General features: G+C 37.1%; 37 protein-coding genes, 2 tRNA genes and 3 rRNA genes (2 of these 42 only partly in view). 16 read left to right on the forward strand and 26 right to left on the reverse strand.

Annotated features, from left to right (window positions below; genetic code table 11):
* The 9 genes from KYG33_RS12825 to KYG33_RS12865 form a co-directional block, all read left to right on the forward strand.
* Positions 1-675, forward strand: the end of a protein-coding gene (locus KYG33_RS12825; RefSeq protein ID WP_232539018.1) for a hypothetical protein. 1,029 nt of this gene lie to the left of the window's left edge; only the last 675 of its 1,704 coding nucleotides appear in the window; its start codon lies off the left edge, out of view; the stop codon is at positions 673-675.
* A gap of 330 nt (positions 676-1,005) precedes the next feature.
* Positions 1,006-4,164: a SusC/RagA family TonB-linked outer membrane protein gene (locus tag KYG33_RS12830; protein ID WP_219071865.1), complete on the forward strand. Its 3,159-nt coding sequence runs from the start codon at positions 1,006-1,008 to the stop codon at positions 4,162-4,164.
* A gap of 20 nt (positions 4,165-4,184) precedes the next feature.
* The gene (locus tag KYG33_RS12835; protein ID WP_232539019.1) at positions 4,185-5,705 is read left to right on the forward strand and encodes a SusD/RagB family nutrient-binding outer membrane lipoprotein; all 1,521 of its coding nucleotides are present in this window, start codon (positions 4,185-4,187) and stop codon (positions 5,703-5,705) included.
* Between the two features lie 82 nt (positions 5,706-5,787).
* Complete coding sequence (locus KYG33_RS12840) at positions 5,788-8,133, forward strand: phosphocholine-specific phospholipase C (protein ID WP_077418758.1); 2,346 nt, start codon at positions 5,788-5,790, stop codon at positions 8,131-8,133.
* 176 nt (positions 8,134-8,309) lie between these two features.
* Positions 8,310-8,888 carry a hypothetical protein gene (locus KYG33_RS12845; RefSeq protein ID WP_077418757.1) on the forward strand — a complete coding sequence of 193 codons (579 nt, stop codon included), beginning with the start codon at positions 8,310-8,312 and terminating at the stop codon, positions 8,886-8,888.
* 104 nt (positions 8,889-8,992) lie between these two features.
* On the forward strand, positions 8,993-9,793 hold the full coding sequence (locus KYG33_RS12850) for a WxL protein host-binding domain-containing protein (protein ID WP_180564727.1): 801 nt from the start codon (positions 8,993-8,995) through the stop codon (positions 9,791-9,793).
* A 103-nt stretch (positions 9,794-9,896) separates the two neighbouring features.
* On the forward strand, positions 9,897-12,539 hold the full coding sequence (locus KYG33_RS12855; RefSeq protein ID WP_257468775.1) for a hypothetical protein: 2,643 nt from the start codon (positions 9,897-9,899) through the stop codon (positions 12,537-12,539).
* Complete coding sequence (locus KYG33_RS12860) at positions 12,536-13,060, forward strand: hypothetical protein (protein WP_180564729.1); 525 nt, start codon at positions 12,536-12,538, stop codon at positions 13,058-13,060. Before KYG33_RS12855 ends, KYG33_RS12860 begins: the two co-directional genes overlap by 4 nt.
* Positions 13,061-13,150: 90 nt before the next feature.
* Positions 13,151-13,639, forward strand: coding sequence for a hypothetical protein (locus KYG33_RS12865; RefSeq protein ID WP_219071867.1), 489 nt, complete (start codon positions 13,151-13,153; stop codon positions 13,637-13,639).
* A gap of 114 nt (positions 13,640-13,753) precedes the next feature.
* Here the strand turns inward: KYG33_RS12865 and KYG33_RS12870 are convergent, their stop codons facing one another.
* The 25 genes from KYG33_RS12870 to KYG33_RS12990 all read right to left on the reverse strand — a co-directional run bounded on the left by KYG33_RS12870 (position 13,754) and on the right by KYG33_RS12990 (position 48,808).
* On the reverse strand, positions 13,754-15,649 hold the full coding sequence (locus tag KYG33_RS12870) for a SusD/RagB family nutrient-binding outer membrane lipoprotein (RefSeq protein ID WP_219071868.1): 1,896 nt from the start codon (positions 15,647-15,649) through the stop codon (positions 13,754-13,756).
* Between the two features lie 15 nt (positions 15,650-15,664).
* Entirely contained in the window at positions 15,665-18,562 is a 2,898-nt protein-coding gene (locus tag KYG33_RS12875; RefSeq protein WP_219071869.1) for a SusC/RagA family TonB-linked outer membrane protein, read from the reverse strand.
* 470 nt (positions 18,563-19,032) lie between these two features.
* Positions 19,033-19,140 (reverse strand): 5S ribosomal RNA (gene rrf / locus KYG33_RS12880).
* Positions 19,141-19,283: 143 nt separating this feature from the next.
* Positions 19,284-22,042: ribosomal RNA gene (locus KYG33_RS12885) — 23S ribosomal RNA — on the reverse strand.
* Positions 22,043-22,245: 203 nt separating this feature from the next.
* Positions 22,246-22,319, reverse strand: a tRNA-Ala gene (locus tag KYG33_RS12890).
* Between the two features lie 82 nt (positions 22,320-22,401).
* A tRNA-Ile gene (locus KYG33_RS12895) sits at positions 22,402-22,475 on the reverse strand.
* A gap of 197 nt (positions 22,476-22,672) precedes the next feature.
* Positions 22,673-24,189 (reverse strand): 16S ribosomal RNA (locus tag KYG33_RS12900).
* The 16S, 23S and 5S rRNA genes sit together here with 2 tRNA genes alongside, the layout of an rRNA operon.
* A 588-nt stretch (positions 24,190-24,777) precedes the next feature.
* A complete protein-coding gene (locus KYG33_RS12905) occupies positions 24,778-25,458 on the reverse strand; it encodes a hypothetical protein (RefSeq protein ID WP_219071870.1) in 681 nt (226 codons plus the stop codon).
* Positions 25,459-25,465: 7 nt separating this feature from the next.
* Positions 25,466-26,329, reverse strand: coding sequence for a dTDP-4-dehydrorhamnose reductase (gene rfbD, locus KYG33_RS12910; RefSeq protein ID WP_077419570.1), 864 nt, complete (start codon positions 26,327-26,329; stop codon positions 25,466-25,468).
* 48 nt (positions 26,330-26,377) lie between these two features.
* Positions 26,378-26,863, reverse strand: a complete 486-nt coding sequence (locus tag KYG33_RS12915; RefSeq protein ID WP_047377420.1) for an acyl-CoA thioesterase — start codon at positions 26,861-26,863, stop codon at positions 26,378-26,380.
* Positions 26,864-26,933: 70 nt separating this feature from the next.
* Positions 26,934-27,437 carry an OmpH family outer membrane protein gene (locus KYG33_RS12920; protein WP_047377419.1) on the reverse strand — a complete coding sequence of 168 codons (504 nt, stop codon included), beginning with the start codon at positions 27,435-27,437 and terminating at the stop codon, positions 26,934-26,936.
* Positions 27,438-27,503: 66 nt separating this feature from the next.
* Positions 27,504-28,058: an OmpH family outer membrane protein gene (locus tag KYG33_RS12925; RefSeq protein WP_047381939.1), complete on the reverse strand. Its 555-nt coding sequence runs from the start codon at positions 28,056-28,058 to the stop codon at positions 27,504-27,506.
* 8 nt (positions 28,059-28,066) lie between these two features.
* On the reverse strand, positions 28,067-30,601 hold the full coding sequence (gene bamA / locus KYG33_RS12930; protein WP_077419569.1) for an outer membrane protein assembly factor BamA: 2,535 nt from the start codon (positions 30,599-30,601) through the stop codon (positions 28,067-28,069).
* A gap of 28 nt (positions 30,602-30,629) precedes the next feature.
* Positions 30,630-31,379 (reverse strand): isoprenyl transferase, encoded by a 750-nt coding sequence (locus KYG33_RS12935; protein WP_077419568.1) that lies wholly within the window; start codon positions 31,377-31,379, stop codon positions 30,630-30,632.
* A 1-nt stretch (position 31,380) separates the two neighbouring features.
* Positions 31,381-32,271 (reverse strand): DUF6089 family protein, encoded by an 891-nt coding sequence (locus KYG33_RS12940; protein ID WP_077419567.1) that lies wholly within the window; start codon positions 32,269-32,271, stop codon positions 31,381-31,383.
* Positions 32,272-32,484: 213 nt separating this feature from the next.
* Positions 32,485-34,977, reverse strand: coding sequence for an exopolysaccharide transport family protein (locus KYG33_RS12945; protein ID WP_219071871.1), 2,493 nt, complete (start codon positions 34,975-34,977; stop codon positions 32,485-32,487).
* A 2-nt stretch (positions 34,978-34,979) separates the two neighbouring features.
* Complete coding sequence (locus KYG33_RS12950) at positions 34,980-35,864, reverse strand: polysaccharide biosynthesis/export family protein (RefSeq protein WP_077419565.1); 885 nt, start codon at positions 35,862-35,864, stop codon at positions 34,980-34,982.
* A 35-nt stretch (positions 35,865-35,899) separates the two neighbouring features.
* Positions 35,900-37,018, reverse strand: coding sequence for a glycosyltransferase family 4 protein (locus KYG33_RS12955; protein WP_077419564.1), 1,119 nt, complete (start codon positions 37,016-37,018; stop codon positions 35,900-35,902).
* Between the two features lie 113 nt (positions 37,019-37,131).
* Positions 37,132-38,133, reverse strand: a complete 1,002-nt coding sequence (locus tag KYG33_RS12960) for a glycosyltransferase family 2 protein (RefSeq protein WP_219071872.1) — start codon at positions 38,131-38,133, stop codon at positions 37,132-37,134.
* A 3-nt stretch (positions 38,134-38,136) separates the two neighbouring features.
* Positions 38,137-39,207: a formimidoylglutamase gene (locus KYG33_RS12965; RefSeq protein WP_077419562.1), complete on the reverse strand. Its 1,071-nt coding sequence runs from the start codon at positions 39,205-39,207 to the stop codon at positions 38,137-38,139.
* Positions 39,208-39,433: 226 nt separating this feature from the next.
* A complete protein-coding gene (locus tag KYG33_RS12970; protein ID WP_219071873.1) occupies positions 39,434-39,808 on the reverse strand; it encodes a hypothetical protein in 375 nt (124 codons plus the stop codon).
* 378 nt (positions 39,809-40,186) lie between these two features.
* A complete protein-coding gene (gene topA, locus KYG33_RS12975) occupies positions 40,187-42,763 on the reverse strand; it encodes a type I DNA topoisomerase (protein WP_219071874.1) in 2,577 nt (858 codons plus the stop codon).
* A gap of 277 nt (positions 42,764-43,040) precedes the next feature.
* Entirely contained in the window at positions 43,041-46,454 is a 3,414-nt protein-coding gene (locus KYG33_RS12980) for a T9SS type A sorting domain-containing protein (protein ID WP_219071875.1), read from the reverse strand.
* Positions 46,455-46,659: 205 nt separating this feature from the next.
* A complete protein-coding gene (locus tag KYG33_RS12985; protein WP_228408921.1) occupies positions 46,660-47,799 on the reverse strand; it encodes an EpsG family protein in 1,140 nt (379 codons plus the stop codon).
* Between the two features lie 10 nt (positions 47,800-47,809).
* A complete protein-coding gene (locus KYG33_RS12990; protein WP_180564736.1) occupies positions 47,810-48,808 on the reverse strand; it encodes a hypothetical protein in 999 nt (332 codons plus the stop codon).
* Positions 48,809-49,000: 192 nt separating this feature from the next.
* On the opposite strand from KYG33_RS12990, the gene KYG33_RS12995 reads away from it, so the two are divergent.
* Genes KYG33_RS12995 through KYG33_RS13015 form a run of 5 tightly spaced genes read left to right on the forward strand, consistent with a single transcriptional unit; the run spans position 49,001 to position 55,634 of the window.
* A complete protein-coding gene (locus tag KYG33_RS12995) occupies positions 49,001-52,654 on the forward strand; it encodes an MMPL family transporter (RefSeq protein WP_219071876.1) in 3,654 nt (1,217 codons plus the stop codon).
* Positions 52,655-52,696: 42 nt separating this feature from the next.
* Positions 52,697-53,611, forward strand: coding sequence for a hypothetical protein (locus KYG33_RS13000; RefSeq protein WP_077419555.1), 915 nt, complete (start codon positions 52,697-52,699; stop codon positions 53,609-53,611).
* Between the two features lies 1 nt (position 53,612).
* Positions 53,613-54,752: a beta-ketoacyl-ACP synthase III gene (locus KYG33_RS13005; RefSeq protein ID WP_077419554.1), complete on the forward strand. Its 1,140-nt coding sequence runs from the start codon at positions 53,613-53,615 to the stop codon at positions 54,750-54,752.
* A complete protein-coding gene (locus KYG33_RS13010; RefSeq protein ID WP_077419553.1) occupies positions 54,752-55,183 on the forward strand; it encodes a hypothetical protein in 432 nt (143 codons plus the stop codon). The genes KYG33_RS13005 and KYG33_RS13010 overlap by 1 nt, the downstream gene beginning before the upstream one ends.
* A gap of 7 nt (positions 55,184-55,190) precedes the next feature.
* Positions 55,191-55,634 carry an ABC transporter permease gene (locus tag KYG33_RS13015; protein ID WP_219071877.1) on the forward strand — a complete coding sequence of 148 codons (444 nt, stop codon included), beginning with the start codon at positions 55,191-55,193 and terminating at the stop codon, positions 55,632-55,634.
* A 474-nt stretch (positions 55,635-56,108) separates the two neighbouring features.
* On the opposite strand, the gene KYG33_RS13020 is transcribed toward KYG33_RS13015, so the two are convergent.
* Positions 56,109-56,288: a hypothetical protein gene (locus KYG33_RS13020; protein ID WP_180564740.1), complete on the reverse strand. Its 180-nt coding sequence runs from the start codon at positions 56,286-56,288 to the stop codon at positions 56,109-56,111.
* A 312-nt stretch (positions 56,289-56,600) separates the two neighbouring features.
* Here KYG33_RS13020 and KYG33_RS13025 point away from each other — a divergent pair, with 312 nt between their 5' ends.
* Together KYG33_RS13025 and KYG33_RS13030 are read left to right on the forward strand one after the other, a co-directional pair.
* The gene (locus KYG33_RS13025) at positions 56,601-57,005 is read left to right on the forward strand and encodes a hypothetical protein (RefSeq protein WP_077419550.1); all 405 of its coding nucleotides are present in this window, start codon (positions 56,601-56,603) and stop codon (positions 57,003-57,005) included.
* A 56-nt stretch (positions 57,006-57,061) separates the two neighbouring features.
* Positions 57,062-57,671, forward strand: the 5' portion of a protein-coding gene (locus KYG33_RS13030; protein ID WP_149835523.1) for a BtrH N-terminal domain-containing protein. The gene runs 386 nt beyond the window's last position; the window shows 610 of its 996 coding nt (coding positions 1-610); the start codon lies at positions 57,062-57,064; its stop codon lies off the right edge, out of view.

The raw sequence follows: 57,671 nt of genomic DNA on the forward strand, positions 1-57,671 counted from the left end.
CCTGCCTTCTATTACCATATCAACAACCGTAACAAAATAGGTTTAAGGGCAACTTTGGAATCCTCTACCATTATTGACACGCTGTATGTGCAGGGGAAAGATTATAACAAAAAGGGACTCGGAGTATGGTTTGAAATGACAGAGCCTACTGATATTGACCTTTTCCTTTATAAGACAAGGATCAATGCTGGTTACGATTTTTTAACAACCACCTATTCTAAAGACAATATCAAAGCCAACCAAAACCAGTTTTATTTCTTTGGAGAACACAATTACCATATCTCCGGAAACCACTTCCTGAACATTAAGGGAGAAGGTGCCATGATGGATTCTAAAGTAGAGTTCACCACCAACGAATTATACCGTTTCGGGGGCTGGAACTCCATGCGGGGATTCAATGAAAAATCACTGGCCGCCGATTTCTATTATTATGGAAGTCTGGAATACCGGTATCTGATCGGCAGTCAGGCATTCTTCGACATCTTTGGACAATATGGACAGCTTAATAATAAATCACTGAATGTAAGGCCCAAACTCTACAGTGTCGGACTCGGTTTCAATTTCTTCATTCCTATCGGTCTGATGAGCTTTCAGCTGTCTAATGGTAACGAGTTTGGAAATCCTTTTAAGTTTAATGATACCAAAATTCACTGGGGAATCCTGAGCAGGTTTTAAAAAAGAAAAGAAGAAGGAAGCTGGAGGATAGAAGTTATCGGAGTCTTGGTTTCGCAATTTATTTCTTTCATAAGACCGAAGTTTTTTCAAAATTTATTACTAAGGATTGCAAGAAGTTGACAACACCACAGTAACTTCCAGCCTCGCTCTTCCAGCTTCCTACCTTATAGTAATATTTATAGAATAAAACAAAAATTCCCATACAAAGGATATTTTTCATTTTACCTTTCTATTAACTCTTCATGTTAAAAAATATTAAATCGTATTTTTATTTTAATACATCATTAAAGTACAGGTAACAGTGCTCCGCTAAATTTGCCTTCAAAAAAAATGAAGAAGACTCTAGCTACTTTTGCCGTTTTTTTACTTCCTCTATATTTTTCCGCACAGGAAATCAATATTTCCGGAAATGTAAAATCAGAAAATGGCTCTAGTGTTTCCGGTGTAAACATCACTGATAAAAATACAGGAAAGACTGCCACTACAGATGAAAATGGTAATTTTACCATTTCTGCAAACCCGAAAGACATTCTTGAGTTTTTTGCTCCTGATTTTTCTATTTATACCGTTGAGGTTTCTTCAAAAAAACAGTATTCTGTTGTCTTAAAAAAGCCAAACGAAAAGCAGATTGAAGGGGTTGTCATCACCGCATTAGGTATTGCCAAGAAGAAAGAAAAAATCGGTTATTCTACCCAGGAAGTGGGAACCAAACAGTTTGAAACCATTACAACACCGAGTATTGGTAATTTATTCTCAGGACAGGTTGCCGGTCTGAGTGTTTCCAATCCGACAGGAATGCAGCAGGCACCACAATTTACCTTGAGAGGAAATTCCAATGTAGTTTTTGTGATTGACGGAGTAATTGTAGAAAAGGAAGTTTTTCAGAATTTAGATCCAAACAATATTGAGAATATCAATGTACTGAAAGGTGCCACTGCTTCTGCACTGTATGGTTCCAGAGGCCGTTACGGAGCTGTTTTAATAACAACAAAAACAGCTAAGAAGAAAGGATTCTCTGTAGAGTTTTCTCAGAACACCATGATTACGGCAGGATTTACCAATCTTCCAAAAACCCAAACGGAATACGGAAACGGATCTCATGGAAAGTACGAATTCTGGGATGGAGCCGATGGCGGGGTGAATGACGGGGATATGATCTGGGGACCAAAATTCGTTCCTGGTTTACAAATTGCCCAATGGAACAGCCCGATCAGAGATAAAGTAACAGGACAGGTAGTTCCATGGTATGGAGCAGTGACAGGAACTCAATATGATAATAAATCAAGGTATGAAAGAGTTCCCATTGACTGGAAATACCATGATAACTTAAGTACATTCTTAAAGCCTGCGGTTATCAACAACAATAATTTCGCCATAAGCTATAGAAATAATAAAGATATCTACAGGTTTTCAGGAAACTTCATGAACTACGATGACCGAGTTCCGAATTCTTATCTTCAAAAATATGGGCTCAACTTTTCGTCTGAAAACCATTTGGGGGATAAATTAATCTTTAATACGAAATTCAATTTCAATCAGGCTTTTACGCCTAATGTCCCTAACTACGATTACAACCCAAGCGGACATATGTATACCATTCTGATCTGGATGGGAGGCGACGTAGATGGAAAGGCACTGAAAAATCATATGTGGATTCCCGGACAAGAAGGAAGAGCACAGGCCAACTGGAACTATGCATGGTACAACAACCCATGGTTCGGCGCTGAGTATTATAAAAATCAGAACAGAACGAATATCATCAATGCTCAGACAGGATTAGAATATAAGGCTACTCAGGATCTTTCAGTAAAAGGGAAAGTATCCCTCGTGGAAAACCACAGCAAAACGGAAATACTAAGTCCTTATTCTTATTTCAATTACAGTGCGCCAAGAAGTGGAGGATATATTCTGAAAGATAATAAAACATGGAATCTTAACTATGATGTTCTGGCTACTTACAAGAAAAAGATATCTGAAAACTTTGATTTCACAATCAATGCAGGAGGTTCAGCTTTTTATTTCAAAAACAATAACAATGAAAGATCTACGGACGGATTGAGAACTCCTGAAGTATACACATTTGAAAACTCTATCGGAGCGCTTAAAAATTATACCTATCTGAAGGAAAAGTTGATTTATAGTGCTTATTCAACGATTGATATCGGATTGTACAATGCTTTCTTCATCAATATTTCAGGACGTAATGACTGGTCTTCTACCCTTCCTAAGGCCAACAGATCTTACTTCTACCCTTCTGCATCCATCAGTGCTGTTATTTCAAACCTGGTAAAATTACCTGAGTCTATCAATATGTTGAAGCTTTCTGCTTCATGGGCTAAAGTGGCGTATGATTTCCAGCCTTATTCCATCAGAAATTATTATCTGAATAATGAGGGAATTACATTCAACGGAAATCCTACTTCTTATTATCCTACCACGCTGAATGTAGAAAACTCTCTGAAACCTGAACAGACAAAATCTTATGAGCTAGGATTAAGTGCCGGCTTCCTGAACAACAGGATTACTTTAGATGCTACTTATTTCAGAACATTAGATTATAATAACATTCTTGAATTCCCGGCTGCTGAATCATCAGGTTTCACTTCACAATATGTAAACGGAAATGAATATACTACGAAAGGATTTGAAGTTTCGTTAGGTTTAGTTCCCATAAAAACCTCTGATTTCACCTGGAAAACCTTGATCAACTGGAGTACATATGAGCAAAAGCTTACTTCCATTTATGATAATATGCCGAACTACAAAAATATTAAGTTAGGCGAAAGAATGGACAGTTATTATGACTATACATGGCAAAAGTCTCCGGACGGAAAAGTAATTCTTGATGTCAATTCAGGAATGCCGACAAGAGCCAATACCCCAAGTAACCTTGGACATTTCAATCCGGACTGGACTTTTGGTTTCAACAACACGTTTAAATACAAAAAATTCTCTTTAAATATAGGAATTGATGGAAGCATCGGAGGTGTGATGAGGTCGCAGGTTGTTGAGAAGATGTGGTGGGGAGGAAAACATCCTAATTCTGTAGCGTACAGAGATCTTGAATATGCCAATCCGGGAACATATTATTTTGTGCCGGATGGAGTTAATTACAATCCTGCTACCGGTCTTTATACTCCACACACAAAAGCTATCAGTTTCCAGGACTGGGCACAGAATTATCCATACCAGGCAAGGGTAACGCAGGATGAAAGTGAAGAGTTTGCCAACGTTTTTGACAGAACTTTCATCAAGCTGAGATCTGTAGTATTGGAGTATGATTTTTCTTCGCTGCTTAATCCGAAAGGGATGGTGAAAGGTTTCACTGCCAATATTTCTGCCTACAACTTAGCCATGTGGAAAAAATCGAAGAACCTTTACTCCGATCCGGATTTCCAGATAAGATCAGGTAGAAGTGGAGATATCGCTAATGATATCCAGGATCCGTCCAGCAGATGGTTCGGAATCGGATTTAATCTTAAGTTTTAACTAAAAAGTACGTCAAGACAATGAAAAATAATATAAACAATATAAAAGGGCAAAAGGGTAAAACGGCAAAGTGGCTGATGAGGTCTCTATTTGCGGCAGGACTTCTGACACTGGCTTCATGCGAAACCAGCCTTGATACGATCAATGAGAACCCTAATGACCAGGCAAGCATTGATCCGAAAAACCTTCTTACTTACGTTGAAAAATATACATTCCAGGTAAATGGTGAGAATATGTATGCGTCAAGAATGATGATTGGTACTGATGGTGAGAATTCATACCAGTATATGAAATGGAATGATGCTTCTTTTGAAGTTTACACAAAAGGCCTCTTGAATACAGGAAAAATGATGCAGGAAGCAGAAAAGAGAGGAAATAAAAATTATCTGGCAATCGGAAAATTTTTGAGAGCTTATCATTTCTTCAATATCAGCTTAAAAGTAGGAAGCGCTCCCTATTCTGAAGCTGCTAAGGGTGAATCAGGAATTACACAGCCTAAGTATGACACTCAGGAAGCGATTATGTCCGGAATTTTATCAGAATTAAAAGAAGCCAATGATCTCATTAATACCAATGATAAAATTGAGGGTGACATTGTGTACAACGGGGATGCTTTAAAGTGGAAAAAACTGATTAACTCATTCCGTCTTAAAATCCTGATTACTTTATCTAAGAAAACTACGTTAGGAAATTATAATATTGCTACAGAATTTGCATCTATTGCAGGAAGCCAGTCTTTAATGACCTCCATTGCAGATAACGGTGAACTTAAGTTTGCTGATGCTGCCGACAGCAGATATACAATGTTTAACAACAGCGGATATGGTTCCAGCTTATATATGGCGGATTATTTCATCAATATGTTCAAAGACAGACATGATCCACGTTTGTTCACTTTTGCTGCACAGACTACCGGAGCAAAAGAAGCAGGAAAAGCTATTACTGATTATACAGCATATAACGGTGGAAATCCTACTTCTCCATATTCTGACAATGCCGCTCTGATCACGGCTAAGAATATTTCCAAAGTAAACGATCGTTTTTATAAAGATCCTACCAATGAACCTGCTTCTGTATTAAGTTATTCAGAACTTGAGTTTATCCTGGCTGAAGCTGCTGCAAGAGGCTGGATTTCCGGATCTGCAAAAACACATTACGACAATGCAATCAAAGCCAGTTTCAATTTTTATCAGACTTATGTGAAAAATCCGGGACAATATTTCTCAGGATTTGATGTGAATCAATATCTGGCAACGCCTTTAGTAGTTTATAATAATGCTGATCCTTTACAGACACAGCTGGAAAAAATCATGACTCAAAAATACATGACAATGTTTCACCAGGCACAATGGACTTCTTATTATGACTATCTGAGAACCGGATATCCAAACTATCCTTTAAAAGCTGGAGTTGCTGCACCATTTAGATTCAGATATCCACAGTCTGAGTACAACTATAACAGCAGTAATTTAAAATCTGCTTTAGCTGCTCAGTATGGAGGGAATGATAATATTAACTCTAAACCTTGGTGGTTACAATAGAAATCTGATTAATTTTATATAAAACAAAGAAACCGCAGGAAAATCCTATTAACTTGCGGTTTCTTTCTTATTTCGATTGAACATGAACAGAAGAGAATTTTTAGAAAAATCAAGTCTTTTATTAGCCGGATTGGGAACTTCAAGTGTTCTGCATCCTTCCATTTTAAAAGCTTTAGCCATTGATCCGGCTGCCCAGTCTACATTTTATGATGCAGAGCATGTTGTAATCCTGATGCAGGAGAACCGTTCATTTGATCATGCATTCGGTGCTCTCAAAGGAGTGAGAGGTTTTTTAGATAAAAGAGCCTTTGTAAAACAGGATGGGCAATCCGTTTTCTTTCAAAAGAATGATGACGGGAAATATGCATCCCCAGCCCGCCTGGATTTAAGAAATACCAAATCAACCTGGATGAGCTCACTGCCTCATTCATGGGCTGATCAGCAAAAAGCACTGAACAAGGGAAAATACGACCAGTGGCTTCAGGCTAAAGCTTCAGGGAATAAAGATTACAAAAATATTCCGCTGACATTAGGATATTACAACCGTGAAGATCTTCCGTTTTATTATCAGCTGGCAGATGCATTTACCATATTCGACCAATATTTCTGCTCTTCACTTACCGGCACTACTCCAAACAGATTATTTCTATGGTCCGGAACGTTGAGAGCGCAGCAGAATGGAAAGGTAAAGGCTAATGTTGTGAATGAAAATATTGATTATGACAAAGCAAGGCAGGCCAAATGGAAAAGTTTCCCGGAAATTTTAGAACAACAGAATGTTTCGTGGAGAATTTATCAGAATGAAATCAGTCTTCCAAAAGGAATGTCCGGAGAGCAGGAAGCGTGGTTAAGTAATTTTACCGATAACCCTATTGAATGGTTTTCAAAATTCAACGTTAAATTTTCAAAAGGATATTATCAGAATATTCCTAATATCATAGCGTATCTGAAGCAGGAAATTGAAAAAAATCCTCAACAGAAAGAAAGGCTGGAAACTATGCTCGCTGAAGTTCAGGAAGATCAGGTGAAATACCATCCGGATAATTATTCAAAACTTTCAAAAGAGGAAAAAAACCTTCACGAAAAAGCCTTCACCACCAACTCCAATGATCCTGATTACTGGAAACTGGAAATCGGAAAGGATGAGAACGGAGAAAGGCTGGTTGTTCCTGAAGGTGACGTACTGTTTCAGTTCCGAAAAGATGTGGAAGAGAAGAAACTCCCGCTGGTTTCCTGGCTGGTAGCTCCTGAACATTTCTCAGACCACCCGGGATCACCATGGTATGGCGCGTGGTATATTTCTGAAGTTTTGAATATTCTGACCAAAGATCCTGAAACCTGGAAAAAAACCATATTCATCATCAATTATGATGAAAACGACGGATATTTCGATCATGTACTCCCTTTCGCGCCACCCGTAAATCCAAGCCAGCCTGTTGATATGAACGGCAAAGAAGGGGTGGAATATGTGGATCAATCCCAGGAATACATGAGCAATCCTTCTTTAAAAAATTATGAAAAAATTGAAGGAACCGTTGGATTGGGTTACAGGGTTCCAATGATCATCGCCTCCCCATGGACGAAAGGAGGATTTGTAAATTCCGAAGTATCGGATCACACTTCTGTACTGCAGTTTCTGGAGAAATTTATCATGAAAAAATTCAAAAAGGATGTGCATGTTGACAATATCAGTGACTGGAGAAGAGCGGTATGCGGTGATCTTACGTCTGCCTTCAATTCTTCCAGTGTAAAAGTTCCACAAATAAATTATCTGGATCAGAAAGACTATGCTAAAACCATCAATGCAGCCAAAAACAAACCTGTTCCTGATCTGAAATGGTATTCTGAAAATGAACTTAACGGTAATTTACTTGAAATTCAGGAAAGAGGTCTGAAGCCATCAAATCCGCTTCCGTATCATTTCCATGTCAATTTAGAAGGTGAACAGATAAAAATGTCCAATTTAAAAGAGAATGGCGTTCCGCTTTTGGTGTATGACAGGACTCAATTCGACAGTAAGGATTATCATTTTTCATATGCCTTATATTCAAAGCAGGAATTATCCCATGCTGTACATTCCGGAGCTTATTATTATGAAATTTTCGGTCCCAATGGCTTTTTCAGGAGATTTCAGGGAAGTATTTCACCGGAAATAGAGATAATTTTAGAGAATATGACCACAAAAAACCAAGTGGAACTGACTATAAGAAATAACAAAAAGAAAAATTTCTCCATCAATCTGGAAGATTTGTACACAAAAAATAAAAAAACAATTTCTGTACAAAAAACAGAAGAAAAAATAATTATTGATCTTGATAAATTTAAAGGCTGGTATGATTTGAAATTAACGTCAGATGAATGTCTGTGGCATTTTGCCGGAAGAGTAGAAACGGGAAAGGTTTCTGTTTCTGATCCACACTGGGCATAGAAAAACGCTTACAATTTAATAAAAACCTGTACCAAAAACGTACAGGTTTTTTTTTGAGTTATTCTTTAAATATAATGCATTACATAGTGCAAATAAGCAATAATATAAAAATTATAATATATTTTTTTCACAATGCACTGAATTTTGTTATATTCACTTAACTAATTATTTGCATCATGAAAAAACTAAATTTAACTATTGCAATGTCTGTATTTGCATTGGCTCTATCCGGGAATCTGAGCGCCCAAGACCTCGCTACAGATAACCATACGGTTACCATTTCTATTCCCGAAGTTGCATTGGTAGATATTGAACCATCTGCCACCAAAAACATTACCCTTGGGTTTACAGCACCTACTGAAGCAGGAAATCCTATCGTTCCGGCAACAGCCAACACTACTTTATGGCTTAATTATTCATCCATTAAATCTGTTGCAGATCCTACCCGTAATATAAGTGTAACCATGAATGCTATCATTCCCGGAGTTGATCTTCAGGTAACAGCAGCAGCAGCTACCGGAGCAGGAGCAGGAACATTGGGAACATCTGCAGGTCTGTTGACTTTAAGTGCTGCCAACCAGACTATCATTTCAGGAATCGGAAGTGCTTATACAGGAAATGGTGCCAACAACGGACACAATCTTACGTACGCAATTGCTGCAGGAAGTGGTCCTGGAGGGGTAGCAGCCTACGCAGATTTACAGGCAACAGCCACTGTAGCAGCTACCGTTACTTATACGATATCCGACAATTAGAATTTAAATAAAATTTTATTCTCTATTTCAAAAACAAGAAGAAGTTGTCATTCAGTTTCTTCCTGTTTTTGTATTACTCATCATTTAACTCCAAACTTTACATAATGATAAAGCGTATTCTTCTGTTGATCACCTTGATTTTGCAGTTTAGCTTTTTACATGCGGGCATTGTGATTCTCAATGGACTTACACATTCTTACAAAATTGAAAACGGAAAGGTTTACAAGGGAAAAGTAGCCATTGAAAACACAAGCAATAATCCTCAGAGTGTAAAATTATTTTTACAGGACTTTGCTTACCATGCTGACGGAACGATCAATTATTCGGCTTTGCGTACAAATAAACGGACCAATGGAGAATGGATTAAACTCAATACCAACCTGATTACCCTGAAAGGTAAGGAGAAAACTGAGGTTTTTTATGAGATTACAGTTCCCAATCAAAACAGAGATCCCGGAAGCTATTGGAGTGTCATTATTGTAGAACCGGTAGAGGATATAAAGCCCAGCGACAGTAAGGCAGGAGTGAATATCACTTCTGTGATACGTTACGCGATTCAGGTCATTACAGATTTTGAAACAGAAAAGGCCAAACCGGACCTTAAGTTTGAGAGTGTAAAAGTAGAGAAACAGGAGGGAAAGCAAACCGTGAAGATTGCTGTAGCCAATAATGGTAATCTTTACTGTAAACCGACAACAGCCATTGAAATTTATAACCGTAAAACAGGTGAAAAAATAGGAACGTATTCAAGTTTAACGATGGGACTGCTGCCTGACACCTCCAAAACATTTTACATTGATATCAGTAAAATACCGCCGGACAAATACAAAGCCGCCATAATAGCTACGGATGAAGAAGAGAATGCATTTGCACTCAATGTGGAATTAGAAGTAAAAAATGATTAGAACTTGGACTATATTTATTATCATATCATTATTCCCGATATTTATTTTTTCTCAACAGCAATCGAACCGATTGTCCAGTAAAAAAGATAGTATATTACCGGGAATGTCAACTTCTATTCCTTTTACATTAGAAAATAATTCGGATGAAAACAGGACTTATGAGATATCAGTTACCACCTCAAGTCCTTCTATTACACCTATTTTAGCAAAAGGAGAATTTCAGATTGCGGCACATGAAGCATCAGTTTATCTGGTTCCTTTGCGTATTGCAACGGAAACGAGCCAGGGAAATTATTCTGTAACATTGAACATTACTAACCGCAATAACGGAATATCCTTTACAAAAACATCAAAAATAACAGTTTCAGGAAACAGAAATATTTCCCTGACTCCTTTGAATTCACCTGAGTTTGTAAGGGCCGGAGAAATGATTCGGGCTTCTTTTCTCTTAAAAAATAATGGTAATATAACAGAGGATATTCATCTTGAAAGTAAAAATGCCATTCTTGACAATGATACTTCATTAGTACTGGAACCCAATGAATCAAAAATCATTACAATACACAAAGTAACAAACCCTGAACTCAGTCAAAATGAATTTCAGAACCTTAATCTTTCGGTATACTCAAAAGGTAATCTTAAGGAAGTTCAAAATGTTTATGTAAGTACTCAGATTATATCCGTAAAACCATCTGAGAACGATATCTTCCACAGACTTCCTGTTGCCGTTTCATTATCTTTTATCGGAATGCAGAATATGGGGGTTTACAAGGATGGCTTTCAGGGAGAAATTTACGGGAAAGGGACTCTGGATAAAGACAACAAAAACCAGATCGAATTCCGGTCGGTAACCCACAATCCTGTAGATCTCAATACATTTACTCAATATGAAGAATATTTTGTGAATTATAAACGGGATAAGTTCTTTATTCATCTTGGTGATAAAACGTATTCTTCATCTTATTTAACGGAGTTTGCAAGATATGGCCGCGGGGCAGAAATCCGCTATGATTTTAACAAATTCAGTCTGGGCGGATTCTATAATCATCCAAGATTTTTCAGAGATATTAAGGATGAATTTAACCTTTATTCCAGTTTCAAAATCCAGAAGGAATCAGAAATTTCGGTCGGATATCTTTACAAAACTCCAAGAAAGGAGGAAATCCGATATGGAGATCTAAGGCTGGATTCGGATGCACATCTTCCTTATGCCAAAGGAAAATTCAAGATATCAAGAAACATTAATGTATCTGGAGAATTGGCTTACAGTACTACAAAAAAAACGGATGGAACAGCTTACATGCTTCAGGCTGATGCTATTTTTGAAAAGTTCAACGGAAGTTTAATGTATGTAAAAGCAAGTCCGGAATTTGCAGGATATTTTACGAATACAAATACCTTTAACGGGAACATTAGCTATAAAATTTCCAGAAAGCTCAGTGCTTTTGTCAACTATACACAGGATGTTAAAAATTTCCAGAGAGATACGCTGTTTTTAGCAGCTCCTTACAGACAGTATCTGCAATATGGAGTACAATATAAATACCGCTCCAATGGATCTGTTATCGTTAATAGCGGTTATCAAAAGTATCAGGATCGTTTAGAACCAAAACAGTTTGATTACTATGAACGTTTTTTCAAAGTGAGTATTGATCAGCAGCTCGGAATGTTTCAGGTTAATGTTGAAGGGCAGTTTGGTAAAACAGACAATTATCTGACAGGGTTTAGTGGTAATTCAAGTTTTTATTCTGCCAATCTTTCATTTCAAAAATTCAGGACCTATTTTAATGTATTCGGAAGCTATGCTATCAGCTCGAGATACCAGCTGCAGAACCAGAAACAGCTCTATTATGGGGCAAGAATTTACAGTCGTTTTTCTGATAAGACTAGTTTAAGTATTTTTTATCAGAACAATTATATGCCGGAAGAATATTTTAAAGACAGAAATTTATTTGAACTTCTCTTCCACCAGCATCTGTTTCCCGGAAATGAAATTGATGTTTCCGGCAGATATTCATTGCAGAGGGGAGAAATTGGGGATAAAGATTTTATATTCTCCATGCGTTATACCTGGCGTCCCAATGTTCCGGTACAGAAAACCGCTGAATATATTTCGTTATCCGGAAATATCAGTAATCTTGGGATAAAAAAGACGGAAGGGATAAGACTCATGTTGGGAAGCTACCTTTCAGTTACCGATCAGGAAGGAAATTATTTATTCAAAAATGTGATTCCCGGAAATTATTTTCTGGAAATCGACCGTTCAACAACTGAGATCAATGATATTCCCACATTGACTATTCCGGCAGCTCTTTCTTTAAGTAATAAGGAAAATATTTTTAATTTCGGATTAACGACAGCGGCTAATGTTCAGGGTCATATTCAGTTTGTAGAAACGGAAGATAAGGATCAAACCGGACTTACTGAACTGCTTGCTAAAAAAGAGAAAAAGAAGAAAGAAAGTATTATTATAGAAGCTACAGGTAAGGATCAGACCTACCGTAAAATATGCTTTATAGGTGAAGATTTTGATTTTACTTACCTCAGACCCGGAGACTGGACCGTTAAAGTCTATCGCAATGGTCTTGATAAACGTTATAAAGTCTCGAACGACAAATTTCAGTTTACGCTTAACCCTTCGGAAACAAAAAAATTAAATATTCATATTGTCAAACAGCAAATAGAAATAAAATACCAGCAGGAATCCTTAAAGGTAGGATATAATGAAATAAAAAAGAAAAAATGATTTTGATCCGTTCCCTATTGTTATTAGTGTTTTTCATCTTCTCGGGCGTATTCTATTCCCAGACTACTGTTACGATGACTTTACCTATCGTAACTTTAATGGATATAGAACCTACAGGAAGTTTTACGCTCAATTTTACAGCTCCTACCGAAGCAGGAAATGCTCTTGGTAATCCAACACCCAATACTTCCAAATGGGTCAACTATACCTCTGCAATTGCACCCGGAGGGCTTACCAGAAAAATTACAGCATCTGTGAATAAAGTTATTGCAGGAGTCAATATAAGATTACAGGCAGCTGCCGCTTCCGGAGCTGGAGGCGGAACATTGGGAACTTCCTCAGGACAGGTTACCCTTACGACGACTCCTGTTACAATTATTAGCGGCATTGGAGGTGCCTACACAGGAAATGGTGCCAACAATGGCCATGCGCTCACTATTTCTCTAACGACCAATACTTATGCTAATTTACAGGCACAGGCCAATACAGCAATTGTCATCACCTACACCATCACAGAATAAAATTGAAAAATGAAAGTCTACAGCCACTTTTTCAGGGAAATCCTCTTAAAAAAATATCTATATGTTATTCCTTTAATAATAAGTAGTTATTTGACAGGCCAAACAATAACTGTAGGTGGAAGTAACTGGACAGTAAGCGTACCTTCTATTACCGAAGCAGGGACAAACTATGCCGGAACGTATCAGAGCGCTACTAATTTGATAACATTATCAGGAACACTGCCAGGATCTTTTCTAAATCTGCTCACAAGTGGGGCGGCAAGAATAAGCATGCATCATACTCCTACCACCTGGAACAGCAATCTACACCTTTATGCCAAAAGAAGTGGCGGGACAACCAATATCAGCGGACTTTGCCTTGGCTGTACTGCAACGATCAATGGTGGGACAACCTATGTAGAAATACCACAAGCTGTAGATACAGCATTCTTTACAATAAATTTCTCGGGAATTTTGGGATTGGGTAATAGTGTTACTTTTTCAGGCATTAATGGACAATTACAAATAAGTGGTGTTTCTGTAATCGTTCCTGCAACAACCTATAACACGCAAATAGTTTTCACAATAGGTCCCAATTAAAAATACTCCAATACCAATCCAGCTAAAGACATAATCAGTCAATTTATATCTAAAAAAAAAACAATCCTTTTCAAAATCAGAAAAGGATTGTTTTTTTATTGTATTTAAAACTAATTAATGTTTGGCCCACCAAAGAGGAGTCAGTACAGCATCTGCACCACCAAGTAACTGTACAGCCTTATCATATCCAGGCTGATCCGTATTTCTGAAAGTACTTGGATATCTTAATCTCTGAGGGAAATTCTGAATAGAATTTGTCATATAATTCCCTGAACTCAGATTAGGAAGGTTTGCCAATGGAGTTTCGATGGCAGGATTTTCAAAAAACGGCAGTCCAAGCCTTCTCTGATCACTCCAGGACTCTAACGGTAACCAAGGCATATTGGCAATATATTTCTGGGTAATAATCTTTGTCAGTTTATCATTCTTTACCGATCCATTTTTATAAATGGTATTTACAGGATATTTAATGTCTACCGAAACTAAGTTCCCGCTTACAGGATCTTTATATTTCATCGTATGGCTCACTCCCGGTTCTGTAATATGACTGTAAGAAACAGAAGTCCCATCACGGTTATAATCTGTTGAAGCAATATATTGACCATAGAATTGTGAAACTCCATTATAAGCAAAACTTTCCTGAATTCCTTTATTATATGCCGCTTCATCGCCCATTGGAACAGCCCAGCCTTTCAATGCCGCTTCCGCCAAAAGGAAATAAGTTTCCCAGCTTGCAAAAAATATTCTTGAATTCGTACTTTCCCGGTACTGCTTACCCAAAGCCGGCATACATCCTACTACATTTCTCAAGCCGTTTCTCTGTCCTTTTACCCCCCAATTTCCAATGGTATAGGCATTCCAGGTATTTACTGTATTTATTGTTACTTTAGAGTTATCTTCAAATGTAAGATCTCCATGATTGGTAGTTGCCTGATTGGTATAAGTGGGATATAATGAATAAACCGGGCTTGTAAGATCACCCGGAATATAGAACGTTTTATACGCTCTCGGATCAATTTTATTGGGTAGTCCATCCAACCAATATCCTGCACTAGGATCGTTGGTCATTGTGGTGAACTGTTGATCATACTTTATGCCAACATAGTCAGATGCCTTAACTGCTGTATGTTGAGCTACAGGTAATTGCTCTGTGGAACTTACTCCTCCTAAACCAATGTATAAATTATTAAGGGTTGCTGACAAGATTTGGGAGTTCCATTCTCTGGACATTACACCCGTTAAGGCATCCCAACCGGATTTTTCAGCAACTTTAAAATTATCTGCATTTGTAGCGATAAACATATTTGAATTGGCAGCTGCTTCAAATTCTGTTTTTGCTTTTGAAGGATCTACTTCAGCAATTCTCATAGCAATTCTCATTCTCATAGAGTTGGCATACTTTACCCATTGCGTCCAATTGAACCCATACACCATATCATGGGCATTAGCATTTGATGGTGCTCCTTGGGTTGTGTCCATTTTTGCGACTGCATCTTTTAATTCTTCTAAAATAAAATAATACACTTCTTTTTCAGAATTAAAAGTAGGATTCGTTCCCTGAAAAGCCTGAATAGGTTGAGGTCCGAAATTATCCGAAAATTCACTCATTAAATAAGCTCTCCAAATTCTGGAAACCTGAATGACATTGTCATAATAAGGTTTTCCTTGCCCGGCCGCCTTTTTTTCATTAGCCAATTGAATAGCCGCATTCGCATTATTCAACCAATCTGAAACGTATTTCCAATATTCGGAAGTCCAGGAATCGTCGTAAGTTCCACCTCCAATTCCTGTTGATAAATGCTGTCTCGCTGCCGTTTTCCAGTATAAAACAAAAACACGTTCTGCAATATTAGGATCCTGCTGAGCGCCAAGAATTGAGTTATTTAAGAAATATTCAGGTTCTGCCTTATTAGCGTCTACGGCAAATGGGTTATTGTTGATTTCTTCAAAATCATTGCATGAAGTACATAATAAACCGATGGTAAAAAATGATAAGATATATTTTTTCATTGTTTCAGTTTTTAATTAAAAGCCTAAAGTAATTGTAAATAAATAAGATCTTGAAGTAGGAAAAGCAAGGTTTTCAAATCCTGTAGCATTAGAATTAATTGCGAATACAGATTCCGGATCAATTCCTTTTGCTTTACTGTAGATCATCCAGACATTATTGGCCGTAAAAGCAACTTTAGCACTCTGCAAGGCTAATTTTTGGAAAATACTTTTAGGGAAATTATACGTCAGCTGAATATTTCTTAAACGAATGTTGGTAGCATCATAAATATTCTGTTCCGTAATTCCTAAATTTCCAGATGTTACAGCTCCCCAATAATCCTGCTGAGTTATTTCTTTGGTATTTGCTGTATAACCGCCATTTCCTTCCACTACGGCATCCAAAATCATATTATCACGTTTTCCTCCGGGCGCAGTGTCTGCAGCAAGTCCATTAGCTTGTAATGCTGCTTGCGTTGCGGAGAAAAATTTACCTCCGATTCTTCCGTCAATTAAAAATGAAAGTCCAATATTTTTATATACAAAGCTGTTGGTAAAGCCAAACAAAGCCCTCGGAGTCTGATCTCCAAGATAATATTGGTCTTGAGTAGCCTGTGGCAATCCATTTTGATCCACAATCAGTTTTCCGTAATGAGGACTAGCGGTATCTTCTACTCTCAAGAATTTCGTTCCATAAATTGCACCATAAGGTTTTCCTACTTCAGCGAAGAAAGCAACGTTATCAAAACCTGATAGAGGATATTTTGAAATATTTCCATCAATTTTATCGATGTTACTTTTTAAAGTTGAAAAATTAGCATTTACGTTCCACGCAAAATTTTCCTTCTTAGAAATATCTGTATTCAAAACAAATTCAAATCCTTTATTATGCAGCCCTCCTGAATTAATCATCATTCTTTCATATCCGGATAGCGGGTTTATTGGAATAGCTATAAGCTGATCAGTCGCATTATTATTAAAATAGCTTACATCCAAAGACACTCTGTCAAAAAACTTCATATCTGCACCGACTTCGAAAGTTTTAAGCTTTTCCGCATGCAAATCCGGATTAAAAAGTATTTTATTTCTTGCAAGTACAATATGCCCGTTTGGATCTGTGGAAGCAAGATATGTATTGTATAAGCTTTGAGGAGGTAAAGAGTTCCCTACAACTGCGTAAGCTGCACGAAGTTTAGCAAACGTTAAAACATTCGAAGTTGTACCATTTAATTTCTTCAGCATATCCGTTAAAACTAATGAAGTACTCACAGAAGAATAAAAATAAGACATGTTATCAATATTCAAAGTAGAAGACCAATCATTTCTTGCTGTAGCATTCAGAAACCAGTATCCATCATAATTAATTTCAGCAGCAGCAAATACTGAATTAATTTTTTTCCACATATCAACTTCAGTTGTAGTAATAGATGCAAGATCACTCGTATTAGACGTGCTGAAAACGTTGGCAAGAATAAGATTTTGAGTGGAAAAATATAATGCCTTATCCCTGCTTTCCATCATCTGCCCATAAACGGAAAGCGATCCGCCCCATTTGCCAATAATATTATCCTTTTTGGCATTAAGACTTATGATATAATTATTCTCATAAAACTTTTCCTGACCGGTAGAGTAAGAATTATTACGGCCAGATCCCGTCCAAACCCTTGCATCCGTATTTAAAGAATAGAAATCTGTTCCTAACCTTACATCTGCGCTCAGCCAATTATTAAATTGATACTTGAGATAACCGTTTAATAAAAACCTATCTTTTTTATCGGCGTTCAATGCATTATAAGCTGTCCAATAGGGGTTAATTCCATTTGAAGTTATCCAGCGCGAAGTAACTTCATTTTGCATCTGCCCCTCACGATAATCTCTTACATCAATATTTTGAGGCATTAAGAGTATTTTCGGATAGTAATTTCCATCACCCTGTCCTCCAGAAGGTCTATTTGTTCCTTTAATACTCATATATTGGGCTTTCACCTCACTAGTCCACCTTTTATTAGCTCCAAAATTAGAATTCATTTTAGCCATGAAATTGAATCTTTCATATTTTGAATTAGGAATCTGACTATTACTGTTTAAATAATTAGCCGAAGTGTACAAGCTTGATCCTTCGCCTAAACTCTCCTGAAAGCTCAGTGTATGCTGTGAATTTGTTCCTGTCTTAAAAAAGTTTTTTAAGTTGTCATGAACCGTCATATTGGATCCTTCAAAAGCAGGTCCCCAGGAAGTGGTATTGTCAACCCCAGGAAGATTGGGTAAACCAATACTACCTTGTGCAAAACTATCTTGCAAATCAGGTTTCATAAAAATATTTTCAAAGCCTAAGCTTGTAGAATATGTAATTCCTAATCCTCCCTTTCGTTTACCGGTTTTTGTAGTAATCAAAATAACTCCATTTCCACCTCTGGAACCGTAAAGAGCGGAAGCAGCACCACCTTTTAAAACAGAAAGACTTTCAATGTCATCCGGGTTAATATCACTTAAACCATTTCCCATATCAAGATCCGGATTCCAGAAATCATTATTAAAGTCTTTTCCATTCTGCTTAACCTTTGATCCTAAACTATTACTTAATGGAACTCCATCCACCACAATAAGAGGCTGATTATCTCCAGTAAAAGAATTAAACCCCCGTAGATTAATTTTGGAAGAAGAACCTGGCCCAAAACCTCCTTTAATAACTTGTAAACCTGCAACCTTCCCTACTAATGCATTGGTCATGTTATTTTCTTTAGCATCAACAAGGGTTTGGCCTTTCACATCCTGGAAAGAATATCCAAGCGCTTTTTTTTCTTTTTTTACACCATAGGCTGTAACAACTACTTCGTCAATCTTTGACGTTTTAGTTGAATCACTTTGTGCATACAGTCCGAAACAGAATAATAAGGATTGGAGCAGCCCAACCTTAAAAATGTTTTTTTTCATAAAAATTAGATTTGGTATATACTTAATAATATCACAGGATATTATAACAAATAAACGTAATTCTTATTAAATTAATACACAATCATTAATTATTTATGTTAAATACATTCATAAAAGCAACTGAATCTTTCTAAAGCTTATGATACTTAAACGATTAAGTAAAATTCGAAATTAGATTGACCAAAACTTAATACCTGGTGGGGCTATTTAGTTGAAAAAAAGAGATAAAATAAGATAATGGGTTGTTGAGACTCCTACGAAGTGATAATGGGGGTATAGATGATAAATGATATTGGATAACAGTAGGGACAATCAATAATGATTGATTGTTTATTTATTACTCATTATTTATGAGTTCAGGTGTTTTGTTTTGTTTTGTTTTGCTTTATTTAGTTGGGTATAGTGCTTGGGTATAACGCAAAAAAAAATCCTTTATCTTATGATAAAGGATTTTTTAAAAATAAAATAAAAACTGGCGGCGGCCTACTCTCCCGCTTTCGCAGTACCATCGGCGCTGGTGGGCTTAACTTCTGTGTTCGGAATGGGAACAGGTGAGCCCCACCGCTAAAACCACCCTAAAGAAGGTATATAAGGCTGCACGGTATAGATAAAAGGATACAGGTTTTACCTGCTTCCCAATAGCTACCATCTGCTACCTGGTTATTTTCGATAAAAACTTTCACAAAGAGGTAACCTTGCTGCACTTTCGTGCGCCATATTAGGCTATAAATCTACGGGTAATTAGTACTACTCGGCTATGACATTACTGTCTTTACACCTGTAGCCTATCAACGTCGTCATCTCCAACGACCCTTAAAAGATGTCTCATCTTGAGGCGAGTTTCGCACTTATATGCTTTCAGTGCTTATCTCTTCCAAACGTAGCTACTCAGCAGTGCACCTGGCGGTACAACTGATACACCAGAGGTTTGTTCAATTCGGTCCTCTCGTACTAGAATCAAGCCCTCTCAAACATCTAACGCCCGCAATAGATAGAGACCGAACTGTCTCACGACGTTCTGAACCCAGCTCGCGTGCCACTTTAATGGGCGAACAGCCCAACCCTTGGGACCTTCTCCAGCCCCAGGATGTGACGAGCCGACATCGAGGTGCCGAACCTCCCCGTCGATGTGAGCTCTTGGGGGAGACTAGCCTGTTATCCCCGGAGTACCTTTTATCCTATGAGCGATGGCCCTTCCATACGGAACCACCGGATCACTATGTCCTGCTTTCGCACCTGATCGACTTGTAGGTCTCACAGTCAAGCACCCTTATGCCATTACACTCTACGCACGGTTACCAAGCGTGCTGAGGGTACCTTTGAAAGCCTCCGTTACTCTTTTGGAGGCGACCACCCCAGTCAAACTACCCACCACGCAATGTCCTTCCCTTAAGAAGTTAGGCTCCAAGTAAGTAAAGGGTGGTATTTCAACGTTGGCTCCACCTACACTAGCGTGCAAGCTTCAAAGCCTCCCACCTATCCTACACATTACTTACTCAAAGTCAATACGAAGTTATAGTAAAGGTTCACAGGGTCTTTTCGTCCCATTGCGGGTAATCGGCATCTTCACCGATACTACAATTTCACAGAGCTCATGGTTGAGACAGTGCCCAGATCGTTACACCATTCGTGCAGGTCGGAACTTACCCGACAAGGAATTTCGCTACCTTAGGACCGTTATAGTTACGGCCGCCGTTTACTGGGGCTTCAGTCAATGCCTTCGGTTTAACCCTAAGCACCTTCCTTAACCTTCCAGCACCGGGCAGGTGTCAGACCCTATACTGCATCTTTCGATTTTGCAGAGTCCTGTGTTTTTGATAAACAGTCGCCTGGGCCTCTTTACTGCGGCCACCATTGCTGATGGCGTCTCTTCTCCCGAAGTTACGAGACTATTTTGCCTAGTTCCTTAACCATGATTCACTCTAGCACCTTAGGATTCTCTCCTCGACTACCTGTGTCGGTTTTGGTACGGGTTGCTTCACTTCGGCTTTTCTTGGAAGCACTTTCCCTACAGCAGCTTCGCCCGAAGGCTAGGCCTTGACTATTCCGTCAGTCTCCAGTAAGTACGGCACTCCGTCCCCTTTTTAGTGTGAGCAAGTATGGGAATATTAACCCATTGTCCATCCACTACCCCTTTCGGGTTCGCGTTAGGTCCCGACTAACCCTCAGCTGATTAGCATGGCTGAGGAAACCTTAGTCTTTCGGTGAGCGGGTTTCTCGCCCGCTTTATCGTTACTTATGCCTACATTTTCTTTTCTATCCGCTCCACAATACCTCACAGTACTGCTTCAGCGCAAATAGAATGCTCTCCTACCAGATGTATCTAAAATACAAATCCATAGCTTCGGTAATATGTTTATGCCCGATTATTATCCATGCCGGACCGCTCGACTAGTGAGCTGTTACGCACTCTTTAAATGAATGGCTGCTTCCAAGCCAACATCCTAGCTGTCAATGCAGTCCAACCGCGTTGTTTCAACTTAACATATATTTTGGGACCTTAGCTGTTGGTCTGGGTTCTTTCCCTCTCGGACATGGACCTTAGCACCCATGCCCTCACTGCCGTAGAACATTTATTAGCATTCGGAGTTTGTCAGGAATTGGTAGGCGATGAAACCCCCGCATCCAATCAGTAGCTCTACCTCTAATAAACTTATATACGACGCTGCACCTAAATGCATTTCGGAGAGTACGAGCTATCTCCCAGTTTGATTGGCCTTTCACCCCTACCCACAGGTCATCCGAAGACTTTTCAACGTCAACCGGTTCGGTCCTCCACTCTGTGTTACCAGAGCTTCAACCTGCCCATGGGTAGATCACAAGGTTTCGCGTCTAATCCTACTAACTATACGCCCTATTCAGACTCGCTTTCGCTCCGGCTCCGGTACTTAATACCTTAACCTCGCTAGTAAAATTAACTCGTAGGCTCATTATGCAAAAGGCACGCCGTCACAGCTTAATGCTGCTCCGACCGCTTGTAGGCGTACGGTTTCAGGTTCTATTTCACCCTTCTATTCGAAGTGCTTTTCACCTTTCCTTCACAGTACTTGTTCACTATCGGTCTTTCAGGAGTATTTAGCCTTGGAGGATGGTCCCCCCATATTCAGACAGGATTTCACGTGTCCCGCCCTACTCATTTATCACTCAAATATGCCTTTCATATACGGGGCTATCACCCTCTACGGCCGTTCTTTCCAGAACATTCTATTAAACATATATCAGCTTTTGGGCTAATCCGCTTTCGCTCGCCACTACTTACGGAATCTCTTCGATTTCTTTTCCTCCGGGTACTTAGATGTTTCAGTTCTCCGGGTTTGCTCCTCTTACGAGGTGACTGGTCTTCAACCAGCCGGGTTGCCCCATTCGGACATCTGCGGATCAATTCGTGTGTGCCAATCCCCGCAGCTTTTCGCAGCTTACCACGTCCTTCGTCGCCTCTGAAAGCCTAGGCATCCGCCATACGCCCTTAACGATTTCTTTCCTAATAATTATATTAGTTCAGTATTTTTTGATAAATTTAATTTATCGATATTTTTATAAACTCGGCACTCGAAAGTGCTCGGTTATCTCTTTGTGATGTCTTTACCGTTAATGTCAATGATCTTAAATTCTTTTTGTACAACTGATGAACAGATATTGTTTTTGGCTCTATCCGTAACTTTTAAATCAGTCTTCCAAAACTGTGGAGAATAAGGGAGTCGAACCCTTGACCTCCTGCGTGCAAGGCAGGCGCTCTAGCCAGCTGAGCTAATTCCCCTCTAGTTGCTGTTGGCTATTTGCTTCTGGCTTCTGGCATTTTTGCCATCAGCTATAAGCTATTTGCCAGCCGCTTTAATTAGTAGTCTCGGGCAGGCTCGAACTGCCGACCTCTACATTATCAGTGTAGCGCTCTAACCAGCTGAGCTACGAGACTTTATATGAGTTATGGGAATGAGTAAGTAAGTTATACTTTTCCTCTTCTTCATTTCTCAATCTCTTTCCCTATACTAATTTCTAGTGGGTGTTGTATTTTTAATATAACCAACCAAACAAAAAACTAAAGCTTTACTTTGAAGTAAGTGCATGGTACATTTAAGTACCTTTGTTTTTTTATCGTCTTACGACGCTCTAAAATGAGATGTTCCAGCCGCACCTTCCGGTACGGCTACCTTGTTACGACTTAGCCCTAGTTACCTGTTTTACCCTAGGCAGCTCCTTTTACGGTCACCGACTTCAGGTACCCCAGACTTCCATGGCTTGACGGGCGGTGTGTACAAGGCCCGGGAACGTATTCACCGCGCCATGGCTGATGCGCGATTACTAGCGATTCCAGCTTCATAGAGTCGAGTTGCAGACTCCAATCCGAACTGAGACCAGCTTTCGAGATTTGCATCACGTCACCGTGTAGCTGCCCTCTGTACTGGCCATTGTATTACGTGTGTGGCCCAAGGCGTAAGGGCCGTGATGATTTGACGTCATCCCCACCTTCCTCTCTACTTGCGTAGGCAGTCTCACTAGAGTCCCCAACTTAATGATGGCAACTAGTGACAGGGGTTGCGCTCGTTGCAGGACTTAACCTAACACCTCACGGCACGAGCTGACGACAACCATGCAGCACCTTGAAAAATGTCCGAAGAAAAGTCTATTTCTAAACCTGTCATTTCCCATTTAAGCCTTGGTAAGGTTCCTCGCGTATCATCGAATTAAACCACATAATCCACCGCTTGTGCGGGCCCCCGTCAATTCCTTTGAGTTTCATTCTTGCGAACGTACTCCCCAGGTGGCTAACTTATCACTTTCGCTTAGTCTCTGATTCCGAAAAACCAAAAACGAGTTAGCATCGTTTACGGCGTGGACTACCAGGGTATCTAATCCTGTTCGCTCCCCACGCTTTCGTCCATCAGCGTCAGTTGTTGCTTAGTAACCTGCCTTCGCAATTGGTGTTCTAAGTAATATCTATGCATTTCACCGCTACACTACTTATTCCAGCTACTTCAACAACACTCAAGACCTGCAGTATCAATGGCAGTTTCACAGTTAAGCTGTGAGATTTCACCACTGACTTACAGATCCGCCTACGGACCCTTTAAACCCAATAAATCCGGATAACGCTTGCACCCTCCGTATTACCGCGGCTGCTGGCACGGAGTTAGCCGGTGCTTATTCGTATAGTACCTTCAGCTACCCTCACGAGGGTAGGTTTATCCCTATACAAAAGAAGTTTACAACCCATAGGGCCGTCGTCCTTCACGCGGGATGGCTGGATCAGGCTCTCACCCATTGTCCAATATTCCTCACTGCTGCCTCCCGTAGGAGTCTGGTCCGTGTCTCAGTACCAGTGTGGGGGATCACCCTCTCAGGCCCCCTAAAGATCGTTGACTTGGTGAGCCGTTACCTCACCAACTATCTAATCTTGCGCGTGCCCATCTCTATCCACCGGAGTTTTCAATTTAAAATGATGCCATTCTAAATATTATGGGGTATTAATCTCCCTTTCGAAAGGCTATCCCCCAGATAAAGGCAGGTTGCACACGTGTTCCGCACCCGTACGCCGCTCTCTCATTTCCGAAGAAACAATACCGCTCGGCTTGCATGTGTTAGGCCTCCCGCTAGCGTTCATCCTGAGCCAGGATCAAACTCTCCATTGTATGTTTGTCTGACTCACTCAAAGTTTTTTTTACGCTTTAGTTTTTCCTTACTTGGTTGTTATATTGTATGTCAATGATCTTTATATCTTTCGCTTTGTAACGAAGCACTCTCTTCTGTCAGTGGCGCTCCGTATTTGCGAGTGCAAAAGTAAAACTTTATTTCTTAATGACCAAATGTTTTGAAAGAAAATTTTAAAGTTTTTTAAGTAACCTTAATCCCTCTCCTAAACCTTAATCACTCTACTCCTGCGCTCCCTTTATTTGGGACTGCAAAGATACAAACTCTTTTTAAACTCGCAACTTTTTTTGATAAAAAAATTAAAGTTTTTTGTCTGCCTCTTTTTGAAGTATCATAATGTCTATGCTTATCTAAAAGCTCTCCTGCGCTACTGTATTACTCTCGTTTTTCAGTGGGGCAAAGATAACAACTTATTGCAACGCAAAACAACTTTATTTAACATAAATTTTACACACCCGTAATATTTAACCCTAATACACTGGAACGCAGAGAGAAAAATTTTAAACATTTGTTCTCAATTTAAATCTACCAAAAGGAAAACCTGTCATAATACTGTTGCAGGTAATTTTTTAAGGATTTCTTTCTTTGTAAATAGCGCTTAAAAATTCGGCATAGGACTTTTCCAACCCAATAATATCACCGGATTTAAGATTCAACCCTCCTACTCCTGAGTTATCCGGCTTTACTTTTAAAGATGAAACCTGAAAGTATAAGTTATCATCATTCGCTTTTGGCTGAACTTTGATAGTAGAACCCAGAAGTTTCTTGGTTGAAATTGTATAGACTTCCCCCGGAACAATTTTTAATTTTAAAAATGATCTTGGAGAGATAATATAGTCTTTACGATTGATGTTTATTTTCTGATCTTTTTCAGAGGATGCAAATATATACATCTCGCCATGCTGAGCTGCCAGCTTTTCTTTAGGTGTATAATATAAAGCAATCTTATAATTGGAAGCGTTGAATGGCTGAGCTACACCATCTATGCTTTCGAAAGGTTTTAATTCAAAAGTATTGGCACCGATCTCTTTTGCCTTTTTATAGACTAAGGAAAATGTAAGTGCATCATCTTTTGAAAAGCCCTGAACTTCTACTTCTCCTAAATAAACGGCATCAGCAGTGGCGGTTTCTTTTTTATAAAAGAATTTATCCGGGTTATCATTTGTTTTTTCAACTTTAGTCAGATAAACATTCTGTGCATTCCACAGCTGGACACACAATACGGAAAAGATGATTGCAATATTCTTCATATATATATTATTGTTGTGAAAGTGTATCAACACATTCCTCAAGGCTGTTTTCCCAATGTTTGGGTTCTATTTTGTAAGTCTCTTCTATTTTATCCAAAGACATTGTACTTCTTACGGGTCTTTTGGCAGGTGTTGGATACTGTTCGGTTGTTAGTGGATTCAGTTTTACTGAAGATTTTGAAAATTCAGCAATTTTTTTTGCAAATTCAAACCATGTTGTCTCCGGATAGTTTGAGAAGTGAAAGACTCCATAGGTTTTACGGTGAGCTTTGATGATATCCATGATAGCTTCCGCAAGATCATTTGCATTGGTTGGCTGTCCAAACTGATCAGCAACAATTCCCAGTTCTTTTTTCTGAGAGAAAAGGTTCAGCATGGTTTTCACAAAATTCTTATTGAACTCTGAGTACAGCCATGAGGTTCTCAGGATAATTGTTTTAGGATTAATTTCCAGAGCAAGTTCTTCACCTTTTCTTTTTGATTCTCCATATACGCCTATCGGATTTGTAAAATCATCTTCCGAGTATGGCAGATTTGTGGTTCCATCAAAAACATAGTCTGTAGAAACATGAATCAGGGTCGTTTTATAATCTACACACGCCTGGGCAAGATGAGCTACCCCATAAGCATTTACTGCAAAAGCTTTTTCTTTTTCTGTTTCAGCCAGATCTACCGCTGTGTATGCTGAAGCATTAATGCAGTAATCAGGTTTGTTATCATAAAAGAAGTCATTCACCTGGTCTTCATTGGTAACATCAAGAGTGGATGAGTCTGTAAATAAGAATTCATATTGATGTTCAAAGTCTGGAGCTATTTTTCTAATGCAGTTTCCCAATTGTCCGTTGCTTCCTATTACTGCTATTTTTTTCATTTATATATTATTAATTTTTAAGTTAAAATCTTCAATAAGAGTTGCTGATTAAGAATTTTTTGCATTTTGGCTTCTTAAAAACTTCACTCTTGACTGGAAGTCTTTCTGAATCAAATCTACATAAAACTTGTCGAAAATTTCTTTGACATCTTCGGGATGAACTTCAGATTTTCTTGTTTTAACATTGAAATAAATAACAGTTACCCAAAGTACGGCATGGATTGTCTTTTCATCTAAACTTTTCATAAGGATTTCCACTTTTGCCGTTCTATCCTGTACATCGATGGTTTTGCTGCTGATTACTACCTGTGTGTTATATCTTACTTCTTTTAAATAGGCTATTTCATTTTGAATAGCAATCCAGGTACAGCCGGTTTTCTTGGTATATTCTTCATAGGTAAATCCGTAGAATGTTTCCACATGATCTTCTCTGGCATTGAACATATAATCAAGATATTTTACATTATTCAAATGTCCGATCGGATCGCAGTCACTAAATCTAACTTTTACCGTAGTTGATACTTCTTTTTCCATTCCGCAAAAATAAAAAAACCACCTCTAATAGAGATGGTTAGTTTTATAAATCTTTGTTAATTTGCTGAAATTATTGAACTCCAAGTTCTTTCTTTACAGCTGGAGTAGCATCTGGTCCTGCTTTATAAAGGAATGCAGTTGAGTTAGCATCCATAATATAATCGTATCCGTTAGCTTTAGCTACTTTTTCTACTGCATCGTTCAGTTTTTTCTCAACTGGACCGAAAGCCAAATCCTGCTTAGCTTGTAGATCTTTTTGAGCTTTGTCCTGCATTTGCTGGATTTCTTCAGCTAATTTTTTCATTTCAGCTTCTCTTGCTGCGTTTTCGTCAGCTGTTTTTTTCGGAGCTTCTGTTTGATATTGCTGATATTTAGTTTGAGCTGCGTCAGCTTTTTTCTTAATCTCAGCTTGTTTAGTATCTAAGAATGTTTTAAGATCAGCATCTGCTTTCTTTTTCTCCGGCATAGCGTTAAGAACTCCCATTACATCTAAAGTAGCAATTTTTTGAGCTTTTGCCATACCTACAGATACAACCATCATTACTGCTGCAAATAATACACTTAATTTTTTCATAACTGGTAAATAAATAATTTAATTTGTTTTTAGATTTTAAAATATAGCAAAAGTTAATTTTTAAACTTATTTTTTGCCTTTGCTATTTGTTTTTTCCTTCTTATCTGTTCCTTTCAACAAAACAGACAATACTTTCTCGGTGTAATCATATTTTGACTGAAGGAAAATAACACTAATGTTATTGCTTTTATCAAGAACTATGCCCAATCCATTTTTTTCGGACATTGTTTTGATGGCTCCCCAGATCTGGTCCTGAAAAGGCAAAACAAGGTTTGTTCTCAGTTTTGTAATTTCACCGTTAGCTCCAAAACGTAAGCTAGTAGTCGTTTTAATATTTTTATCGAGGTCTACAACTTCTTTTTCTCTCAGTTTAAGCTGGTCACCTATCAATAATACTTTTTCACTTTCAAAAGCAGCTTTTTTTCTTTCATATTCAGATTGAAGACTTTGAAGTTCTGACTCCCAGGTATCGATCTGAGAATTCAATCTTGCTTCAGCTTCTTTATACTGAGGTAATTTATTTAAAATTTCATTAGTATCCACTACTCCTATTTTCTGGGCATTGCTGAATCCAAAAAGCAATAGTAATGCGAACGTGAAAATTATTTTAAAGTGCTTCATATTTGTAATTATAATGTTTGGTTCATCAAGAAGTGGTTTCTCCATCCTGACTTGTCACCTGATAATGTTTTATCAAGACCTAGTGCGAAGTCAAATCCGATTAATCCAAATGCTCCCATATAAACTCTTACTCCTATACCTACTGATCTTTTCAATTGGAACGGGCTGTAAGAACTCCATGAATTCCATACGTTACCTCCTTCAGCAAATGTCAATGCATAGATTTTTGCAGTCTGGCTCATTGAGATCGGGTATCTTAATTCTAAAGTAAATCTGTTATAGATTGTACCACCACCTGTCTGAGTAATATCATCTGCCTGACCTCCTTCTGTGCTGGCATTTTCATATCCTCTTAAAGGAATCAATTCTCTACCGTCATATCTACCTCCGAAAAGACCTGTACCTCCCATATAGAATCTTTCAAATGGCGGAGCTCCCAGTTTACTGTTATATCCGTCCATGAATCCCATTTCTGCAGAAGATCTCAAGACCAGTTTTCCAACGATTTCATTGTATACATCTGCCTTGAATTTAATCTTATAGAATTCCATCCACTTATACTTGTCAATAGCTGACATTGTAGAATAATCTTTCTTTTTAAACAATGAGTATGGAGGTGTCAGTTTTGCTGAAAGCTCAATATTGGATCCCATTGTCGGGAAGATTGGGTCGATACCTGCTGAGTTTCTGCTCAACCCTAAGTTCACACTGAAGTTATTGGCAGTACCATTCGTTTCTGTAGTATTTCCAAACTGGAATGGATAGTTATTGAAATCATACTTCTGGAACTGTAATCCTGTGTACAATGAGAAATAATCATCCGGCCAGTTCAATAGTCTGTTTAAACCAGCTGAAGCAGAGAAGATATTAAGCTTCTGAGCTGCTCCATATTGATCCGTATATCTTACTCTGGAGTTATTCAAACTTACAGAAAGGGCTGTTGCTCTTGTACCAAATAACCACGGCTCTGTAAATGATACCCCGTAATTTTGGAAATACTGTCCTGCCTGCACCTGAATAGAGAACGTTTGTCCGTCTCCCTGAGGTACTGGTTTGAAGTCTTTAAACTTAAGGAAGTTCTTTAATGAGAAGTTATTAAAAGTTAATCCTAAAGTACCAATGAAGCTGTTACCACCGTAACCTGCCTGCAGCTGTACTTGGGAAGATCCTTTTTCTACAAGCTTCCAGTTAATATCAACAGTGTTGTCCTGCTGGTTTGGCTGGATATCCTGTCCGATCTGCTGAGGGTCAAAGAATGACATCCCTGCTAAATCGAAATATGTTCTTTTAATTTCCGTTTTCTTGAATAGTTCTCCCGGTTTTGTTCTCAGTGCTCTAAGGATAACGTGGTCATGGGTTGTAGTATTCCCCTGCCATGTTACTTTATTCCAGGTAGCCTGCTCACCTTCATTAATTCTAACTTCAAGGTTTACAGCATCTCCTGATACCGATTTTTCAACAGGTGTAACATTGGAGAAAAGGTAACCGTTGTTCATGTAAACAGATTTGATATCTGAATCATCTTCTTTACCTCCATCTTCTCCAACTTTTTTGTTGAATCCTACTGCATCGTAAATATCTCCTTTCTTGTATCCTAATAATCTCTGTAAATATTCTGTAGCGTATACTGTATTCCCCGTGAATGTAACGTCCCCGATGTAATATTTTTTACCCTCATTAAGTTTTACATTGATTTCGTAGTTATTTCTTTTGTTTCTCCACACTGAATCTGAAACAATTTTCGCATCTCTATATCCCAGGGAGTTATAATAATTGATAAGACCTTGCTTATCTTCCTGATATTTATCTTCAATGAATTTTGAGGATTTCAAAATACCACCAATACCAAAACGTTTTTGTTTTGTTTCTTTGAAAGCTTTGTTTCTAAGCTTTCTATCGGTTACATTTTCGTTTCCTTCAAATTCAATATGATCAATCTTAATTCTTTTTCCCTTTTCTACATTAATAGTCCAGTCTACTAAAGCAGGATCTCCTGCGTTTACTTTATCCTGAATACTGATTTTAGCATCTGCAAAACCTTTCTTAATATAGTCTTTAGGGACATTTGTTTTAAGACTAGACACTAAGTTTTGAGTAATCTTAGTTCCTGGTTTAAGGTTGTTATCCTTTGCCAGCTTTTCACTCTTAGATTTACCAATTCCTTTTCCTGCAAATTTCACTTCTCCAAGTTCTTTCAGATCCTGCAGGTGAAATTTCAGAACGATTGTCTGTCCTTCAATGCTTTGAACATAAACTTCCACTTCAGAAAAAGATTGGGTATCCCAAAGTTTTTTAACAGCATTGCTGATTTTCTGTCCCGGAATGTCTACGCTTTCTCCTTTAGTAAGACCTGTAAATCTTAAGATCTGAGCTGGTGTATATTTTTTTACCCCATCTACAACGATGTCTTTAAGTGTATAAGTGCCTGCCTCATTTTCTGCGTGGACAGCATTATTTACTTTTGTGCTGTCTTGTGGAGTTACTTGTCCATAAAAATGTGCAGAAGCAGCAAACATAATGATGGGTAATAGTCTAAACTTCATTTTATCGAGTCTTTCTTTTCTTAAAATTTTATTGGCCTTTTACTTGCTCACCGGTTAAACCGTATCTTCTTTCTTTGTTTTGATAATCTACAATACATTGAAAGAAAATATCTTTGGTAAAATCCGGCCACAGAACATTTAAAAACTGTAGTTCTGCATAAGCGATCTGCCAAAGCAGGAAATTACTTATTCTTATTTCACCGCTGGTTCTGATCAGTAAGTCTACAGGAGGAAAATCTTTTGTATAAAGGTAGCTTTCAAATAAACTTTCGTTAATATTTTCTATCTCTACTTTTCCTTCTTTTACATCAGAACTTATATTTTTAACGGCTTCCAGCATTTCATTTTGTGAGCCATAGCTTATAGCTAATACAAGGTTTCCTTTTGTGTTTTCTTTTGTGAGTTCTACCACACGTTCCAACTGCTCTTTTACCAAAGCAGGCAGTTTATCAAGGTTCCCTATCACATGCATTCTCAATCCCTTGCTGAAGATTTCTTCTGCTTCAAGCAGTAATGTTTCTACCAGCAGGTTCATAAGGGTATTTACTTCTTCGGTTGGACGACTCCAATTTTCTGAAGAGAATGTATAAAGTGTTAAGTAAGGGATATTAATCTCATTACAGGCATTAATAGCATTTCTTACTGCATTAATGGCATTTTTGTGACCGAAAGTTCTTTCTTCGCCACGAGATTTTGCCCATCTTCCATTACCATCCATAATGATGGCTACGTGTTTTGGTAAATTCTCAGAATTTATTTTATCTTTAATCAACGACATATTATTCACAATAACATGGAGGCCTTCCGAACGAATACGTGAGCCCTAAGCTAAACGTATTCATCCAATCTTTAGATCTGCCATCTCCAATATTTCTCTTATTAATAAACTCTGTTTCTCTTTCTTTAGAAACCGCATAATAATTTCCTGACTGTAATAATGAACCTCCTGTTGCAGGGTCCAAAATATCAGCATTAAAAGAAGTTTTTACATCTTCGGAAAGGATCTTACTATGATCCAGCTGATCCGTCAATGTATATCTGAATGTAGCTTCTGCAAATATTGCCCAGGAGTGGTTGAATTTATACTTCAAACCTACTCCAAAAGGAATATGCATCGTTACTTTTTTCCCTAATGAATACTCTGTTCTTGTGGTGAAGTCCAATTCATTGATTGGAGCCTGCGCCACCCCATCTGCATCTCTTCTGAAATCATTCACAAGATTTGCTTTAGGAGCATCAAACATTAAAGCACCAACACCTCCGAAGATATAAGGGCTTAGCATGCTGATCTGCTCATTATTTACCGGGAAAAAGTTATACTCAAACATTAAACTCGCCTCATACACATTATTTTTCCCATATGAGTTTCTATTTCTTCTATAATCTTCTTTCGCAGCTTTATCACTAAACTGAACCTGGTTGTATCCTAAATCCAATCTAACGGTCTGATGCGGGTTAAAATTAAATCTATATAACAAACCTCCATAAAATGGGATGCCCCAATCTGACACTCTGTTTAAATCCAACGGCTTCTGTAAAATATAATTTGTCCTTCCTACATCTCCCACTAGGTTACTCATACCTAGACGAACTCCCAATTCGTTTCTTTGTGCTTTAACACTTACCACTCCAAGGAAGGCAAGGAAGCTAAACAATAATTTTTTATTCATAAAAGAATATGGATTTATGGTTATTTTAAAATTTAATTTTTGCAAATATAAAACATTTTTATATTAATGATAATCTTAATGTTTAGTTAAAAATAAACAAAAAAACATAATTTGTTATAAAGTAAACGGCAAAGTGGCAAAAATATTCTTTTTTTCATAGAATGAAAATACATTAAATATGAAAAAACCCCCATTAAATGAGGGTTTAATGCTTTATTTTTTATTAAATAATACCTGTACTTTATTTCTGATCCTTATCAACAATGGTTCTTTATAATTTTTATCTTCATCAAAATATCCGTAACCATAGCCGTAGCCATAACCGTAACCGTAGCCTTGTTTTGTATTATAATCATTATAAACAAGTCCTAAATTGTCAATCTCATCATTATGATACTTATCCGTGATCATTTTCAGCATGTACTTTTCTGTGTATTCATGGCGCACAACATAAATATTGGCATCAGAATGCTTCATAAGCTCATATGAATCTGCCACTAATCCTACCGGTGGTGAATCTATAATAATGAAATCATATTTTTCTTTCAGTTCTTCTATAAATTTGATATTTCTCTGGCTCATTAAAAGCTCAGAAGGGTTTGGCGGGATAGGTCCTGAAGTGGCAACATCCAGATTTGGGATTTTTGTTTTGTTGACAATCTGATCAATTCCCACTTCCCCGGTCAGATAATTTGAAATACCATATTTATTATCAATCTTGAAGTCTCCAAAGATTTTTGGTTTTCTAAGGTCCATTCCCAATAAGATTGTTTTTTTATCACTTAATCCAATTACAGATGCCAGATTAATGGAAATATAAGTTTTTCCTTCTCCTCCGATGGATGATGTGATTAATATGACCTTCCCTTTTTGATCTTCATTATCCATCAAAAATCTCATATTGGCTCTTATTCCCCTGAAGGCTTCTGATACGGATGATTTTGGCTGCTCCAGAACAGTAAGCATATTTTCATTGTTGTTATTTCCGATAACCCCAAGAAGCGGAATTTTTGTAGCACTTAAAAGGTCTTTAATATTTCGGATCTTGTTGTCAAACACCTCACCAATCAGGATAAATAATAGTGGAAGCAGTAACATTCCAGAAATAATAGCCGTTTTCGCCAATTTAACATTAGGCCCAATTGGTCTTTGTCCTAAATTTTTAGCCGGGTCAATGACCGTTATATCAGACTGATTGGTAGCCATTCTCATCTGGGTATCACTCTGTCTGCCCAAAAGACTGTTATAAGTAGCTTCAATCATGTTATAGCCTCTCTCTGCGTCCAGATATCTTCTTTCTTTTTCAGGATAAGTCGCTAAATCAGAATTGGCACCAGCCATTTCACGGTCTATCTTATTGATTTCTTCATAATATCGGTTATAATAGCTTCTCAAACTATTGGACGACCCCATTCTTGCCTCATCAATAAGCCTGTTGATTTCTCTCATAGGCTCTGATGACGGTTTATAAATAGTGGCCATTTCAGCTTTTTTGATATATAAAGCTTTAAGTTCAGAAACCGTTGCTGTGAAAACACCATCTTCAAAACCTGCCGCATTTGTTCCGATCATTTTATCAAAATTCTGAGACTGAAGTGTGTTCTTGATATTATTCAGAGAGCTGATTTTACTGATGATATCAGCTTTTTTAGCTTCAAGTTCTTTTATTTTTTCGAGAGATTTTTCATCTCTGTCTTTAATATTATAAAGTTTTTCTGAAGTCTTTAAATAATTAAGCACATTTGCGCTTGAATCAAGTTTTTTACGGATATTCCCAAGGTTGTCTTTTAAAAAAATATCCGTATTCTTATTAACGATATTTTTATCAGCAAGTCTTTTTTTCTGCAGCTCTGCAACAGATTTATTCAGGAAATTAACTGTACTATTAAGGTTGTATCCTTTTTTAGTAATAATCATAATAGACCTGATTTCTTTGTCAAAGTCTACTCCTGTAGTAGAAACAATTTCATCTACACTCTGGTTTACAGAGTTCAGATTGATAATAATATTATCCAGCTTAATTTTGGTAGCAACAGGATTTTGAAGCAGCCTGAATCTCAGGTTAGGCGAATTATACCACTCATTAATTTTGATGGTTTTATCCGCTGGCCTGCTATAAGCGTTAATATCCTGGAATCCTTCTACTTCATAGTTATATAAGTTCGTTGATTCTCCTTCTTCAGGCAAAACCACTTCATATGCTCCATTTCCTTTCGGTATCAATGTAATAGGATAATTGATCTGCTGAAGGTGCTTTTTATCAATCTGAAGAAAAACAGGTGAATCATCTTTGTCCAGGTAAGTAGATTTTATAAGCCCTTTGGTAGAATAGTTTACAAAAAGATCTAATTCTTTTACCAAAAATTCGTTATGAGATCTGGATAAAAGCATTTTCTTCAAATAAAGCCCATCCTGATTTCCTGTATCTCCCCAAATGAAGTTAATAGATTGGTTAGATTGAGTTGGCAGAAACTCCGAAGCTTTACTGGAGGTACTTAATGATAAGTCTGATGCATAAATATTTTGTGCATAATATTTACTGTATACCCACGCTATGGCATAGCCAATGATAAGCATTAATACAAACCAGTACCAGTTTTTAAGAATCCTTTTTAAAAAGTGTTCTAAATCAAATAAGGCAAATGTCCCGGATTTATCTTTCTGAGAATTAGTCTTCTCTGTAGTGTTTACTCTTTCTGGAATCATGACTAAAGATTTTTAAGGAGTAAATAAATAGATAATGCAGTAGTAATTACAGAAACTCCTGTAGTCAAAGTCTGGATCGGGTCTTTTCCGAATCCATTCAAGCTTTTCGCTCTTGTATTCAGATAGATTTCATCTCCGTTCTGTATATAATAATAAGGAGAGTTCATAAGATCTTCACGGGTAAGATCTATTTTTGCAATTTTGATTCCTTCTGGAAGCTTTCTGTGAATAACGACTTCTCTTTTATCAATAGTTCTGTTCAATCCACCATTAATGGCCAATGCCTCAGTAATGGTAAGGGTATTTTTGTGGACTACTTTTTCGCCTGAAAGTCCTGTAGTTTCCACATCACCAAGAATATAATATGTAATACCGTCTGTATTCAGTCGTACTTCAGATTTACCTTCCTGGAAATTTTCATTTACTTTATCCTGTATTTCTTTTGTAATATCGTCAAGAGTTCTTCCTTCAGCTTTTACATATCCTATCCCGAACACATTGATATCACCATTGGAGTCCACCTTCAGTCCGTTAAAGTAAAAATTCATATTTCCACCTCTTCCACCTCCGGAATTAGCACTCACTACACCTGCTGCACTACCACCTCCTGATATTGCAGAACTTATTGCCCCTCCGCCGGTAACTCCGCCTGAAGTATTGTAAGAGGAATAAAACTGTGCTGCATCTCCTTTGGGAGTAGTCACAATATTAAGATTAAGGATGTCGTTTTTAGTAATCCTGTACACGGGAATATTGTACGGGATAAGACCTTCTTCGTTAATGACAAGACTTTCGCTTGGCTGCAAGTACCTCACATCTTTTGTTGTGATACATGAGGTAACTAAAAAAGGGAATATTAAAAATAAATATTTAAAATTCTTCATCATATTTGAATATTGTTTACAAAAGTAATATTTAATTGTTAATTTTTGTTATTTCTTAATCGATATAGCAAATCTGGCAGATAAGCTCCGAAAAAGCCTAATGAAATAATCACCAATAATAACAGATTGACATTAATATGTCTTAAATAATAAGCAACTCCCACAATCATCAAATAGTAAAGAATGATATAAAAAGTAGATCTTCTGTGGGTAAGATTTAGCTTCAACAGCTTATGGTGAATGTGATTTTTATCAGCGTCAAATGGTGATTTCTTATTGTAAAGCCTTATAAATATTACATTTAATGTATCTACGATCGGAAGAATCAGGATCGCTACAGCTACTACAGGAGCAGACTGAAGGTGATATCTTGGTACATCTACCAGGTTTTTATCAATAAAAATATCTATGAAACAAATGGAGGTAAAGGCCAGTAAAAAGCCAAGCAGCATAGATCCGGTATCTCCCATAAATATTTTACGGGTACGGTAGTTAGACAGGTTATAATACAGAAAAGCCAATACAGTCCCGATAATAACAACAGATAATACCACCAGCGGATAATTATATTCTCCCAACCGGTAATAGCTTATTCCAAATAAAGCACTGCAGATTACAGAATAACCGCCTGCCAGTCCGTCTATCCCATCGATCAGGTTGAAAGCATTGATCAGAATAATAAAGGTGGTAATACTGAACAGTACACTTACAAAATACTGCAGTTCATACACACCAAATATCCCAAATAAACTTCTTATTCTAATATCTGACCCAATCACCACCAGTGAAGACACTACAATTTGTGCAACAAGTTTTTTATAAGCCCTCATTACAACAATATCATCCATTACCCCTACATAAAGCAGGATAATCAATGAAGCAAATAAAAATTTGTAGAGGTCAAAAAGCTCATAGGCAAAAATAGAAGCACAAATTCCAATTGAATAGAAAATAGCAATTCCACCAAGGTTAGGAATTTCTCTAAGATGCGAACTTCTTATCCCAGGCTCATCCATCAGATTCTTCCTTCTTGAGATCTTGACGATGGTAGGAATAGAGAAAAAAGTAATTAAAAAGGCGAATACGAAACCAAGTCCTATTTTTACATAGAAAATAGGTATTCCCGATCCGCTTAAGAACAATTCAAAATTTTTCATTCTTTCTTATTCAGCACTTGTCTCTCTCAATAAAAACTCATCATGTAGAACTTATAAAGAACTTCATCATCATTTTCTACTGCTCGAAACAATAGCACGTACATTTGTGTTTATTAAATTAACTTCCTTATCAATCTTTTCTGTCCTCCAAAAAACAGCAGATAAAAAATTTTTTTCTTCAAAGGCAAAGATAAAAGATAATTCTTACCAAAACGACTATACTTCAATATATCTTGAATTTTTATTTGTCTTTCCTTCATAAAAAGGACCAGCTGCTCAGACATACTATAAAATATTTCTTCTTTTTTCACAAAGGCCAGATAAGCCAGAAATGAATAAACTCCTTCAAAAATCTGGAAGTTTTTTAATTCCTCTTTTTTGTGAGAATATTGGGATTCGGTGAATACATTTTCCACATCGGCCACTGCTTTCAGCATATCAAGTCCTTTTTCCGTATGGGTCTTCGTAATAGAATCTGTACGTTCAAGATATTGATAATGGAAATTTTGGGTCTGGGCAATGGCATCACATTCCAGCAAAAGTTGTGGAATCAACTGAATATCTTCAAAATGAACTCCTTTTTTAAATCTTCTTTGGTTAAAAAGTTCTTTTTTGAACAGCTTATTGCATGCAAAATAGCTGATATCCGAGAACACTGAAAAATTATTTTCAAGGGTTATTTTCTCGGGCATGTTTGGAAGCTGAGTCAGTTTTTGGGTAGCCTTCCCGGTTTCGTCAACTTTCTGAATATTGCAGATCACCATTTTTGCCTGATGTTTTTCTCCTAAAAGAAACATTTCTTCAAACATTGTTTCGGAAACATAATCATCGCTGTCTACAAAACCTATATAATCTCCGGAAGCTCTGTCAAGGCCAAAATTACGGGCATCACTTAAACCTCCGTTTTTTTTAGTAAAAGCTTTTATTTTTTCCGGATATCTTTGTGCATATCCTTCAATGATTTTTCCAGAATCATCTTTACTTCCATCGTTCACTACAAGAATCTCAATATTAGAGAGGCTCTGGTTCACCAGGGAGTCAAGGCATTTTGTCAGATAATTTTCGACATTGTAAACAGGAACAATAATGGATACTTTTGGGGGAGCATTTGTCATACATTAAATTTTCGTCAGTCTTGCATTCAGCCAGCCTTTTTTAGCTTCATCAAAATCCTTTCTGGAACATGGAATGCAGTTTTCTATATTTTCATCATCGCCAAAATACCACAAATTACTGAAAGTATCACGCTTGAAAGCATATTGCCTGTCATCTATCAAAACATAGAACAGTTCATAATGCCTTTCTTTCGGATGGGAATGCTGAATATTGATTCCTTCAATCAGATACCATAACATTTGTGCTAAAAGCTGGTGGTTCAACTGGTTTTCTGAATAAATATTATAATTAAAAATCCCAACAGATTTCAGATTTTCACTTAATCCGATTTCTTTCATGTAGGCACAGATCTCTCTTCTGTTGAGTCCATTGACCTGTGGATTCATAGAAAAAGGTTCGCTGAAGCTTTCCACAGCATCACAATTTACGGTCACCAGATCTGCTTTTCTGAAGAAAGGTTCTGTTTTTTCTGTAGAATTCATCATTTCAGCGAGACGGATAATATCAAACTCTACTTCTTTGATCAGTCTTACAGAATCCATTTCATTCAAATGCTTCTGATATCCTAAATGGTGGTAATTTTTAATAGAGAAATTCTTGGCTCCGAAAATTTTGCCTAGAAAAGTATGTTCATTGATTGTTTCACCCTGTTGAAGGGAAATAATATTACTGATTTGGGTATAATTGATATTTTTCTGATGAAAATTCAAAGCAGAAAATAATGAGAACGCAAAATCATTGGATCCACCCACAATCACCGGAATTGCTCTTTTGTAATGACATGCCGACAGTACTTCCTGCAAAATATAATGGGTATCCTGAACAGATTTTCCAGATACCAGATCCCCGAGATCTACAACAGGAATTTCAAAATCCATCTGCGAAAGTTTATAAAACTCGTTCCTCACTGCTGTAAAATCCTGCACTTCTGCATCTCCGCCCACACCTCTGTAATCAGACACAAACAAAAGAACAATACTGTCTTCTCTGATATCTTTTGTAATCCGATTTCCTATCTGCCAGCTTTCTGTTTTGAAATTTCTTGGTGAAATGATAAAGTCTTCGAAATCCATATTTTAATTTGAATGTAATAATTGATTAATTGCTTGATATAACAAACATACAAAAAACATGGGAACTGAGCAGAATGTGGTATATTTTGTTCATAAAAAAGCCCTCAACATCTTTTAATAGCTTTATATTTTCGCCAACCTTATTTTTCATCAACCTTATAAAAACAAATCCGCCTCACATATTGTATGAGGCGGACTTTTTTATTATAATTCGTATGTTAACTAATTAGCACTTTCCGAATGATTGGCTGATAATTGTTATTCCGCCTATAATAATTGTAACTCTGATTCCTGTTGGAATTCCCCAGGTAGTACATATAGATAAACAAGCCTGACCAGCTGTTCCATTAGGAATACTTAAGGGTATACTGAAACAGTACTTCCCAAAACCTAATGGTAAGTTGATACAAACTTTGTTGTTCTCAACAGTAATTGAGATACACTCTGCTGTTACAAGAAGATAACCTGCACTGGCATTGGCAAGGCTTAAGTCTGTGTCTGCTCCTGATGAACGAAGATTTGCCTGACTGTCTTCGTGTGATCTTTTTGCCGCTTCTAATGCGTTCGAGATAGCTTCTTTGCTAAAATTAAATTCTGACATGATTTGATAGTTTTGTTTTTCTTACTCGTTTGGCTTTTCAGAATCCGCCTCGTTTTTAAAGTGGTTCCTGAACTCCACCGTCTGTAATATTACGATGTAAATCTATAGAATTAAAACACTGAATATCAAAGTATTAGTACTGAATTTTTCATTTGCGTATTTATACTTAAAGCTAAGTAATAAGCGTGTACAGATATTAATTCTCAATACAGAGAAATTTATTTAGTTATTATCTTGTTATAATTTTTGCATTTTTTGAAGTGATTATAAATGAAAAAACACAAGTTAAAAACTCATGTCATCACTTATTATCTTACTTTATAAAAACAGAAAAAGCACAGACCAAAATCTGTGCTTTCATATTTTAATAAAGACTATTTATTTCTTAGCTGCAGGTTTCTTGGCCGCAGGTTTTTTAGCTGTTGTAGCTGCCTTCTTAGTTGTGGCTGCTTTTTTAACTGCAGGTTTTTTCTTTTCTGCAAAAGCTTTAGGATCCTGATCTGTAATCCATTTTTTAACCTCATCTAAAGAAAGCTCTTTCAACTCATCTGCTTCATATTTTGTATCATCTGCTTTCTTCGGAATTTTGAACATTGCCTTTCCGAATTTGATGAAAGGTCCCCATCTTCCGTTTTCAATGGAAATTTTTTCTTTTTCCCACTGCTGGATATATCGGTTGGCTTCTTTTTCAAGCTTGGCATCAATTAATTCATTGATATCGCTTTGAGAAAGATTTTCAAAGTCATATTTTTTTGGAACATTTACGAAAATAGCTTTGTATTTGATAAATGGCCCGAATCTTCCTGTTCCTTTCGTTACCGGTTCACCTTTATAGGTGGCAATTGGAGCATCAGCAATTTTCTTTTCATTGATGATTTCTTCTGCACGTTTCTGATCTACAGAAAGAGGATCTTCTCCTTTTGGAATGCTGATATAAGTTTCTCCCCATTTCACGTAAGGTCCAAATCTACCAACCCCTACAGAAACCGGCTGTCCATCAACTTCACTTAAATCGAAAGGAAGTTTGAATAGTTCTAATGCCTCTTCAAAAGTAATGGTAGCAATATTCTGACCTGTCATTAATGAAGCAAAAATTGGTTTCTCTTCATCATCAGTTTCTCCGATCTGGATCATCGCTCCAAATCTTCCGATTCTTGCATGAACATTTTTACCAGTTTTCGGATCTACCCCTAATAGTCTGTCTCCTGTTGCACGGTCTGCATTTTCTTCTACATCTTCGATTCTCGGGTGGAATTTTGAGTAGAAATTCGTCATCATTTCTTTCCATTTCTGGTCACCACTTGCAATTTCGTCAAAACTTTCTTCTACCCTTGCCGTGAAACCGTAGTCAAGAATTTCTCTAAAGTTATCAGTCAGGAAATCATTTACCACTTCACCTATATCTGTGGGTAAGAATTTATTTTTATCACCTCCGAATTTCTCTTCAAGAACTACTTTTTTGATTTTATCCTTGGCTAAAGACATTTTGATCACTTCACGGGTATGCGGCTCGATTTCCCTCTTATCCACATATTCTCTGTTCTGAATCGTCTGAATTGTCGGAGCATAAGTAGATGGTCTTCCAATCCCTAATTCTTCAAGCTTTCTCACCAATCCGGCTTCGGTATATCTTGCACTTGGTCTTGTGAATTTTTCAGTAGCGGTAATAGTTTTATAGTTCAATACCTCTCCTACACTTACTTTTGGCAGTAACTTATCATTGTTTTCCTCATCTTCATCTTCTGTCTTCACAATACCATAAGCTTTCAGGAAACCATCAAATATGATCACCTCTCCCTGTGCTTCAAAATGATGGCGTAATGATGCATTCCCGATTTCGATCACAGTCTTTTCAATTTTCGCATTGGCCATCTGAGAAGCCAGTGTTCTTCTGTATATGAGTTGGTATAGCTTATTCAGCTGTGCATCTCCTATACTTTTCACTCCAAAATCCGTAGGACGGATTGCTTCGTGAGCTTCCTGTGCGGAAGCAGATTTTGTAGTATAATTTCTTGGAGAAGAATATTCTGCTCCATATTCTGATGTAATTTGTTTTTTAGCTCCTTCAATTGCTTCCTGAGAAAGGTTTACGGAATCTGTTCTCATATAGGTAATGTATCCTTCTTCATACAGCCTTTGTGCCATACGCATGGTATTGGTTACATTATACCCAAGTCTTGAGGAAGCCTCCTGCTGTAATGTGGAGGTTGTAAATGGAGCTGAAGCAGAACGGGTACCCGGCTTGGTTTCAACATTCAGAACTTTAAATTCTGTAGTTTTTGCCTGCTCAAGAAATTTTTCTGCATCTTCTTCTTTTTCGAAGTCTTTTTTCAGTTTGGCAGCTATTTCCTGCTCTGTTTTATTTAAAAAAATTCCGTCAAGTTTAAAACTTGCTTTTGGTTTAAACTCACGAATCTCCTTTTCTCTTTCAACAATTAATCGTACTGCTACAGATTGTACTCTTCCGGCAGATAATCCAGGTTTTACTTTCTTCCATAAAACGGGTGACATTTCAAAACCTACAATTCTGTCCAGCACTCTTCTTGCCTGCTGGGCATTTACTAAGTTCTGATCTATATCTCTCGGATTGTCGATTGCTTTTAGAATGGCGTTTTTGGTAATCTCATGGAATACAATTCTTTTTCTGTTTTCAGGCTTCAATTTCAGCTCATCCGCAAGGTGCCATGCAATAGCCTCTCCTTCGCGGTCCTCATCGGAAGCGAGCCATACCATATCGGCTTTCTTTACTGCAGCCTTTAATTCGGTTACCAATTTCTTCTTGTCTGCGGAAACTTCGTAATCAGGACTGAATGTAGTAAGGTCTATCCCCATTCCTTTTTTAGGAAGGTCCCGGATATGCCCGAAACTGGATTTCACTTCAAAATCCTTTCCTAAATATTTTTGAATAGTTTTTGCTTTTGCCGGGGACTCTACGATTACTAAATTTTTCGACATTCTAACTAAAAATTTTTGCAAAAGTAAAGCTTTTTTATTATATACTTTTTGTAAAACGGGTTTAATTTAACAATCCAGATGGTTTATACCCCTTTTCAGCACCCATTTTTTAAAGATTCAAGCCCTTTGTAGTATAGGTTTTAGAGAGTTATATAGTTATCAACATTTTATGATATAGAATTTTTCATCAACCATCATAGATGTAAAAGATATGCTTACCTATAAAAAAGCAGAACAAGGGATCTCATTCCGCTTTTTAAATCCTCATTTCCGGAATTTATCGTTTTATAATTTTGACAACTGCTTCCGAATTATTTATTCTTATCAAATACACTCCTGCATTCAAAGATGACAGGTCCGTCTGATTATTTATAAACTGGCCAGACTTCACAATCTGCCCCAAAGCATTAAAAATCTGAAAATGATATTCTTTGTTTTCCGAAGCCTTGATATACAAAATATTGGAAACCGGGCTTGGGTATAGAATAATCTTATTGTCCGTCATTTTAAATTCTGCATTAGCAGTACTCAAAGTTGAGCCATTAGAGACTACTGTGATTCTGGAAGCAGGTCCTTCTTCATTGCCGTTTGCGTCATATTCTATTTTTACACATCGGCACCCCACACCAAAATATGGATCATTATTATCATGAAAAACCATCATCCTGTTGGTAGTAGAAGCTGCATCAAAAAGTACATTAACAGGTCTTCCCAAATAATTTGAATTTAAAGCTGCTGTCCATACAGCAGGGTATTGAAAATTGAGAATATTAAAGGTTCCTTGTGATGTCTGATTGGCAATTACACTTCTGAAACCTCTTGATCCGGAATCAGGGTAGTTTCCTAAAGGATATGCAGGATTATTAAAGATATATCCTACGGTGGCATTGGCAGAATTTCTCACTCTGGTTCCTAAATAATCAGTGGCTATATTATATGATGTAGCTATGTTTTTGTCTTTTTTATACCATGGAGTCTGTCCGAAATCACTCCCCGAAACCAAAGCAACATTCATCAGATCGGGAATTCGCCAGCCTTCCGGGCAAGGATCGAAAGGAGATTTCTCTCCTCCTCTTCCCCATCTGTCAGGAGCCAGGTTTGGTTCTGTTGCCAGCCAGTCAGTTCCGTTAGTATAGTTGGGTGTTGCGCTGTTATAAGGAGCAAACGTACTTGGAATCATATATACCAAAGGATTTTTAACGGAATAAGACAGTATCTTGGAAATCTTTTCTACCGGCTTATCTGTACTCTGCACATTGGATGCAGCAGCGTAGGTATTGTAAGGCACTATATAACTACCGGAAAGATTGTTATAATCAGCTGAAGTAAGCACAGCATAGGATACTGTTCCATTTGCAGCAGCAGTTCCTAAAGAAATATTGTAGAAATTTCTGTTATCTGCATTTTGGAATGCAGGAATAGGATCTTTTCTTCCCCATTGATAGTGCAATCCCGTAGAAGCACGTATCTTCAGCAGCTCTTCGGCGGTGGGTGCAAGAGGATTTGCAACATTAGGAAAAGCATCTGTTGCCCCAAGATTACGATCCATGAAAGTGGTCTGCAATATCACATCCGCTTTGTTCACATAATTCACATAATTCGCTACTACTTCAGGAGATTCTGTAGTATAGGTGTAAGACTGTATAGGAGAATCCGTAACCCAGATATGCCAACTCCAATATACAGGAGCTGATATACTGCCGTTATGTAGAGTCACCACGGCATTTCCACTCTGATCAGGAGCTATTTCTACCTCTATTTTTGAGTTAGCAATACCCTGCAGTGAAGAAGGCGACGGATTTACTATTGAAATTTTACTGATAAGACCGATATTCGTAGTCCAGAGAACATTTCCTTTTAAATTATTAAAACTGGAAGAGTTTAATATCTCAGGATTATTCAACAATTGACTTTGTACTGAAAATGCTTTACTCACTGGAATTTCAATGACAGCAGCTGCCCCGCTTTTAACAATCTGGTAGGTATTCGGGTTATCAATCCCTTCTTTATATTCTGTAGCAGCAGGCAGATATTCTGTAGGAAAATCATAATCATTGACGAGATATAAAGGGTCTTTTATACATCTGCATCCGTTCGCATCTGAAGTATACATTACTGACATAGGAAAGTAATAATAACGTCCTTTAATATTAGGATAATTAGCATCCGGAATATCAGGCTGCGTTTTATCCGGAATCATAGAAAGCCCTCTAACGGTAACTGCCGGAGAAGCATCGAACTGCCGGGCCATGGTAGCTGTCCACAATGCAATATGATGCTGATCGCTGTACTGCCCCAAATGAGCTCCTCTGATAAGCTGTCCATTTCCGGGAAAGATTCCCATATTGTACCCTCCAACAGCAGAAAGATCAAAACCAAGATTAGGATACACCTTAAATCCTGTCATAAATGCGGGAATTCCGGCATTGGTAGGTTTTATAATATGGTATTTATTGGTCTCAAAAACATTTTTCGCCATATTGGTTTTTACGCCGAAAGGTGAAAAATCTATTCTGATATCATCAATATAGGATCCGGAGGCAAGATTCGCCACCAGCATAGAGGGTATTCGCCATCCGTTGGGACAAGGATCATAAGAAGACTTATCCCGATAAGGTTTTGCTTTGTCATCGGTATTGTAAACAGCTTCTATTTTTCCCTGTGCATTATCAGACCAAAGGTTAAGCTCTGAAAGCCGGTTATTAGGCAAGGTTGTAGATTTCCCAAACCAATTGACAGGCAGATTGACATTATTATTGTAGTAAGCCTGACCGGAATTGTCCTCTTTATTGACATAGATAAGACTCAGCGGATTTTTTACAGAAAGTCTTAAGTTATTGGTAACCTCTGCTCCGGAAAGTAACACGAATTTCCTAAGATCATCAATACTTACAGCATTGGTCATATTTTTTGCTCCTCTATGTCTGACTCTTCCTATGGATCCCGAAGCTTCATAGAAATCATTCCCTCTGGTAACCAATGGCGGAATTGGGTCTTTTCGCCCCCACTGGTAAAGAAGTCCTATACTTTTGTTCCAGTCTGACACGGTGATGGAGCTTGTAAGTGCACCCAAATTCCTGTCCATCCATTTCCAATCTGTATCCGGAATCACTTCTGTTGTGCCATCTGACTTCATCCTTTTAATAGTATTGAAACTTCGATAAACCGTTCCATTTGTAGGATCATCAGTAACCCAGATATGCCAGCTCCAATAGATTTCTCCATTTACCTTAAAGGCAACCACGGCATTTCCTTTTTTTGTTTTATTGACAGGAACTTTGATCTTCGCATCCTGACCTGTCCCTGTTATTTCGAGAGCATAATTTACCCCTGATTTTATCAGACCATGAACATCTTCCCACAGTACATCTGCCGTTACAGCTCCTGCCGGAATGCCATTTCCGTTGAGATAGCCGCCTCCTTCCCACATAGCATATGCTTTCTTTACGGGAACCAGCAAGCCTTCACTATTCTGACTAGGGTCAAAGATGTAGCTGTTAGGAGCTTTTTTCCAATCCGGGAGTAATAATTTTGCCCTTTCACGCACCGGTCTGGTGAGTGAGTCTATATTATGAGTACTCAATACATCATGCTCAACTAAGGGAAGATATCCTCTAACATTACCTTTAGAACAAATTCCCAACGATATCAGGCAGATAGCTGCCGCTAATTTTCCAACTAACCTTTTCATATCTTATGGATTTGAGTGTTATCAAAATACAATTTTTAAGCCCTCATCAACAAAAATAGATTTATTTTATAAATAAAAATAAAATATTTATATTATGTTATTAATAACATAATTAAAAACCTTATAAACAGTACAAATCCAAACAATCACTTTATATAAAAAAAGACAGCTAAAAAGCTGCCTTTATATTTTTACTTCCAAAATACTATGGAAGGATATGGTTTTTGTAACGTTCTATTGAAAATCGTCCCGCCTTGATATTATTAAAGAGAGAGAAGACAACAAAATTGAAGACAACGAGTGAGATAATAAATGCATAAATCATGTTCTTGGTCCTTGCAGAAACAACATACATGGCATTTGGAATAATGATATATGAGAACCCAATGAATGCTCCTGCAAGCCTCGATGAGAAAATAGGGTTATTTCTAAAGATAAAATACATGCAAATTCCAGCCACTGCATAGTTTCTATGGTATTCATAATAAGGGTACAGCTCTTTCATCTTAGTATCAAAAACAAAAAGAAAGAAAGTCAGGATCGCCATCATTACTTCAGGAATACCGACACCACCGTTCAATCGCTGTACCGTTTCATCCATATATCCGTTGAAGCCTTCTACAAGCGTACTATTCGAGGCCATCCCATCCAAGAGTCCCCCAAAACTTCTGTATATTTCAAACGGAGACAGGAAGACAGAGCCAATGATCATAACCAGCATCACTGTTTTGTTCAGTGGAACGCGGGCCAGCCAATACATTGGCAGGAATAAATAACAGACACTATGGATACCTGATCCTATAAATATGAAAAATAAGTAATGCCAGAATTTCCGTTCTTTGATATACCGTATCGCAAAGTAAACGATAAAGGTCCCCAGATTTTGTCTGATCTGCCCACTTTCCCCAATAAAAAAGTTGGGGATAAACATAAAAAGGGTAAAGGTAAATGGATAAAATGTATTGTCTTCTGTATATTCTACTTTAAAGATCATCGCAAAAATAGCAATGACCAGCGTCAACATATAAAAAGGGGCGTTAAAAAAATTGAGGAGTATTTTATTAATCAATGTATACAGCCATTCTACATCCAGATTTTCAGATCCTTCCATATGGAGCATCTTCATAAAGATACTGTAATAGCTTTTGGTATCAGAGTAAATATAAATCCCTTTGTAACTTCCATAGTCAGGACCTACCTCATTTCTAAGACCGGCAATAAGAATGAAATAAACAGCAAGGAACCAGAACCATTTTTTATCAACTTTTTTTCCATACACCTCCTGAATACTGAAGAACAGCATATAGACAATTGCAATAATATAATATGGATGTAGTAAACTCATGTTAAATCTCTTATGTTTTTTTAAACTGATGATATGCTGCGATAATTCCCGTTAGAACTAAAGGCAGAAAAAGTCTCACCTCCCAAAAAAGGCCCACTAAAGTGATCATAATGAGGTAAGGAATTGAAAAGAAAAAATATTTTCCAAAAATGTTCCTGTTTTCTTCATCAGTACAAAGTCTGTATATAAAGTAAATCACAATGACGGCAAAAATCAATCCCGCAAGATTGAAAGGACTGGAAAAGTTCCTGTTGATGTAAAAGCCTTCTACAAATGTAGTTTCATCCTGAATAAGCAGTGCTCTTAATCCCAGATAAGGAACAAGAAAAGCTATAACCAGAGGTATTATTTTCCAGATCACCTGATAATTTCCTTTTTTCAACTCGGCAATATTGAAAAATATGGCGGCAAAAAAAGCGATATTCAGGCAGGCAGTCTCTCTTACCAATGTGGAGATTCCGATAAGACCAATGAGAATAAAAAAGAAGATATTTTTCCCGGTATCTAAATATTTTAATGTTAAAAATACGCCGGCCAGATAGCAGAAAAGTGCAATAGTATCACAATTTGTCGGTGCATACTGAGTAATTACGATAAAAAAAACAGACAAAAGATGGATAATTCTTCTTGCATTAAGATTGAGCAGAAGACCTGTGGACTTCATTTTAAATACGGCATTTAAGATCAGGGAACATCCAATAAAAAAAACACTATTCATCAGGAAAAGCCCATGATAGAACGGCGTTCCGTTTTTGGACAAAAAATCTTTAAAGAAAGAAAAAGGACCATTGATCAGATCATACATCAGATCTGTCATCTGCACACTCAGGTAATTGGGAATCACCCTGTAGGCGTATACCGAGGAAAATAAGAAGTCGGGAGTTGTTTCTGATGTTTTCAGTCTCGTATAGGAAGATTCAAATCCATAATAAGACATAGCAAACAGCAGAAGCGGAAGTACTATTACAAATAGAAATCCGTTTATTTTTTCATCATTTCTTTTCAACATATCTAAAACAGATTCTTATTTTTTAATAATAATTGTGATTTAAAATACATTTTTTTAAAGGGGAACTTTTGCAAAAGTAGAATATTTTTTCATTCTTCCTAGAATATTTTATTGATTTTCAGACAAAACTTATCTCTAACTATTTTGAACTAATGCTTAAAAAATTAAATTTGCAGACTTGATTCACATGCAATGCATCGTTTTTTTATATTTTTATATTATCTGATTTCCAGAAATAAAATCCTATCTGTACTTACAGCCTTAGGAATTGCTGTTTTATGCTTATTTTTTGCATCAAAGATCAATTTTGAGGAAGATATCAATCAGATCATTCCTAAAAATGAAAAATCTGATCTTACAGCAAAAGTTCTTAAGCAGCTTAATTTTTCAGATAAAATTATTGTTATTATAGAGAATAAATCTGGTGAAGACAGCTTCCAGCTTTCCGAAACGGCAGATACTTTTTTGCAGAAGATAGAGCCTTTACAAAAGTATATAGGTTCTGTTCAGGGCAAAGTGAATGATAATGAGATTTCGGAAACATTTGATTTCGTAAGCCAAAACTTACCCTTATTTCTTAATGAAAATGATTACAGGGAAATAGACCGTAAACTTCAGAAAGACAGCATTGCCAAGCAGGTAGAGAATAATTATATATCACTGGTTTCCCCAACAAGTCTTGTTACTAAGGAATTTATAAAAAAAGATCCTCTAGGACTTACTTTTTTAGGAATTAAAAAATTAAATGCCTTAAACATCAGCAAAGATTTCAAGCTTGAAGACAGTTATATTGTCACCAAAGACGGCAAAAACCTGTTACTTTTTATTGATCCAAAGAATAAAAGTAATGACACGAAAGCCAATGAAGTTTTTGTAGACCAACTCAACTCAATAAAAGATGGTCTTAATAAACAGTTCAAGGGAAAAACAGAAACCAGTTATTTTGGTTCTCCGGTGATTGCTGTGGCGAATGCTAAACAGATCAAAAAAGACATTCAGAATACAGTAGTTATTTCTATGACAGTACTTCTGGTGCTTCTGATCTATTATTTCAGGAATTTCTTTACGCCTATCATTGTCTTTTTACCAACAGTATTCTCTGTACTTCTAGCCTTACTTGTTCTTTATTTTATTAAAGACAAAATTTCAGCCATTTCATTAAGTGTAGGAGCTATTCTGATCGGAATTACAATAGATTACGCCCTGCATATTCTTACCCATTACAAGCACAACAATAATATTGAAGAGCTTTATAAAGAAATCACCCAGCCTATTATATTAAGCAGCGCGACGACAGCTGTCTCATTCCTGTGTCTGGTTTTTGTACGCTCTGAAGCTTTGAAAGACCTGGGGATTTTCGCTGCTATCACCGTCATTCTCTCTTCAGTTTCAGCATTGATTATCGTTCCTCAGCTGTATAAACCCAAAGAAAAAGGAGAAAACCATAATACGAATTTCATCGACAAGATAGGATCTTATCCTTATGAGAAAAACAAACCTTTGATTATAGGGTGTTCTATCATCATTCTTGCCTGCCTTTTCGGATTCAGGCATGTAGGTTTTAATGAAGATATTGGTGATCTTAATTATATTCCAAAAGATCTGAAAATCAGTGAAGCCAAATTACAGAAGCTCTCGGATATTACTTCAAAATCTATTTATACGATTTCTTATGGAAATTCTGAAGAGGAGGCATTAACCCGTAATTCTGAGTTAAGCAGCTTCCTTGAAAAAGAGAAAAAAGAAGGTAAGATATTAAGTTACAATTCTATCGGAAATATTGTTCTTTCAGAAAAAGACCAGCAAAAAAAGATTGAGAAATGGAACAGCTTCTGGAATGATTCTAAGAAAAATCAGACTATTTCTGAACTGGTCAGTAATGGAAACAAATTTGGGTTCAATGGTTCAGCTTTTGACAGCTTCAATGAAGCTCTGCATAAAAACTATACTGCATTAAACCTGAAAGACTATGAAAAGGTAAAGGCTCTTCAGATCTCAGAATTCATGAGCAGCGAAAATGGTTTTTACACCGTTTCCAATGTAGTAAAAGTGGATGAAAAGAAAAGAGATGCTTTCATTAAAGATATTGAAAAGAAACATGATACTCTTGCGATTGACCGCCAGCAGATGAACGAAAATTTCCTCGGCTTGCTGAAGAGAGACTTCAATACGCTGATCAATTATTCTCTTTTAGCAATTGTTCTGACAATTATTGTATTCTTCAGAAATCTTGAACTCACCATTCTTACCATGTTCCCGATTGTTTTAACGGGTGTTGTAACCGCTGGAATTCTTTATTTCTTAGGATTGGAATTAAATATTTTCAGTACCGTAGTCTGTACACTGGTATTTGGAGTTGGGGATGATTTCAGTATTTTCCTGACCCAGGCGATGCAAAAAGAGCATACAACAGGCAAAAATGAATTACCTACCTACAGAACGTCCATTATTCTTGCTGTTTTCACCACCATTCTTTCGATTGGCTCCCTGATCTTTGCCAAGCATCCTGCGCTGCATTCTTTAGCATTAGTTGCCCTGATCGGAATGTTCTCCGTGATTATCATCACTTCTACCCTATATCCTTTCTGGTTCAGATTATTCATTACCAACCGGGCAAAGAAAGGTCTGTCGCCTATTACGCTCAGGTTATTTTTACGGGCTATATTTTCATTTTTATATTACGGATTGGGTGGATTGATATTTTCAGCTTTCGGAAGTTTATTTATTAAAAACTCCAAGGGAAGAACGTTAGATATTATCAAATTAATTCTCGCTAAGTTTTTGACATCAGTACTTTATTTAACCCCTTTTGTAAAGAAAAGAGTGATTAAAAATCCGTCAGAAGACTTCAGCAAACCGGCTGTCATCATTGCCAATCACACGTCTTTCTTAGATACGCTGGCGATTGCAATGGCTACCCACAAAATCATCTATCTGGTCAATGACTGGGTATATGAATCTCCCGTTTTTGGAAAACTGGTAAAAGCACTTGGCTTTTATCCCGTTTCACAGGGAATTGAAAATGGAATGGATAAGCTGAAAGAAAAAATTGCACAGGGATATTCTTTGGTTGTTTTCCCTGAAGCAGAACGTTCTTATACCAATGATGTCAAAAGATTCCATAAAGGAGCATTCTACCTTGCTGAGCAATTTGGTCTGGATGTTCTTCCACTTTACATCCACGGAAATTCCGAAGTATTACCGAAAGGAGATTTCATTATCTATGACGGAAGTATTACCGTAAAAGTAGGCAACAGAATAAGTAAAGACGATATGAGCTTCGGCAAAAACTATTCTGAAAGAACAAAGAAGATCAATGCTTATTTCAGAGAAGAGTTTGCAACACTGAGAGAAGAGATTGAGGATGAGAATTATTTTAAAAAGAAACTGTTCCTGAGCTACCTTTATAAAGACAGTGAAGTGGTAAATGAAGTAAAAGAAGACTTCAACACCAAAAAATCAGTATATTTCGAACTGAATAAGCATATTTCCAATGAAGCCAATATCCTTCACATGGCAGATGACTTCGGACAGAAAGATGTATTATTGACTTTATATCAGGCCAGCCGAAGAATTTTTTCTCTGATACAAAGTGATGAAAAAAGAGCAATTGCTGCGCACAGCTATCTGGTAAAAAGAAGAAAGATACAGTATATAAAAGACCTTTCGGAAGTGTCTAAAAAGATTGATGTTCTTTTGATCTCCCATGATCATTTCAGCTTCAATGAGATTCAGGTTCTTCCCGAGACCATTATTTTTGTCGACACAAAGAATGCTTCGTTTGAAAACGATAATTATACACTGGAATTTAGTTCTGAATCATTAAAAGTATTTAAAACTAAATAATAAATATGAAAAACATATTTTTGTAAACGCTAAAGAAAACTAATGAAGAAAAATATACTTGTCATATATTATTCACAAACCGGACAACTCGAAGATATCGTGAGAAACATAGCCAAACCTTTTGAAGCTAAAAAGGAGGCTTATGATATTACATATTACAACATTCAGCTAAAGGAAGATTTTCCTTTTCCCTGGCCAGGTGATGTTTTTTTCAATACATTCCCAGAGTCTTATTTACAGATTCCAAAAGAAATTCTTCCTCCTTCGGAAGAAATTCTGAACAAAAAGTACGACCTTATTCTTTTCGGATATCAGGTATGGTATCTCACACCATCCATTCCTATTATTTCATTTTTAAAGAGTGGTTATGCACAACGCATCCTTAAAGATACGCCTGTAGTCACCATCTCCGGAACCAGAAATATGTGGATGCTCTCCCAGGAGAAATTAAAGGTATACTTAAGAGATTTACAAGCTAAACTTGTAGGGAATATTGCACTGGTAGACAGACATGACAATTATACGAGTGTTTTGACTATTCTACGATGGCTTACAACGGGGCAGAAAGAAAAATCAGGGATGCTTCCCGCTGCAGGGGTTTCTGATGAAGAAATCACGGGCTCAGTAAAGTATGGCGAGATTATTGAAAGACATTTTAATAATAATGACCTTAATAATTTGCAGCCGGACCTTGTTAAAAACGGTGCCATTGAAATCCGTGCGTTTTTGGTACGGGTAGAAAAGGTAGGAAATAAAATTTTCACCGTATGGTCTAACCTGATTATCAAGAAAAAAGAGAAACGCCCATTGCTGATAAAATTCTTTAAGGTATATTTGATGGCAGCGATATGGATTATCTCACCTGTCGTTTTGGTTTTACACCTGCTTACAACCCCTATATTTTGGTTTAAAAGACAAAAACAAAAAAGATATTTACAAGGAATTAATTTAAAATAGAATGTACGACGTATTTATAACAAAAGCATCAAAATACTTACCCAATGAGCCGGTAGCGAATGATGAAATGGAGACTTATCTTGGGCTTATCAATGATGCGCCATCTAAAGCAAAATCACTTATCCTAAGAAATAATAAAATCACAACAAGATACTACGCTTTAGACAAAGAAGGAAACCCTACGCACTCTAATGCGCAGCTTACTGCAAAAGCAATTGAAGGACTTTTTGATGAGAATTTCAAAAAGGAAGATATGAAATTATTATCCGTAGGAACTACTTCACCAGACCAGATACAGCCTTCTCACGCTTCTATGGTACATGGTGAACTGAACATCGGAAAATCTATTGAGATTAATACTTCAACCGGCCTTTGCAACTCAGGAATGAATGCCCTGAACTATGGATTCCTTTCTGTAAAAGCTGGTGTGCAGGAAAGTGCTGTATGCGCAGGTTCCGAAAGAATGTCTGCATGGATGACTGCTGACAAATTCAACCACGAGGCTGAAAATTTAAAATTACTGGAAGAAAGACCTATCATTGCTTTCAAAAGAGAATTCCTGAGATGGATGCTTTCTGACGGTGCAGGTGCTTTCTTGTTGCAAAACAAACCGAGAGAAACCGGTATTTCATTAAAAGTAGAATTCATTGATTTCTATTCTTATGCACACGAAATTGAAGCATGTATGTATGCGGGATGTGACAAACTTGAAGACGGAAGCCTGAAATCATGGTCAGATTACCCTTCTGATGAATGGTTGAAGCAATCTATCTTTGCCATCAAACAGGATACTAAAATCCTTGATAAATATATCCTTGTAAAAGGAGCGGAAAGTCTAAGATCTTCTTTTGACAAACATAATTTAGATCCTGAAAAAATCGACCATGTATTAGCTCATATTTCATCAGGATATTTCAAAGACGGACTGAAGGAAGAGTTTGCTAAAAAAGGAATGGATTTCCCGGCAGAAAAATGGTTCTATAATCTTTCTGAGGTTGGAAACATCGGAGCTGGATCTATATTTATTGCCCTTGAAGAACTGATGAATTCCGGGACATTGAAAAAAGGAGAAAAAGTACTTCTTTGTGTTCCTGAAAGTGGAAGATTCGCTTACTCTTGTGCTTTACTAACAGTTTGCTAATGGAAAACAGACTGCCCACATCCGATAAAGATTTTGTAGAAAGCCTTATTCCGCAACGGTTTCCTTTTGTAATGGTACATGAGTTATCAGATTATTCTGAAAACCATCTTTTATCCGGTTTTGAGATCAAAGAAGACAATCTTTTCATCCAGGACGGATTGTTTCAGGCTTCTGGGCTTATTGAGCATCAGGCACAGAGTGTTGCCCTTCATACCGGATATAAATATTATCTGCTGGGAAAAGATGCCCCAACCGGGTATATAGGAGCCATCAAATCTTTTGAAGCTGAAATGCTGCCCAAAGTAGGAGACCAACTGAAATCTGAGGTAACCATCCTCAATGAAGTAATGGGAGTAACTCTTGTGGATATTGTTACCAAACTAAACGGTGAAGTGATTGCAAAATCTCAAATGAAAACCGCTGTAAAATAAACTGGAAATGGAAATAAAGGAAGAGAATATCATCAATATACACAACTTTTTACCGCATCGTGAACCGATGCTTATGGCAGACTATATCCTGGAACTGACCAAAGAAAAAGTAGTGACTTCCTTTGAAATAAAAGAAGACAATGTCTTTGTTCACAACAATGAGTTCGTGGAAGCCGGATTAATTGAGAATCTGGCACAAACCTGTTCATCAATTCTTGGACAAAGCTTCTTTGAAAATCCTGAAGCAGATACTAAAGTAATCGGATTCATTACCAATATCAAGAAGATTGAAGTTTTTGTCCTTCCAAAAGTGAATGACAAAATCATTTCCAAGGCATCTCTTATTTCACAGTTTGAAAACATCTGCCACATCTTCTGTGAAACATTTTATAATGACGAATTATTGATCAGAGCAGAAATCAACCTGTTTATTCAGGAGGTAAAATCGTAAAGATCAATTCAACATAGAATAAAAAAGCTGTACAAAACGTACAGCTTTTTTATTTTTGATCTTATGGCTTGTGAATATTTGTGCAATTCATTGGTGCCATTTGTGTTAAAAATATAGGTTTTGGCTAAAGCCAGGTGATTTTTTCTTTTTTGCAAGTGGGCTAAAGCCTACTTCTATTGAATTGATTACAACTGCCTTACAATAAAAAACATTTTTTATTTATTTAAAATTAAAAAAAACCATCATAATATAATTGAAAACCAATGAAATACAAATTAAAAACATCCTCACAAGAGGAATTATTTCACGTGAAACATTTCAAAGATCCGTGAAACTCTGATCATCAGGAAGAAACAGTTTAAAACAAGAAAAAAGCGGAACATTTCTGCCCCGCCTATGATTTACTTAAAGGTTTTATTTTTTTATAAAACAATAAAGTAGGATTAAATTTTAACTGAAGTATTGAATATCTCCTTAGATAATCACCTCGTAATCATTTCCGCCGCAAATCTGTTCTGCAGAAGAAGCAATATCAGTATTGACATTCACATTACGGATTTGACCATTAGTTCCATTAGCACATGAAATGTAAGCAGTTAATCCTCCTTTCACTTCTTTTAACTCATTCTTTGTAAGCAATTTTAAATTTTTCATTAATTTAATTTGTTTTTGATTATTAGTTTTTGTTGTTTAACACAGACAAATATAGATAAAACAATCAAATAAAAAATATATCCCTAATAATTAACAAAACTTTATAAATATCAACAATTTAACATAATTGGATTAGGTTATCAGTACCTCTAAATATGTTTGATACAGCCTTTGTGTCAAAGCAATAACTCACTCAGATTTAATATGATTTACATATAATGTATTTTCACTATTTTAGCCACCTGATTAGATAATCAAAAAAACAGGTGAATTTTATTTCATCTGAAATCTAAAAAAATGAACATTATTTAGATGAAAAAACAAGACTTACCTCAAGACGAAAGTAACCTGAAATCCGCCAACATGACTGAAGTTCTGTATGTAACGGATGAGAACGATAATTACACCACAGCAAACAGTACAGGTTGGGATGCCAAGAAAGCTGCTCTGGATGAATCTATGGAACTTATTCATGAAAGAATTGAGGAAGCAAAACAAAATGTTGCCAATAATACGGCAAGCCCTATCGCCTATTTTATGGAACTGAATAAAATGGATCTGGGTGTTCTTGCTTCTTACGTAGGATTATGGCAATGGAGGGTAAAAAGACATTTTAAACCCAAGGTATTTAAAACACTAAGCGAAACTGCACTGAAAAAATATGCCGATGCATTCGGAATTTCGGTGGATGAATTAAAAAACTTCAACGGAAAATAAATGAAATAAGGCTATATATGCCTGTTCATTTTCCAATGAAAAGATACAATCAGCAAATGAAATTAAACTTTGAACACCATCAGACTGCGCATTGCGAAAACGGTGTTGCTTCTAATCTACTGCTTAATAAAGGCTTAAAACTAAGTGAGCCTATGATTTTCGGAATTGGTTCCGGACTATTTTTTGTCTATCTCCCTTTTTTAAAGGTGAATTTTGCGCCGGGCTTCAGCTATCGTCCAATGCCGGGTGCTATTTTCAGTAAAGCAGCCAAAAGATTAGGAATTAAAATCAAAAGAGAAAAATTCTCAAACCCTAAAGACGCCCAAAAAGCTCTAGAAAGAAATCTGGAACAAAATATCCCTACAGGACTTCAGGTAGGAGTTTTCAACCTTACCTACTTTCCTGAAGAATATAAATTCCACTTCAATGCCCACAATCTTGTGGTATACGGAAAAGAGGACGGAAAATTCCTTATCAGCGACCCTGTAATGGATTATACAACATCCCTTTCCGAAGCAGAACTGGAAAAAGTAAGATATGCAAAAGGAGCGCTTCCTCCGAAAGGACATATGTACTATCCTATTTATGTTCCGGAAAATGTAAACCTTGAAGAAGCCATTAAAAAAGGAATTAAAGACACCTGCAAAAATATGCTGGCACCGGTAC

The organism is Chryseobacterium sp. D764, assembly GCF_019317325.1.
In the GTDB taxonomy this organism is placed as follows: Bacteria; Bacteroidota; Bacteroidia; order Flavobacteriales; family Weeksellaceae; genus Chryseobacterium.

Excerpts from the sequence above, each read along its gene's own strand:
- KYG33_RS12830 (WP_219071865.1), top strand. The coding sequence starts at position 1,006 with ATGAAGAAGACTCTAGCTACTTTTGCCGTTTTTTTACTTCCTCTATAT.
- KYG33_RS12835 (WP_232539019.1), top strand. The coding sequence starts at position 4,185 with ATGAAAAATAATATAAACAATATAAAAGGGCAAAAGGGTAAAACGGCA.
- KYG33_RS12840 (WP_077418758.1), top strand. The coding sequence starts at position 5,788 with ATGAACAGAAGAGAATTTTTAGAAAAATCAAGTCTTTTATTAGCCGGA.
- KYG33_RS12845 (WP_077418757.1), top strand. The coding sequence starts at position 8,310 with ATGAAAAAACTAAATTTAACTATTGCAATGTCTGTATTTGCATTGGCT.
- KYG33_RS12850 (WP_180564727.1), top strand. The coding sequence starts at position 8,993 with ATGATAAAGCGTATTCTTCTGTTGATCACCTTGATTTTGCAGTTTAGC.
- KYG33_RS12855 (WP_257468775.1), top strand. The coding sequence starts at position 9,897 with ATGTCAACTTCTATTCCTTTTACATTAGAAAATAATTCGGATGAAAAC.
- KYG33_RS12860 (WP_180564729.1), top strand. The coding sequence starts at position 12,536 with ATGATTTTGATCCGTTCCCTATTGTTATTAGTGTTTTTCATCTTCTCG.
- KYG33_RS12870 (WP_219071868.1), bottom strand. The coding sequence starts at position 15,649 with ATGAAAAAATATATCTTATCATTTTTTACCATCGGTTTATTATGTACT.
- KYG33_RS12875 (WP_219071869.1), bottom strand. The coding sequence starts at position 18,562 with ATGAAAAAAAACATTTTTAAGGTTGGGCTGCTCCAATCCTTATTATTC.
- KYG33_RS12905 (WP_219071870.1), bottom strand. The coding sequence starts at position 25,458 with ATGAAGAATATTGCAATCATCTTTTCCGTATTGTGTGTCCAGCTGTGG.
- rfbD (WP_077419570.1), bottom strand. The coding sequence starts at position 26,329 with ATGAAAAAAATAGCAGTAATAGGAAGCAACGGACAATTGGGAAACTGC.
- KYG33_RS12915 (WP_047377420.1), bottom strand. The coding sequence starts at position 26,863 with ATGGAAAAAGAAGTATCAACTACGGTAAAAGTTAGATTTAGTGACTGC.
- KYG33_RS12920 (WP_047377419.1), bottom strand. The coding sequence starts at position 27,437 with ATGAAAAAATTAAGTGTATTATTTGCAGCAGTAATGATGGTTGTATCT.
- KYG33_RS12925 (WP_047381939.1), bottom strand. The coding sequence starts at position 28,058 with ATGAAGCACTTTAAAATAATTTTCACGTTCGCATTACTATTGCTTTTT.
- bamA (WP_077419569.1), bottom strand. The coding sequence starts at position 30,601 with ATGAAGTTTAGACTATTACCCATCATTATGTTTGCTGCTTCTGCACAT.
- KYG33_RS12935 (WP_077419568.1), bottom strand. The coding sequence starts at position 31,379 with ATGTCGTTGATTAAAGATAAAATAAATTCTGAGAATTTACCAAAACAC.
- KYG33_RS12940 (WP_077419567.1), bottom strand. The coding sequence starts at position 32,271 with ATGAATAAAAAATTATTGTTTAGCTTCCTTGCCTTCCTTGGAGTGGTA.
- KYG33_RS12945 (WP_219071871.1), bottom strand. The coding sequence starts at position 34,977 with ATGATTCCAGAAAGAGTAAACACTACAGAGAAGACTAATTCTCAGAAA.
- KYG33_RS12950 (WP_077419565.1), bottom strand. The coding sequence starts at position 35,864 with ATGATGAAGAATTTTAAATATTTATTTTTAATATTCCCTTTTTTAGTT.
- KYG33_RS12955 (WP_077419564.1), bottom strand. The coding sequence starts at position 37,018 with ATGAAAAATTTTGAATTGTTCTTAAGCGGATCGGGAATACCTATTTTC.
- KYG33_RS12960 (WP_219071872.1), bottom strand. The coding sequence starts at position 38,133 with ATGACAAATGCTCCCCCAAAAGTATCCATTATTGTTCCTGTTTACAAT.
- KYG33_RS12965 (WP_077419562.1), bottom strand. The coding sequence starts at position 39,207 with ATGGATTTCGAAGACTTTATCATTTCACCAAGAAATTTCAAAACAGAA.
- KYG33_RS12970 (WP_219071873.1), bottom strand. The coding sequence starts at position 39,808 with ATGTCAGAATTTAATTTTAGCAAAGAAGCTATCTCGAACGCATTAGAA.
- topA (WP_219071874.1), bottom strand. The coding sequence starts at position 42,763 with ATGTCGAAAAATTTAGTAATCGTAGAGTCCCCGGCAAAAGCAAAAACT.
- KYG33_RS12980 (WP_219071875.1), bottom strand. The coding sequence starts at position 46,454 with ATGAAAAGGTTAGTTGGAAAATTAGCGGCAGCTATCTGCCTGATATCG.
- KYG33_RS12985 (WP_228408921.1), bottom strand. The coding sequence starts at position 47,799 with ATGAGTTTACTACATCCATATTATATTATTGCAATTGTCTATATGCTG.
- KYG33_RS12990 (WP_180564736.1), bottom strand. The coding sequence starts at position 48,808 with ATGTTGAAAAGAAATGATGAAAAAATAAACGGATTTCTATTTGTAATA.
- KYG33_RS12995 (WP_219071876.1), top strand. The coding sequence starts at position 49,001 with ATGCATCGTTTTTTTATATTTTTATATTATCTGATTTCCAGAAATAAA.
- KYG33_RS13000 (WP_077419555.1), top strand. The coding sequence starts at position 52,697 with ATGAAGAAAAATATACTTGTCATATATTATTCACAAACCGGACAACTC.
- KYG33_RS13005 (WP_077419554.1), top strand. The coding sequence starts at position 53,613 with ATGTACGACGTATTTATAACAAAAGCATCAAAATACTTACCCAATGAG.
- KYG33_RS13010 (WP_077419553.1), top strand. The coding sequence starts at position 54,752 with ATGGAAAACAGACTGCCCACATCCGATAAAGATTTTGTAGAAAGCCTT.
- KYG33_RS13015 (WP_219071877.1), top strand. The coding sequence starts at position 55,191 with ATGGAAATAAAGGAAGAGAATATCATCAATATACACAACTTTTTACCG.
- KYG33_RS13020 (WP_180564740.1), bottom strand. The coding sequence starts at position 56,288 with ATGAAAAATTTAAAATTGCTTACAAAGAATGAGTTAAAAGAAGTGAAA.
- KYG33_RS13025 (WP_077419550.1), top strand. The coding sequence starts at position 56,601 with ATGAAAAAACAAGACTTACCTCAAGACGAAAGTAACCTGAAATCCGCC.